Source organism: Metabacillus lacus, from assembly GCF_009674805.1.
GTDB lineage: Bacteria > Bacillota > Bacilli > Bacillales > Bacillaceae > Metabacillus_C > Metabacillus_C lacus.
Genome location: NZ_WKKI01000020.1, coordinates 1 through 57,671 on the forward strand (window position 1 = coordinate 1; position 57,671 = coordinate 57,671).

At 42.1% G+C, this 57,671-nt stretch carries 56 protein-coding genes, 1 pseudogene and 1 other annotated feature (1 of these 58 running past the window's edge); of the genes and pseudogenes, 39 read left to right on the plus strand and 18 right to left on the minus strand.

The features are described from left to right. Positions 1–304 precede the first annotated feature (304 nt). Positions 305–1,231, minus strand: coding sequence for a cysteine synthase A (gene cysK, locus GJU40_RS11245; RefSeq protein WP_154307858.1), 927 nt, complete (start codon positions 1,229–1,231; stop codon positions 305–307). A gap of 160 nt (positions 1,232–1,391) precedes the next feature. Here cysK and thpR point away from each other — a divergent pair, with 160 nt between their 5' ends. From thpR to GJU40_RS11280, 7 genes are all read left to right on the plus strand, one after another. Beyond that, complete coding sequence (gene thpR / locus GJU40_RS11250; protein WP_154307859.1) at positions 1,392–1,958, plus strand: RNA 2',3'-cyclic phosphodiesterase; 567 nt, start codon at positions 1,392–1,394, stop codon at positions 1,956–1,958. Positions 1,959–1,962: 4 nt separating this feature from the next. Then, positions 1,963–2,346 carry a CidA/LrgA family protein gene (locus GJU40_RS11255; protein ID WP_170289386.1) on the plus strand — a complete coding sequence of 128 codons (384 nt, stop codon included), beginning with the start codon at positions 1,963–1,965 and terminating at the stop codon, positions 2,344–2,346. Beyond that, positions 2,343–3,026 carry an LrgB family protein gene (locus GJU40_RS11260; RefSeq protein ID WP_154307861.1) on the plus strand — a complete coding sequence of 228 codons (684 nt, stop codon included), beginning with the start codon at positions 2,343–2,345 and terminating at the stop codon, positions 3,024–3,026. Before GJU40_RS11255 ends, GJU40_RS11260 begins: the two co-directional genes overlap by 4 nt. 23 nt (positions 3,027–3,049) lie before the next feature. Next, positions 3,050–4,048 carry an NERD domain-containing protein gene (locus tag GJU40_RS11265; RefSeq protein WP_154307862.1) on the plus strand — a complete coding sequence of 333 codons (999 nt, stop codon included), beginning with the start codon at positions 3,050–3,052 and terminating at the stop codon, positions 4,046–4,048. A gap of 380 nt (positions 4,049–4,428) precedes the next feature. After that, positions 4,429–5,364, plus strand: a complete 936-nt coding sequence (locus GJU40_RS11270; RefSeq protein ID WP_154307863.1) for a diacylglycerol/lipid kinase family protein — start codon at positions 4,429–4,431, stop codon at positions 5,362–5,364. Between the two features lie 68 nt (positions 5,365–5,432). Beyond that, positions 5,433–7,559, plus strand: coding sequence for a type I pullulanase (pulA, locus tag GJU40_RS11275; protein ID WP_154307864.1), 2,127 nt, complete (start codon positions 5,433–5,435; stop codon positions 7,557–7,559). Positions 7,560–7,697: 138 nt separating this feature from the next. Beyond that, positions 7,698–8,504: a phosphotransferase family protein gene (locus GJU40_RS11280; protein ID WP_425481219.1), complete on the plus strand. Its 807-nt coding sequence runs from the start codon at positions 7,698–7,700 to the stop codon at positions 8,502–8,504. On the opposite strand, the gene GJU40_RS11285 is transcribed toward GJU40_RS11280, so the two are convergent. Both GJU40_RS11285 and GJU40_RS11290 read right to left on the minus strand, forming a co-directional pair. Continuing rightward, a complete protein-coding gene (locus tag GJU40_RS11285; protein ID WP_154307866.1) occupies positions 8,492–8,770 on the minus strand; it encodes a YtzH-like family protein in 279 nt (92 codons plus the stop codon). The genes GJU40_RS11280 and GJU40_RS11285 overlap by 13 nt on opposite strands. A gap of 200 nt (positions 8,771–8,970) precedes the next feature. Continuing rightward, positions 8,971–9,135 carry a hypothetical protein gene (locus GJU40_RS11290; protein ID WP_154307867.1) on the minus strand — a complete coding sequence of 55 codons (165 nt, stop codon included), beginning with the start codon at positions 9,133–9,135 and terminating at the stop codon, positions 8,971–8,973. 252 nt (positions 9,136–9,387) lie between these two features. On the opposite strand from GJU40_RS11290, the gene trmB reads away from it, so the two are divergent. Next, positions 9,388–10,029, plus strand: coding sequence for a tRNA (guanosine(46)-N7)-methyltransferase TrmB (trmB, locus tag GJU40_RS11295; protein WP_154307868.1), 642 nt, complete (start codon positions 9,388–9,390; stop codon positions 10,027–10,029). Between the two features lie 135 nt (positions 10,030–10,164). After that, entirely contained in the window at positions 10,165–11,007 is an 843-nt protein-coding gene (locus GJU40_RS11300) for a YtnP family quorum-quenching lactonase (RefSeq protein ID WP_154307914.1), read from the plus strand. A gap of 87 nt (positions 11,008–11,094) precedes the next feature. On the opposite strand, the gene GJU40_RS11305 is transcribed toward GJU40_RS11300, so the two are convergent. Then, positions 11,095–11,409, minus strand: coding sequence for a PepSY domain-containing protein (locus GJU40_RS11305; RefSeq protein ID WP_154307869.1), 315 nt, complete (start codon positions 11,407–11,409; stop codon positions 11,095–11,097). A 158-nt stretch (positions 11,410–11,567) separates the two neighbouring features. Between GJU40_RS11305 and GJU40_RS11310 the strand changes: the two genes are divergently transcribed. Together GJU40_RS11310 and GJU40_RS11315 are read left to right on the plus strand one after the other, a co-directional pair. After that, positions 11,568–12,644 carry a M42 family metallopeptidase gene (locus GJU40_RS11310; protein ID WP_154307870.1) on the plus strand — a complete coding sequence of 359 codons (1,077 nt, stop codon included), beginning with the start codon at positions 11,568–11,570 and terminating at the stop codon, positions 12,642–12,644. A 2-nt stretch (positions 12,645–12,646) separates the two neighbouring features. Continuing rightward, positions 12,647–13,162: a DUF84 family protein gene (locus GJU40_RS11315; RefSeq protein ID WP_154307871.1), complete on the plus strand. Its 516-nt coding sequence runs from the start codon at positions 12,647–12,649 to the stop codon at positions 13,160–13,162. Between the two features lie 722 nt (positions 13,163–13,884). Here GJU40_RS11315 and GJU40_RS11320 read toward each other — a convergent pair. Next, positions 13,885–14,325: a YtoQ family protein gene (locus tag GJU40_RS11320; protein WP_154307872.1), complete on the minus strand. Its 441-nt coding sequence runs from the start codon at positions 14,323–14,325 to the stop codon at positions 13,885–13,887. Positions 14,326–14,454: 129 nt separating this feature from the next. On the opposite strand from GJU40_RS11320, the gene GJU40_RS11325 reads away from it, so the two are divergent. The 8 genes from GJU40_RS11325 (at position 14,455) to murC (ending at position 23,541) form a co-directional block, all read left to right on the plus strand. Then, a complete protein-coding gene (locus GJU40_RS11325; protein ID WP_154307873.1) occupies positions 14,455–15,468 on the plus strand; it encodes a PTS sugar transporter subunit IIC in 1,014 nt (337 codons plus the stop codon). Between the two features lie 4 nt (positions 15,469–15,472). After that, positions 15,473–15,793, plus strand: coding sequence for a thioredoxin family protein (locus tag GJU40_RS11330; RefSeq protein WP_154307874.1), 321 nt, complete (start codon positions 15,473–15,475; stop codon positions 15,791–15,793). 11 nt (positions 15,794–15,804) lie between these two features. Continuing rightward, complete coding sequence (locus tag GJU40_RS11335) at positions 15,805–16,626, plus strand: DUF1444 domain-containing protein (RefSeq protein ID WP_212029827.1); 822 nt, start codon at positions 15,805–15,807, stop codon at positions 16,624–16,626. 6 nt (positions 16,627–16,632) lie between these two features. Further along, positions 16,633–17,238 carry a YtpR family tRNA-binding protein gene (gene ytpR / locus GJU40_RS11340; RefSeq protein WP_154307876.1) on the plus strand — a complete coding sequence of 202 codons (606 nt, stop codon included), beginning with the start codon at positions 16,633–16,635 and terminating at the stop codon, positions 17,236–17,238. Between the two features lie 363 nt (positions 17,239–17,601). Then, positions 17,602–20,199, plus strand: a complete 2,598-nt coding sequence (locus GJU40_RS11345; protein WP_154307877.1) for a DNA translocase FtsK — start codon at positions 17,602–17,604, stop codon at positions 20,197–20,199. A 70-nt stretch (positions 20,200–20,269) separates the two neighbouring features. Continuing rightward, positions 20,270–21,376, plus strand: coding sequence for a nicotinate phosphoribosyltransferase (locus GJU40_RS11350; RefSeq protein WP_154307878.1), 1,107 nt, complete (start codon positions 20,270–20,272; stop codon positions 21,374–21,376). Continuing rightward, the gene (locus GJU40_RS11355) at positions 21,369–22,010 is read left to right on the plus strand and encodes a hypothetical protein (protein ID WP_154307879.1); all 642 of its coding nucleotides are present in this window, start codon (positions 21,369–21,371) and stop codon (positions 22,008–22,010) included. Before GJU40_RS11350 ends, GJU40_RS11355 begins: the two co-directional genes overlap by 8 nt. A 232-nt stretch (positions 22,011–22,242) precedes the next feature. Then, a complete protein-coding gene (gene murC / locus GJU40_RS11360; RefSeq protein WP_154307880.1) occupies positions 22,243–23,541 on the plus strand; it encodes a UDP-N-acetylmuramate--L-alanine ligase in 1,299 nt (432 codons plus the stop codon). A gap of 105 nt (positions 23,542–23,646) precedes the next feature. Here the strand turns inward: murC and GJU40_RS11365 are convergent, their stop codons facing one another. Beyond that, the gene (locus tag GJU40_RS11365; RefSeq protein ID WP_343031528.1) at positions 23,647–24,762 is read right to left on the minus strand and encodes an aminopeptidase; all 1,116 of its coding nucleotides are present in this window, start codon (positions 24,760–24,762) and stop codon (positions 23,647–23,649) included. A gap of 201 nt (positions 24,763–24,963) precedes the next feature. Between GJU40_RS11365 and GJU40_RS11370 the strand changes: the two genes are divergently transcribed. The 3 genes from GJU40_RS11370 to ytxJ are packed head-to-tail and all read left to right on the plus strand — an operon-like array spanning position 24,964 to position 26,288. Further along, on the plus strand, positions 24,964–25,416 hold the full coding sequence (locus tag GJU40_RS11370) for a DUF948 domain-containing protein (protein ID WP_154307882.1): 453 nt from the start codon (positions 24,964–24,966) through the stop codon (positions 25,414–25,416). Between the two features lie 27 nt (positions 25,417–25,443). Beyond that, positions 25,444–25,905, plus strand: coding sequence for a YtxH domain-containing protein (locus GJU40_RS11375; protein WP_154307883.1), 462 nt, complete (start codon positions 25,444–25,446; stop codon positions 25,903–25,905). A 50-nt stretch (positions 25,906–25,955) separates the two neighbouring features. Further along, positions 25,956–26,288, plus strand: coding sequence for a bacillithiol system redox-active protein YtxJ (ytxJ, locus tag GJU40_RS11380; protein ID WP_154307884.1), 333 nt, complete (start codon positions 25,956–25,958; stop codon positions 26,286–26,288). 91 nt (positions 26,289–26,379) lie between these two features. Here the strand turns inward: ytxJ and GJU40_RS11385 are convergent, their stop codons facing one another. After that, a complete protein-coding gene (locus GJU40_RS11385) occupies positions 26,380–28,524 on the minus strand; it encodes a cell division FtsA domain-containing protein (RefSeq protein ID WP_154307885.1) in 2,145 nt (714 codons plus the stop codon). A 205-nt stretch (positions 28,525–28,729) separates the two neighbouring features. Here GJU40_RS11385 and GJU40_RS11390 point away from each other — a divergent pair, with 205 nt between their 5' ends. Next, a complete protein-coding gene (locus GJU40_RS11390) occupies positions 28,730–29,809 on the plus strand; it encodes a bifunctional 3-deoxy-7-phosphoheptulonate synthase/chorismate mutase (RefSeq protein WP_343031529.1) in 1,080 nt (359 codons plus the stop codon). Between the two features lie 293 nt (positions 29,810–30,102). Next, on the plus strand, positions 30,103–31,098 hold the full coding sequence (ccpA, locus tag GJU40_RS11395) for a catabolite control protein A (RefSeq protein WP_154307886.1): 996 nt from the start codon (positions 30,103–30,105) through the stop codon (positions 31,096–31,098). A 59-nt stretch (positions 31,099–31,157) separates the two neighbouring features. On the opposite strand, the gene GJU40_RS11400 is transcribed toward ccpA, so the two are convergent. The 3 genes from GJU40_RS11400 to GJU40_RS11410 form a co-directional block, all read right to left on the minus strand. After that, on the minus strand, positions 31,158–32,336 hold the full coding sequence (locus GJU40_RS11400) for an acetoin utilization protein AcuC (protein ID WP_154307887.1): 1,179 nt from the start codon (positions 32,334–32,336) through the stop codon (positions 31,158–31,160). Further along, the gene (locus GJU40_RS11405; protein ID WP_154307888.1) at positions 32,333–32,977 is read right to left on the minus strand and encodes an acetoin utilization AcuB family protein; all 645 of its coding nucleotides are present in this window, start codon (positions 32,975–32,977) and stop codon (positions 32,333–32,335) included. Before GJU40_RS11405 ends, GJU40_RS11400 begins: the two co-directional genes overlap by 4 nt. 71 nt (positions 32,978–33,048) lie before the next feature. Further along, complete coding sequence (locus tag GJU40_RS11410) at positions 33,049–33,681, minus strand: N-acetyltransferase (protein ID WP_154307889.1); 633 nt, start codon at positions 33,679–33,681, stop codon at positions 33,049–33,051. 163 nt (positions 33,682–33,844) lie between these two features. On the opposite strand from GJU40_RS11410, the gene acsA reads away from it, so the two are divergent. After that, positions 33,845–35,563 carry an acetate--CoA ligase gene (gene acsA, locus GJU40_RS11415; RefSeq protein WP_154307890.1) on the plus strand — a complete coding sequence of 573 codons (1,719 nt, stop codon included), beginning with the start codon at positions 33,845–33,847 and terminating at the stop codon, positions 35,561–35,563. A gap of 255 nt (positions 35,564–35,818) precedes the next feature. Here acsA and GJU40_RS11420 read toward each other — a convergent pair whose 3' ends face one another. Next, on the minus strand, positions 35,819–36,331 hold the full coding sequence (locus GJU40_RS11420) for a hypothetical protein (RefSeq protein ID WP_170289387.1): 513 nt from the start codon (positions 36,329–36,331) through the stop codon (positions 35,819–35,821). Positions 36,332–36,491: 160 nt separating this feature from the next. Then, positions 36,492–38,765 (minus strand): transglycosylase domain-containing protein, encoded by a 2,274-nt coding sequence (locus GJU40_RS11425; RefSeq protein WP_154307892.1) that lies wholly within the window; start codon positions 38,763–38,765, stop codon positions 36,492–36,494. A gap of 126 nt (positions 38,766–38,891) precedes the next feature. After that, positions 38,892–39,117 (plus strand) — a binding site (T-box leader). 47 nt (positions 39,118–39,164) lie between these two features. Between GJU40_RS11425 and tyrS the strand changes: the two genes are divergently transcribed. Both tyrS and GJU40_RS11435 read left to right on the plus strand, forming a co-directional pair. Further along, on the plus strand, positions 39,165–40,421 hold the full coding sequence (tyrS, locus tag GJU40_RS11430) for a tyrosine--tRNA ligase (RefSeq protein ID WP_343031530.1): 1,257 nt from the start codon (positions 39,165–39,167) through the stop codon (positions 40,419–40,421). A 141-nt stretch (positions 40,422–40,562) separates the two neighbouring features. After that, on the plus strand, positions 40,563–40,880 hold the full coding sequence (locus GJU40_RS11435; RefSeq protein ID WP_154307894.1) for a hypothetical protein: 318 nt from the start codon (positions 40,563–40,565) through the stop codon (positions 40,878–40,880). Between the two features lie 103 nt (positions 40,881–40,983). Here GJU40_RS11435 and GJU40_RS11440 read toward each other — a convergent pair whose 3' ends face one another. Together GJU40_RS11440 and GJU40_RS11445 are read right to left on the minus strand one after the other, a co-directional pair. After that, on the minus strand, positions 40,984–41,460 hold the full coding sequence (locus tag GJU40_RS11440; protein ID WP_154307895.1) for an STAS domain-containing protein: 477 nt from the start codon (positions 41,458–41,460) through the stop codon (positions 40,984–40,986). A gap of 305 nt (positions 41,461–41,765) precedes the next feature. Continuing rightward, positions 41,766–42,219: pseudogene (locus GJU40_RS11445) on the minus strand (DinB family protein). Between the two features lie 218 nt (positions 42,220–42,437). Between GJU40_RS11445 and GJU40_RS11450 the strand changes: the two are divergent. From GJU40_RS11450 to GJU40_RS11485, 8 genes are all read left to right on the plus strand, one after another. Next, on the plus strand, positions 42,438–42,782 hold the full coding sequence (locus tag GJU40_RS11450) for an ArsR/SmtB family transcription factor (RefSeq protein WP_343031531.1): 345 nt from the start codon (positions 42,438–42,440) through the stop codon (positions 42,780–42,782). Between the two features lie 14 nt (positions 42,783–42,796). Continuing rightward, on the plus strand, positions 42,797–44,095 hold the full coding sequence (locus GJU40_RS11455) for an arsenic transporter (RefSeq protein WP_154307896.1): 1,299 nt from the start codon (positions 42,797–42,799) through the stop codon (positions 44,093–44,095). 24 nt (positions 44,096–44,119) lie between these two features. Continuing rightward, positions 44,120–44,539 carry an arsenate reductase (thioredoxin) gene (gene arsC / locus GJU40_RS11460; protein ID WP_154307897.1) on the plus strand — a complete coding sequence of 140 codons (420 nt, stop codon included), beginning with the start codon at positions 44,120–44,122 and terminating at the stop codon, positions 44,537–44,539. A 98-nt stretch (positions 44,540–44,637) separates the two neighbouring features. After that, positions 44,638–45,000, plus strand: coding sequence for an arsenite efflux transporter metallochaperone ArsD (arsD, locus tag GJU40_RS11465; protein WP_154307898.1), 363 nt, complete (start codon positions 44,638–44,640; stop codon positions 44,998–45,000). A 19-nt stretch (positions 45,001–45,019) separates the two neighbouring features. Beyond that, entirely contained in the window at positions 45,020–46,789 is a 1,770-nt protein-coding gene (gene arsA / locus GJU40_RS11470; protein ID WP_154307899.1) for an arsenical pump-driving ATPase, read from the plus strand. Positions 46,790–46,804: 15 nt separating this feature from the next. Further along, the gene (gene trxB / locus GJU40_RS11475) at positions 46,805–47,752 is read left to right on the plus strand and encodes a thioredoxin-disulfide reductase (protein WP_154307900.1); all 948 of its coding nucleotides are present in this window, start codon (positions 46,805–46,807) and stop codon (positions 47,750–47,752) included. A gap of 16 nt (positions 47,753–47,768) precedes the next feature. Further along, complete coding sequence (locus GJU40_RS11480) at positions 47,769–48,197, plus strand: protein-tyrosine phosphatase family protein (RefSeq protein WP_154307901.1); 429 nt, start codon at positions 47,769–47,771, stop codon at positions 48,195–48,197. A gap of 19 nt (positions 48,198–48,216) precedes the next feature. Then, positions 48,217–48,492: an iron-sulfur cluster assembly accessory protein gene (locus tag GJU40_RS11485; RefSeq protein ID WP_154307902.1), complete on the plus strand. Its 276-nt coding sequence runs from the start codon at positions 48,217–48,219 to the stop codon at positions 48,490–48,492. A gap of 97 nt (positions 48,493–48,589) precedes the next feature. Here the strand turns inward: GJU40_RS11485 and rpsD are convergent, their stop codons facing one another. Beyond that, positions 48,590–49,192 (minus strand): 30S ribosomal protein S4, encoded by a 603-nt coding sequence (gene rpsD, locus GJU40_RS11490; protein ID WP_154307903.1) that lies wholly within the window; start codon positions 49,190–49,192, stop codon positions 48,590–48,592. A 343-nt stretch (positions 49,193–49,535) separates the two neighbouring features. Here rpsD and GJU40_RS11495 point away from each other — a divergent pair, with 343 nt between their 5' ends. Both GJU40_RS11495 and megL read left to right on the plus strand, forming a co-directional pair. Next, entirely contained in the window at positions 49,536–51,380 is a 1,845-nt protein-coding gene (locus GJU40_RS11495; protein ID WP_246188348.1) for a sensor domain-containing diguanylate cyclase, read from the plus strand. A 150-nt stretch (positions 51,381–51,530) separates the two neighbouring features. After that, positions 51,531–52,712 carry a methionine gamma-lyase gene (gene megL / locus GJU40_RS11500; RefSeq protein WP_154307904.1) on the plus strand — a complete coding sequence of 394 codons (1,182 nt, stop codon included), beginning with the start codon at positions 51,531–51,533 and terminating at the stop codon, positions 52,710–52,712. A gap of 290 nt (positions 52,713–53,002) precedes the next feature. On the opposite strand, the gene GJU40_RS11505 is transcribed toward megL, so the two are convergent. After that, complete coding sequence (locus tag GJU40_RS11505) at positions 53,003–53,482, minus strand: GAF domain-containing protein (RefSeq protein ID WP_154307905.1); 480 nt, start codon at positions 53,480–53,482, stop codon at positions 53,003–53,005. 132 nt (positions 53,483–53,614) lie between these two features. On the opposite strand from GJU40_RS11505, the gene refZ reads away from it, so the two are divergent. Next, positions 53,615–54,265 carry a forespore capture DNA-binding protein RefZ gene (gene refZ, locus GJU40_RS11510; protein ID WP_154307906.1) on the plus strand — a complete coding sequence of 217 codons (651 nt, stop codon included), beginning with the start codon at positions 53,615–53,617 and terminating at the stop codon, positions 54,263–54,265. Here the strand turns inward: refZ and hisJ are convergent. Next, complete coding sequence (hisJ, locus tag GJU40_RS11515; protein ID WP_154307907.1) at positions 54,253–55,056, minus strand: histidinol-phosphatase HisJ; 804 nt, start codon at positions 55,054–55,056, stop codon at positions 54,253–54,255. The genes refZ and hisJ overlap by 13 nt on opposite strands. 203 nt (positions 55,057–55,259) lie before the next feature. On the opposite strand from hisJ, the gene ezrA reads away from it, so the two are divergent. Next, complete coding sequence (gene ezrA, locus GJU40_RS11520; RefSeq protein ID WP_170289388.1) at positions 55,260–56,966, plus strand: septation ring formation regulator EzrA; 1,707 nt, start codon at positions 55,260–55,262, stop codon at positions 56,964–56,966. Between the two features lie 283 nt (positions 56,967–57,249). Here the strand turns inward: ezrA and brnQ are convergent, their stop codons facing one another. Then, on the minus strand, positions 57,250–57,671 hold the 3' portion of the coding sequence (gene brnQ, locus GJU40_RS11525; RefSeq protein WP_154307909.1) for a branched-chain amino acid transport system II carrier protein. Its footprint extends 907 nt past the window's final position; 422 of the gene's 1,329 nt are visible here — the last part of the coding sequence; its start codon lies beyond the right edge, outside the window; it ends in the stop codon at positions 57,250–57,252.

Sequence of the window (57,671 nt, forward strand, 5' to 3'; positions counted from 1 at the left end):
TCCGTCCAAGCCATCTTATGCTTGTCAGGGCTGAGCGGGCGCCTTCCGCTTTTCGGTTTGTCCAGCTCCAGGCGCCAACGGCTCGAGGTCATAAGCCATCTTGATCAAGAGGTCAAAGAGCGACCTCATGCCCAAGCTGTCTTATGCTTGTCGCCGTTGAGCGGGCGCCTTCCGCTTTTCGGTTTGTCCAGCTCCGGCAGCTAGGCCCTCGAGGTCATAAGCCAATCATCTCAAAAAGGCAAAGAGCGCCTTTTAGAGATGCTCGTCTTATGCTTGTCGGGCCTGGCAAGCTGCCTGCGCTTTTCTAGTTAAAAAGATCACTAGACAGATACCTTTCACCTGTGTCACAGGCAATACATACGACGATTTCTCCTGGTTGGAGCCGTTTGGCTACTTCAATGGCTGCAAAGCAGGCTGCACCTGAGGAGGGACCTACTAGAATGCCTTCTTCTCTTGCAAGTCTTCTCGTAATGTCATAGGCCTCTTCATCTTTGATTTGGAGAATTTCATTGTATACGTCCTGGTTCAGTATGGCAGGAATGAAGCCGGGACTTGTGCCGACCAGCTTGTGCTTGCCCGGTTTTCCTCCTGATAGAACAGGGGAGCCTGCCGGTTCTACTACGTGAACGGAAAGTTCAGGATATGTTTTTTTAAGTTCTTCGCCGGTACCCGTAATTGTTCCGCCGGTTCCGGATGTTGCAACAAATGCTGATAAAGGTTTGCCGATTTTCTCCATTGCTGTGACAATTTCTTTTGCCGTAGTGCGACGGTGGGCATCTGGATTAGCAGTATTATCAAACTGCATCGGCAAATAGCTGTTTTCTATGCTCTCTGCCAGTTCCTTTGCTTTAGCAATGGCACCAGGCATTTTTTCGTCACCCGGCGTAAGAACAACCTCTGCACCATATGCTTTTAGTAGATTGATTCGTTCTGCTGTCATCGTATCCGGCATGACAAGAATGGCTTTATACCCTCTTGCAGCAGCATTCATTGCCAGTCCAATCCCGGTATTTCCGCTGGTAGGTTCTATAATCACAGAACCATCCTTAAGAAGGCCTTGTTTTTCAGCTTCAACAATCATATTAAAAGCAGCTCTGTCTTTTACACTTCTGCTTGGATTGTAAAACTCCAGCTTCAGATAAATATCTGCTCCCTGATCTGGACATACCCTGTTCAGCTTCACGAGAGGGGTATCACCTATCAGTTCAGCTATATTGTTTGCGGTTTTCATAAAGCACCTCTCTTATCATGAATAGTTAAGGTGAATTTTATCATAATATCCAGTAATGCATGCAAGAGATGCCTGCCTACAAGAAGAGTATGCCTCTTCCTTTATGAAGGCATCCTTTTTTGTTAAAATTAGTTAACCATGAACTGAAAGGAATAAGATTATGAACAATCACTTTTTTATAGCAGCTGCCCTGCCGGAAAATCTCTCACTTGCCATACAGAATTGGCATCAGCAATTTTTTAATAAGAGTGATTTTCATAAATGGGTTCATCCGCTGGACTATCACATCACCCTTGCTTTTCTGGGAAGCCCTTCTTCTTCTGAACAGCTGAAGAAAACAGCAGAAAGTGTTATGAGAGAAGCAGCCCTCCTGCAGCCCTTCTCACTGGAAATCCATGGTGCAGGGACGTTTGGACAAAATAAGGCTCCAAGGATTCTATGGACTGGTGTCAAAGCTTCCCAACAGCTGAATGAGCTGAGGCAAAGCGTTTACTCAATCTGTGAGGAGCATGGCTTTCAGCTTGATAAAAGATCATTCAACCCTCATATCACTCTTGCAAGAAAGTGGAAGGGTGCCGGAGAATTCAAGCTTCCGGAATCCGCAGTAACAGAGCTGAACAGCAGCCGATTTTCTTTTCAAGTGAAAGAAGCTGTATTGCTTCAAACCTTTATGGATGAAACACCAAAATATAAAGCGGCCGCAGAGTTTCCTCTTGAAGGAGGCTGAAAACATGGCTAAATATCTAAAAATTTTCCTGCAGATTATGCTTTTGGCTGTCATTTATGCTCTTGGCAGCCTTTTGCAAGCTGGTTTGGGCTTACCTGTGCCGGGAAGCATCATTGGAATGGTTCTTCTGTTTGCAGCGCTCGTATTCAACGTGATTCCTCAAAACTGGATAGAAGAAGGAAGCACATTTTTGCTAAAGCACCTTACTTTGCTCTTTATTCCTGCAACAGTAGGTTTAATAGATTACTTGGATCTTTTCAGCGGGATTAACAGCATCACCTTAATCATCGTGATCTTCAGTACTGCACTTGTTATGACATGCTCTGCTTTCCTCTGTCAGATGCTGGCAGGTTTCGGAAAAGAAAAAAGCGAGAAGGTGAATATATGATTTTGTTTTCACTTTCTATGGTCATGCTGACAGCATCAGCTTATTTTCTATCCAGAAAATTATATAGCCGCCTCCCGCATCCTTTGCTTGTGCCAATTGTCACTAGTACAGCTGCTATTATTCTGGTTCTCCTGCTGTTGAACATTCCCTACAGCAGCTATATGGCGGGCGGAAAGCTGATAGATATTTGGCTGGGACCAGCTGTTGTTGCCCTGGCTTTTCCGCTTTATCGTTATCGCAGCACCCTGTTTGCTTATTTCGCACCAGTCATTGCCGGAATTTTAATAGGTACCGTTGTTGGAATTGTCAGCGGAGTCTATTTGTCTCTTCTTTTCAGGGTGGATCTGGAACTAATTCTCTCATTGGCACCTAAATCGGTGACAACTCCTGTGGCAATGAGCATTTCAGAAGGAATTGGAGGTATTCCTCCTTTAGCAGCCGTGTATGTGATGTGTGCAGGTATTTCAGGAGCGATGTTTGGTCCCCCTCTTTTGAAAGTGCTGCGCATCAGGGACAGTGTTGCAGCAGGAATCGGACTCGGGGCCGCTTCTCACGGGATTGGAACTGCGAAGGCCCTGGAACTTGGCGAGCTGGAGGGGGCAGCAAGTTCCATATCAATGTCACTTAGCGCTTTGTTTGCAGCTTTGCTCTGTCCGATCATTATTTCTATTATTCTTTAGCGGTAAAGGGGTTGTATCTTCCATTGGCTCAACTTATTAAACTAGCAGACTATATAACAAGATATGAAACTGACATATACAGATATCCCGGACAGTTTATCCGACTGAAAAAACAGCAGTGGAAAAAAACATTTTCAGCATGGGAAGAGGGCAGTACAGAGAATCTGCTGAAGCAAAAGAAGCTGCAGCTGGAGAAAATGCCGCCCATAGAGAAGGAACATGCACTCAGGAAATTCAGAAAGCTGTTTAAAAAGAAATATGAAGAAACGAAGGCTCTCGAAGCACCCCAGATCCTTGAAGATTCAGCTGAAGATAGTATGGAGTTTGCTTTTGCCTCTCTTCCCAATAACGAAAAGGAGCTAAAACAGCTTTTTCTGGATCATATTTTTGATTTTCAGTTAAAATGGGCCAGTTCAACAATTTTCGAAACATCTTCCGTTGATTCAGTCTTTAAACGCGACAGCACATTAAAATATTTTCTTCAAACCCTGCCTGATCAGTATCTTCTGCTCTACCGCCCGGTTTTTCAAATGAAAAAGGCATCAGTGGAACTTGAGATCATTTTAATCAGTCCCCGAGAAATTCTTTGCATCACCATGCTGGAGGGGCAGGATAATGCTTTGTTTGTTGAGTCCAAAGATCACTTTTGGCTGAAAAAAGCAGGCGGAGGAGAAAAAAAAGTACTGAATCCGTATTTGTCGCTCAATAGAATGGGAAATATCGTCTCTTCTGTTTTACATGATGTTCACGACAGATTGCCCGTTAAAAAAATGCTTTTGTCAAGAAATGGCTACATTGAAGCAAATCAGAAACCATTTGATGTGGATATTATTGATAAGAGAAATTTTCAAAGCTGGTACAACAGTAAAAAATCATATGCCTCCCCAATCAAACATAATCAGCTGAAGTGTGCAAAAAGCCTTTTGATTCATTGCAGGAGCAATGGATGGAAAAGAACAGAATGGAATCGTACACCCCCTGTTGTACTTTCAAAAAGCAGCAGCGAGACTGATGGAAACTAAAGTGCTGAAAAGCACTCAGACCGCAGGCGAACTCGAGGATTTCGAGATTGCCTGCGGTCTATTTTATTTTTAAGATATAGAACGAATACCAATGTGGTTAGTTTTCTACGGGGGGGACAAGTGAGACCCTACAGGAGCGTCAGCAATGAGAAGGGTTACCGCCCGCCCCCCGGAAAGCAAGCACCCGGAGCGAAAGCCTTTTCCACCATACAGAATCTCGCTACCTTTTGTCGACAATCTAAGCGCCGCTTTTTTTGTGGATATCTGGGCTGATTCCTAACCTGCTGAGGGTGGAGAAGGCCGGATGGGAAAGGATTCCATAAGGTGCAACTTAAAGGTATAATAATTGGAACTATATCTAAGGCAAAGCGGTGTAAAGAATGAAGGATTTGGTATTTATTATTAATCCTGCTGCGGGAAACGGCAGGGGGGCTGGAACATGGAGAAAGGTTAAAAAAATTCTGGATCGGGATGGAGTTCAGTACCGGTCTTTTCAGACTGAATATCAGGGGCATGCAGAAATACTTGCCAGGCAGATTGCCTCACTCGGAAACCACAGACTTCAATCGATAACGGGAATCGGCGGAGACGGTACCATACATGAAATAATTAACGGCCTTTCGGAATACGAGCATATCCATGTAGGTTATATTCCTGCAGGTTCGGGGAATGACATAGCAAGAGGTTTTAAGACCTCAAAAAAACCAGCAAAAGCTCTAAAAAATATCTTAAAACAGCACAATAAAGGAAAATGCAGGGTTTTTGACGGGGGCAGATTGTCCCTCGATCACTTTGGCAATCACAGGCTGTTTCTTAATAGTGCAGGCATTGGGCTTGATGCTGCTGTAACGGCTGCAGCCTCTCAGCTTCCTTTTAAAAATATGTTAAATAAAGCTAACTTGGGCTATCTTAGCTATGCAGCTGCTCTGCTGCATACGCTGCAAAGCTTCCAGCCCTGCAATATGGAAGCAGTCATTGACGGTAACAGTTTTCAATTTGAAAAGGTATGGCTGATTGCAGTGGCAAACCAGCCATATTACGGAGGCGGAATGAAGATCGCTCCCCAAGCGGTTCCTACAGATGGACTTTTACATATCACAGTCGTAAAGGAGATTCCGAAATGGAAGCTTCTGCTCCTGTTTGTAACCGTTTTTACTGGTAAACATACATTATTAAAAGAGGTAGAAATCCTCACATGCAAAGAGATTTTTTTAAGAAGCGAAGTGCCTTTGCCCGTTCAAGCAGATGGTGAAATAGCCGGTGAAACCCCGGTGATTGTATCAGTTCTTGCTTCCAGAATGAATCTCCTTACATAAAGCACATAATCCTGCCTATTTTTGGTAATAATGGTAGTTATCTCAGCTGAAAAGGGAGAGAAATCGCGATGTTGTTTATTGACCGCAAGTATAAAGCATATTTGGATGGCTGGAATTGCATAACGGTACTAATCCCCTTGGATGACTTTGAAGATGAACAAAAAGTCTTTTATTTGCATCTGCAAGAAAAGAAAATTCAACTTAAGATCGATCACTCTTTTAAAGTGGAGAAATATATGAAGTATAGCTGCAGCTTTCAAGAAGCTTTCCCTTTTGGAGAAGTTTGCTATATGGAAGACGAGGCTGGAGTCAAGACGGATGTCCAAATTGGAGCGGTCATTCGTACAAAAGAGTTTGATGAAGCCTTTTATTATGAGGGCAGACTTGGACCTCAGTATGATAATGGCGAAATTGTGTGCAAGCTGTGGGCACCCGCTGCAACTTCTGTCAAACTTAAACTGATTCATCCTGTGACAAACGAAGAAAAGCTCTTTACTTTAACAAGGGGAGATAAGGGCGTATGGAGAAGCAGTATCAGCAGCAAATACCTCCAATGGACTTACACTTTTCTTGTTTGCAACAATTTGATCTGGAAAGAGGCTGAAGATCCATATGGAGCTGCTGTGACCGTTAATGGTACAAAGAGTGTTCTGCTGGATCCCCGCAGTATAATCGTGGAAAAATATGAAGTGCCTGCGCTTCAAAAGCCTACTGACGCCGTTATCTACGAGCTTCATATCAGGGATTTTTCCATTCATCCAGACAGCGGAATCCAAAATAAAGGAAAGTATGCTGCGTTTTCTGAGGTAATGACCGCAACACATTCAGGATTTTCCACAGGTATAGCTTATTTAAAGGAAATGGGAGTCACACACATTGAGCTTCTTCCTTTTAATGACTTTGGGGGAGTCGATGAAGAGCATCCGGAAAAAAGTTATAATTGGGGATACAATCCGCTGCATTTTAATGCTGTAGAGGGAAGCTACTCAACAGATCCCCATAACCCCGGCACTAGAATTCAGGAAGCAAAAGAAATGGTTCAGCAGCTTCATCAGCACGGTTTTAAAGTAATCGCTGATGTCGTGTATAATCATGTGTTTCTTCGTGAAACCTGCCCTTTTGAAAAAACAGTTCCAGGTTATTTCTTTCGCCATGATGAAAATGGATTTCCTTCAAACGGAACAGGAGTAGGAAATGATATAGCGTCTGAAAGAAAAATGGTTCAAAAATATATTTGCGATTCTATCGCCTATTGGATTGAGCAATATGATGTAGATGGGTTTCGCTTTGACCTGATGGGAATTTTAGATACAGAAACAATGAACAAAATACAGAGTATTGCCCGGACGTTCAAAAGCGATATACTGATTCTCGGAGAAGGCTGGGACCTGCCTACACCTTTGGCGCATGATCGTAAAGCCACAATGGCTAATTCGGGAGCAATCAAAGACATCGCCTTTTTTAATGACCGCTTTCGGGATGTGATTAAAGGAAGCACTTTTCAAGCGGAAGATTGCGGATTTGCCTTGGGAAATGAGCATACAGATGATGAAGTAAAACAGCTTGTGGCCGGTTCAAAGCATTATTTCTCGTTAACCCCTTCAACAGCCGTTAATTATGTGGAATCTCATGACAACCATACTTTCTGGGATAAAGCACTGCTGTGCAGAGGCGATATGGAAGAACAGGAGTTGAGGGAGAGGCAGAAGCTTGCGACTTCCATGGTTCTTCTTTCGCAGGGCATTCCTTTTTTGCATGCGGGACAAGAGTTTTATCGAACAAAAAAAGGTGAAGAAAACAGCTATCAGTCCCCTGACGACATTAACCGGCTGGACTGGGAGAGAAGAGAGGCATATGCTGAGGATATCAAATACATTCAAAAGCTCATTGCCCTCAGGAAAGAGAATGGAGCTTTCCGGTTTGCCGATCAACAGCAAATTGACCAGCATATAGATATTGGGAGCTGCGGCAGAGGCAAGATTGTCATCCACTATCATCATATTCAGGATTACTGCCCTTGGAACTGCATGATTGTTGTTTTTAGCAGTACAAGGAATAGGGAAGTGCTCCCTCTCCCATCATCCGGCTGGAAGATCTTCTGCACGCCTGACAGGGTGCATGAGGGAGGAACAATGGTGGAAAGCAGCGATCTATCTCTTGAGCAAATAGGAACTTATATTCTCTATAAAGAGTAGTTTTTCAGTTTTTCTTGACGAAATTTGTATGATAACGATAAAATTTAGTAGGATGGCTATTGTATGAACAGAGTTGATTTCCAATAGCCATCCTATTTATTTTTAAAATATTCTACAAGAAATGATGGGTTGAAATTGATGGAGAACTGGTTGGAACATCTATTAGGTAAAGAATGGGAGGTTTTCCCTGCTGGAGGCGCAACGGGAGAAGCATACTTCGCGCAGAAGGAAGGGCAAAAACTCTTTTTAAAACGAAATAGTTCTCCCTTTTTGGCTGTGCTCTCAGCGGAAGGCATCGTTCCAAAACTGGTTTGGACAAAAAGAATGGAGAACGGTGATGTGATCACCGCCCAGCATTGGCTGAGCGGCCGCGAGCTGAAGGCTAAAGATATGGATGGGGAAAATGTGGCCCGGCTTCTTCATAAAATTCACAGTTCTAAGGAACTGCTTGAAATGCTGAAACGCATGGGCAAGCAGCCGCTTACTCCACATTCAGTACTAGATGATCTTAACCAGGCTTTGAAGTACGAACCGTACATATTCCCGGAGATTTCTCAGGCTGTCCAATACCTTGAGAAAAATGTCCAGGAAGTGGATTTTGAGGACAAAGTTGTCTGCCATTGCGATATTAACCATAATAATTGGATGCTGTCTGATCATCAGCAGCTTTACCTAATTGACTGGGATGGAGCAATGATTGCCGATCCTGCCATTGACCTTGGCCCCCTTCTGTATTCCTATATTAAGGAAGAGGACTGGGGAAGCTGGCTGTCTGCATACGGACTTGAGCTGACTGAGAACATGCTGAAAAGAATGTATTGGTATGTACTTGCCCAGGCCATTACCTCCATACTTTGGAATAAAGCAAAAGACAATGTGAAGGAATTAGGCACAGGGCTTACTTCGCTGCAGGTGCTGCTATCAAAAATTCATCAGGAAAACTGATCAATATCAGAGACCCATTGTGTGAGCTCATTTTTGTGCTGAAGTATGTGGTTGTCAAGTTCTGATGAATTTCTGCCTGACTGGCTGTAATCATAAATATCCTGAAGAATCGGTTTAAGGTTGCTGTCCAGATTTGTGTGAACCATCAGTGACTTAATAAGCCTTTCAACCTGCTCGCATTCTGCTACAGTTCCGCAGCAGTCCTGTTCGTGTTCTGATAAAATGTCACGCAAAAGGCCTACCTGGTGCTTATATTCCAATGGCATACGTCCACACCCTTTCTTCATTAGCATACATCATTAACTTGTTCATAAATCCGGATTTTTATTCCGGCACCAAAAGAGCTGCCCCTTAAAGGGACAGCTCTTTTTCAATTGAAGCGTTCTGTTGATCTTTTGTGCTGCATTGATGTGGGATGGCTGGGCACGATACGGTTCCCTCATTGAAAGAAAAAAAGAAAAACAGCTCACTTGCTGGCTGAAAGTTTCAGCTGTTCTCTTCTGATTTTTGTCTTATATTTCCTGCGGCTCTCTAACTCAAAAGGATAGATAAGCAGGGCATAGAAGAAAAATATGACTGCAGCCGCGATAAGGACAAGCACTTCTGCGATTTTTTCAGTAAGCTTCAACATATATCAACTCCGTTTTCATTAGTCCTGTAACATATTATCCAAAAACCAAACTGGGGTACAACGGACTGGAAGGGTGTGAGAGAGTAAATGGCGTGCCTGGGCATGATAAGCTTCGTACACATCTTTTATATGCAGAATACCTTGCACATACTTTATGATGCTCAGCTTCCTGAGGGAATTTGTGCTTGCGCAGCGATTTTTTTCGTGATATGTTAAGCAACATCATAGACAATATTAACAGAGGTGTAATTCATGCGTTTACGAAATAAACCTTGGGCAAAAGATTTTATCGCCCAGCATCCCCACCTGCTTATTCCCCAACCAAAAGAAGTAATGGGCAGCTGGAATTCTATTTTTAAAAATGACAATCCTATTCATATAGAGGTCGGAACCGGAAAAGGGCAGTTCATTCTGGGTATGGCTGAACAAAACCCTGACATTAATTATATCGGGGTAGAACTGGCAGAGAGTGTTGTAGTTGCGGCCCTGCAAAAAACAATTGAAAGCGCCTTGCCCAATGTGAGACTTCTCAATGTGAATGCCGAGGAGCTTCCGGACATTTTTAAGAGCGGCGAGGTAGATAGAGTATATTTGAATTTTTCTGATCCCTGGCCTAAAAAGAGGCATGAAAAAAGGCGCCTTACTTACCGGACATTTCTTGAAACGTACGAACGCATTCTGCCAAAAAACGGAGAAATCCACTTCAAAACTGACAATCAGGGGTTATTCGAATATTCCCTAACAAGCTTATCGGCATATGGTATGCTGCTCGCCTATATCAGCCTTGATTTGCACAAAAGTGATTTTGAAGGAAATGTTATGACAGAATATGAAGAAAAATTCTCCGCAAAAGGCCAAAGAATTTATCGTGTAGAAGCAAAATATCAAAATTAGTACTGTTATGCTTGTGCGCTGCACAAGCTTTTTTATTTGGGCTGGAGATTGAATGGTTCATGAAGCACCTCATAATGTGAAAGGCGATATTAATGACAGAAAATTTGTTACAATAACAGAAGGGAGGGATGTATGATGGAGAAGCTTCAAATTGGAAACATAAGTGTTTCATGGTTGGACGGGGGTGTAACGCATCTTGATGGCGGAGCAATGTTTGGTGTAGTTCCAAAAGCATTGTGGACAAAAAAATATCATGCAAATGAAAATAATTTGATTGAATTGCGCACAGATCCGCTATTGGTGCAAAAAGGGAACCTGAATATCCTGATCGAAACTGGGATTGGGAAAGGAAAATTAACAGAAAAGCAAAGAAGAAATTATGGGGTTAGCCAGGAATCAAGATTAAGGGAGTCACTGCAAGAAAAGGGCCTGGTGTATGAAGATATACATTTCATTATTATGACTCATCTGCATTTTGACCATGCAAGCGGCTTGACTGCTGAGGAAAACGGAATGATAAACTCTGTCTTTCCAAATGCAAAAATAGTCGCAAGTGACATTGAGTGGAATGAGATGAAAAATCCGAATATTCGTTCAAGGAACACCTATTGGGAAAATAACTGGTCCGGCATTGAGAATCAAATGGTAACCTTTCAAGAAAGCTTTGAAGTAACAGAAGGAATCACTGTTCATCATACAGGCGGCCACAGCGACGGCCACTGTGTAGTGGTTCTGGAGGACAGCGGTGAAAGTGCCTTACATATGGCAGATCTAATGCCCACACATGCCCACTGGAATCCTCTCTGGGTTCTTGCGTTTGATGATTATCCGATGACATCTATAGAACAAAAGCAAAAATGGCTTTCCTTTGCTGCTGAACGAAATTCATGGTTCACCTTTTATCACGATGCATATTACCGCGCTGTAAAATTCGGCGAAAAAGGGCATGTAGCTGAATACGTAGAAAGAATTAGATAACGCAAAAAAAGACAGCATTCAGCTTAAGAAATGAAAAGCTGGTGCTGTCTGAAAAGCGCCGAATGGCGCTTTTTCTATGAGTAAAATTTATTTTTCCAGTACTGTAACATCAAGGATATTACCTGTTTCTGTATCCACGACTGCCTCGTATTGTTCAAGTTTTCCCTGAATTGTACGGGTAATGCCCGCTCTGTATACCTTGTGTGGCTGATCGTCCGTGGTATAGTCTTCAGGGATGGTATAAATCCAAGAGCCATCCACCGGCCCTTTTTGCTTAAAAGCACTTTTTACAATGCTAAGTGCTTTATCAGAGGAAACTGCAGGTGTGTTCAATTGTTTTTTAACAAGGTAAGCTGCTGCAATTCCTGCGCCTAAACTTATAGCAACGTTTTTAAATTTCATTTTTTCAGCCTCCAATTGTATCTTCCTCTACACTATGTACAGTATACAACAGCGCCGCAGGGATGTTAAGTAAACTGGAAACATAGTCAATGTTTAGGTAGAATAGGGTGTACATACATAATATCTTTTATCAAAATAAAGAATTGGAGGATTTCCTTATGAATCATGAAACGTTAGAAATGTTCAGGACGCTAACCGAGCTGCCGGGCGCACCGGGCAATGAGCATGAAGTCCGTCAATATATGCGCAGTGAGCTTGCCAAAGTTTCTGATGAAATAATTCAGGATAGACTTGGAAGCATTTTCGGAGTTCGAAAATCATCTGATAGTGATGCACCGGTTGTTATGGCAGCAGGGCATATGGATGAAGTCGGGTTTATGGTTACCTCCATTACCGAGAATGGAATGCTCAGGTTTCAGCCCCTGGGCGGATGGTGGAGTCAGGTTCTCTTAGCCCAAAGAGTCAATGTGTATACCGAAAATGGACCTCTAGTGGGTGTTGTAGGATCTATTCCTCCTCACCTATTAAGCGAGGATCAGCGGAAAAAGCCGATGGATATAAAAAATATGCTGATTGATATAGGTGCCGATAATCGAGAGGATGCGAAAGCTGCCGGGATTAAGCCGGGCCAGCAGATTGTTCCCGCAAGCGAATTTACACCCCTGAGCAATTCGAAAAAAATACTCGCAAAAGCATGGGACAACAGGTATGGATGCGGTTTGTCCATTGATCTCCTGAAGGAGCTTAAAAATGAGAAGCTTCCAAACACACTGTATTCGGGAGCAACAGTTCAGGAAGAAGTAGGCCTCCGCGGCGCGCAAACAGCTGCACATATTGTTCAGCCGGATATCTTCTTTGCAATGGATGCCAGCCCTGCAAATGATATGGGCGGAGATAAAAATGAATTTGGCCAGCTCGGCAAGGGAGCTCTATTAAGAATTCTTGACAGAACAATGGTCACGCACAGGGGAATGAGAGAGTTTGTGCTGGATATGGCAGAAACACATAACATTCCTTATCAATACTTTGTATCTCAGGGAGGCACTGATGCCGGCAGAGTGCATACAGCAAATGGAGGAATACCATCAGCAGTCATTGGGGTTTGCTCAAGGTACATTCATACTTCCGGATCCATTCTCCATGTAGATGATTATGCGGCAGCGAAAGAACTGCTGGTAAGGCTTGTAAAAGCAGCAGATCGTTCAACAGTTGATGAAATTAAAAAAGGAAGCTGAAGATGCAAATAGCAGTTGGCACCTTGAATAAAGCGAAGCTGGAAGCAGTTCGCAAAGCGATGTTAGTTGAACAAAGTGCAGTCATATTCCCGGTTGACGTTCCATCCGGCGTCTCCTCACAGCCTTTTTCTGATGAAGAAACAATGCTGGGAGCTGTAAACAGATCCAAAAAGGCAGCTGAATTTGGTGAAGCAGATGCAGGTATTGGTCTTGAAGGCGGAATATATGAAGATTCCTCAGGATTTTACCTAACGAACTGGGGAGCACTAACGGATAAGACAGGGAAGGTGTTTACTGCCGGAGGTGCCAGAATTCTGCTGCCTTATGAAATCGGGCTGCATGTGAAAAAGGGTGTAGAGCTGGGCATCGTTATGGACTCTCTTTTCTCTGCAGAAAATATCCGGGAAAAAGAAGGCGCGGTAGGCATCTTTACAAACGGAATGGTGAGCAGATCTGAGATGTTTGTTCACATTGTAAAGCTCCTGATGGGACAGTATTACTTTCATTATAACAGGTGAAATGCAGCGGCTCATTGCCGCTGCTTTTTTTAATTGCTGCAGGCTGGCGGGATGCCCGACAGTCATGTGCTGCTATGGGAAGGTCCGTTGCAGCGTGACTTTCTTTTTATTTCGGCTGTGGTTTATTTTCCAGCCTGGGTTCTGTAAGGAAAATGGCTTAAATGCGAAATACTAAAACCAAAGGTCGGGCTTTGTTCTACTATCTTTGTTCTACTATCTTGGCTAAAACGCGAAATACTATAACAAAGAGAGCGTCTTTGTTCTACTATCTCCTGGATGCTATAACAAAGAGGGGGTTTTTGTTCTACTATCTCCTGGATGCTATAACAAAGAAGGGGTTTTTGTTCTACTATCTTGGCTAAAACGCGAAATACTATAACAAAGAGAGCGTCTTTGTTCTACTATCTCCTGAATGCTATAACAAAGAAGGCGCCAGCCCTTCGAGGTCATAAGTCAATCCAGCCTAAAGGTTAAAGAACAACCTTCATTCTGGCTTGCCTTATGCTTGTCAGGGCTGACCGGCGCCTTCCGCTTTTCTTTTTTGTCTAGCTCCGCCGGCTAGGCCTTCGAGGTCATAAGCTGTCTTGGCCAAAAGGTCAAAGAGCGACCTTCCGTCCAAGCCATCTTATGCTTGTCAGAGCCCGACACGACGTCGGACAGTCATGCGTTGCCACAGGACGTGGCGCTCTTAGCATGACTTCCTTTTCGCCGGCTCCGCTTTTCTATTCAAATATATATCCCAAAGCCCTTACCGCCTGGCCCACTGTTTCTACGGTTACGTTTGCCTTGTTAGATAGTTCTTTCAGCGGGTGATGGAGTGCTTCCGGACGGATAAGGATCAGGGGTTTGCCGAGTGATACTGCACTTGCTGCATCCATTGCTGTGTTCCATTGTTTGTACTTTTCTCCGAACAGCGCAATCACAATGTCTGATTTTTGCATCATGACTGCAGTTCTCAGGTTATTTAAGTCGGAAGCTGCATCGTCTTTATAAATGCTGCCGGGCTGGGTACCGTAAATTTCTTCCCCAATATTGTCAGATACTTCATGGTTTTCCTGGGGGCCGACAAACATAATCGGCAAGTTGAGAGACTCTGCCTCTTTTTTGATGTCTTCTCTCCAAGATGTATGTATTTCTCCTGCAAGATAAACCGTTAATTTCATATTGAATTCCTCCTTCTATCTATTTTTTACCCTTTTTAGGATAAAATGAAAAGATAAAAGCTTGATAACTGAAAAATAGCAGATATGATAGATATTGTCATGATATTAATTATGAGGAGAGGCGTACATATGAAAGAGTTTTTAAAGAGAAAAGGTGTTACCCTTTCACCAAGAGTTTACTTTGTAGATGCCCTTAGCTTTATGGCCCTGGGCTTATTCTCTTCCTTGATTATCGGGCTGATTGTGAAAACAATTGGAGAGCAGCTCTCGTTTACTCCGTTTGTGGATCTGGGGACGCTGGCCATGGGACTGATGGGTCCGGCTATAGGCGGAGCGATTGCGTACGGGCTGAAAGCTCCTCCGCTTGTGATTTTCTCGTCTATCATCAGCGGTGCGGCGGGTGCAGCCCTGGGAGGGCCGGCCGGGGCGTATACAGCCAGCCTGCTTTCAACAGAAATTGGGAAGATGGTCAGTAAAGAAACAAAGGTGGATATCATTGTTACGCCGCTTGCTGTGATTTGTTCAGGCTATTTCATTGCCAGTGTGATTGGTCCTTCCATTGCTTCTTTTATGCAGGGTTTTGGAAGCCTTGTCATGTGGTCTACTGAACAGCAGCCGATTGTCATGGGCATTCTTGTGGCAGTTTTAATGGGGCTGGCGCTAACAGCTCCTATATCAAGTGCAGCAATTGCGCTGATGCTTGATTTGCACGGCCTCGCAGCAGGAGCGGCTACCATCGGGTGCTGCGCGCAGATGGTGGGTTTTGCAACAAGCAGCTACAGGGAAAATAAATTTGGAGGCTGGGTTGCCCAGGGAATCGGGACTTCCATGCTTCAGGTGCCGAATATTGTCAGAAACCCGCTGATCCTGATTCCGCCAACAGTTGCCGGGGCAATGCTCGCTCCTTTTGGATCTGCACTATTTCAGATGACGAACAATGCTGCAGGGGCAGGAATGGGGACAAGCGGCCTGGTCGGCCAGATTATGACTTTTACCTCAATGGGCTTTACCGCAGATATATTGGTAAAAGTTCTGCTGCTGCATTTTGTTGGCCCCGCAGCCATTAGTCTGGTATTATCCGAATGGATGAGAAAAAAAGGCTGGATAAAGCCTGGAGATATGAAAATCAATACTGGAGGCTGAAATAATGGAAAAACTTCAAAGCATGGAACAATATGAACAAGTAATCAAAGAAGATCGGACAATCCTGATGTTTTCTGCAGGATGGTGCCCGGATTGTGTTGTAATAGAACCCGTGCTTCCAGAATTGGAGCAGGAAAACAGCGAGTATACTTTTTATTATGTAGACCGCGATCAATTCATTGACCTATGTGCAGATTTAAATGTATTCGGCATTCCCAGCTTTGTCGCTTTTCACAAGGGCGGAGAAATAGGCAGATACGTTAATAAAGAGAGAAAAACAAAAGAGCAAATACAGGAATTCATTCATTCATTACCATCATCATGAAGTAAGGGAGGATGCTGATCACCTTGAAATCAAAAGAAATGGCAGATACTATTATTAAAAAATTAAAAGAGCATCCATGGCTTACGAATTTTGATAAGGAAAAAGATACGCTCAGAATTGAAGAAAGCAGCACCGGAAAGGGTATGACCATTTCCCTGCCTGGCATCATTGCCAGATGGGAAAATGAAGGTGATAAAGCTGTAGAAGAGGTTGTGTATTATATTCAGGAAACCTTTGCAGCAATGGGAAGGGAAGCTGTCTTTTCAGGAAGCGAAAAGGGAATCTTCCCGGTAATCAGATCCACGTCATTTCCTTCAGAATCCAGCGATGGTGTTCCTTTAGTTACAAGCAGCCATACTGCCGAAACACGGATATATTACGCTTTGGATCTGGGTAAAACTTATCAGCTGATAGATGAAAATATGCTGAATGCTGAGGGATGGAATAAGGAACAGGTAAGAGAAGCCGCGCTTTTCAATCTTCGTTCTTTAAAACATAGTGCCAAGGCTGATAGCGTGGCCGGCAATGTATTTTATTTTTTTAATTCCAATGATGGATACGATGCGAGCAGAATTTTGGATGAACGAATTCTAAAAAGCTATCAGGAAAAAGCGGAAGGAACATTGGCAGTGGCCGTTCCGCATCAAGATGTGCTGATACTGGCGGATATTAGGAATGAAACGGGATATGACGTTCTTGCACAGATGGCCATGAGCTTCTTTGCGGGCGGCAGAGTACCGATTACCGCTTTGTCATTTCTATACGAAGATGAAGAGCTGGAACCGGTCTTTATCCTTGGGAAAAACAGACCGCTGCCGGATAAGAAAGGATGATTGAAAATGAACGTTTTTTATAATGCAGAAGGTATTGGAGATACTCTGCTAGTATATATAGCAGACATAGACAAGGAAAAAAGAAGTTTTGAAAAAAAAGGCAATGTAGTACGCATTTTTGAAGAGGGTACGAATAAAACAGCAGGGTACAATATTTCTCAGTTCAGCGAATATGAAAGCCTGCAGAAACAAGGGCAGGTAACTCTTACGGAAGAATTTGTGGATAAATTGAATCAAATCCTTGAAGGAGAAGGCTACAGCGAAAAACTGGAAGTGGATTTATCGCCTAAATTTGTTGTAGGACATGTTGTTTCTAAAGAAAAGCACCCCGATGCAGATAAGCTGAGTGTGTGTCAGGTAGATGTAAAAACAGAAACACTTCAAATCGTTTGCGGAGCGCCAAATGTGGAAGAGGGACAGAAAGTAGTAGTCGCAAAAGCAGGGGCTGTTATGCCAAGCGGGCTTGTGATCAAAGATGCTGAACTTAGAGGTGTGGCATCAAGCGGCATGATTTGCTCTGCAAAGGAGCTTAACCTTCCGGATGCTCCGCAGGAAAAGGGCATTCTTGTTCTTGAAGCATCAAGAGAAGTCGGAGAAGCCTTTCAATCCTAAAAGAGACTCCCACAAATAAACACTGTATTTCGAAAGGTATAACAAAAGAAAAAGAGTCACTAGAATATGAGCTAGTGGCTCTTTTTCTTTTAGGGTGGAGTTAGGAGGGCTTTTGTTTGGCTACTGGCTCTATTTGAAAAGGACTTTTCAGCCTAAATAGGAAACCTTTTAACAAATGAAGACAATTTTTGCAAAGACTGTTGCGTTTAAAGATGATTTTTATGACAATAGAGAATGGCAGGTAAAACAATGCAGCCATGAAAACAAAACCCGGCCGAAATCAAAATAGGTAGTTTCACAAAGAAAAACGGATCATTGCAAAATAATAGATAATGAAACAAAGAGTTGAGAGAGTGATAAAAGATGAATTGGTTTTCTAAAATTACAAAATTTTTCATTACTGAAGAAGAAGAAGAATTAGAGACAAAAACAAACAGCACGGTTCATAAAAAGGCTCAAATACCTGAGGTAAGTCAAAACCGCAAATCGGGTGATATAGAAGCAAAAATTACCTATCAGTATCCACAGGGAAACTTCCGTTTTCCGATTATGCCTGATAGAGATACAGCTAAAAAGCCCAGACGAAAAAACAGAAGCCCGCAAGAAAGGCCTATACAGCAGCAAAAACGAAAAAACGTACCTTCTCAAAAGCCGGCTGTTGAGATACCTGCGTCAAAGCGGCCTTTTCATGTAACAGAGATTCCCTCGCCCATCCATGGTTTTCGTTCGCGTTCAGGAGCTGAAAGCGGAGGATATACATACGGAGAGAGCAGCCCTGAGCTTGCAAAGAGTCTTACTTACAAGGGATATCAGATGTCGAGTGATTCTGATATGTTAAATGCCGTGTTGTCTGAGAACAGAAAGTACCGGGAAGCAACACAGAGGAGGTCTCAGGAAGCAAGGCAGGAGAAGCATGCCGAAGAACAGCCTCTCTTTGAAGAAGTTGTAGAGCCCCTTGCACCGGAAGAGGAGCTGGTTACTTTACCGGATGCTGAACAGAGTCAGAATTTTGGAAGAGAGAATGGTAAAGAGATATATGCTGCAGGAGAAATGAGAATTGAAAGCTGCAGTCTGCCGGAAAACTCTTTGCTATTATTTGAGGGGCAGGATCTAAACAGTGAAAGAGAATTCTCCGATGAAGGTAATGAGGAGATTATGACAGCTCAGGAACAATCTCTGCCTGCTGAAGAGTTGGCTGGGGAAGAGGTCATCTTGGATAACATTGAAGATGATACAGACATTTCAGCTTCACAGCAGCAAATTGAAAAGGAACAGAGCTGGAACAGCAGAGAAGAAAAGATTGTTGTTGTTCCTGAAGAAAAAGCTGTAAGTATAAAGGAAAATCAAACGGAAAATAGTGAAGTTGCTTCAACATCTGTGCAGGCAGGAGAGGAAATCATTGTTTCTCCCGCAGCTGAGCAGGAAAATGGAGAAACATATGATTCCCAAAGAAAAGAAAACAAGGACAATTTTGGCAGCCCAGTTGTGCCATATAACGTTCTGATGTTTCAGCGCGACCGACAAAAAAGGGAGCCGGAAGGAAAGAGAGCAGCTTATGCCTATCCTTCACTAGCTCTTTTAAACGTTCCTGAGAGAGAATTGCATGATGATCAGCAATGGCTTGAAGAACAGCGGAACCTGCTGAATATGACCTTTGAGAATTTCAATGTAAGAGCAAAAGTTGTGAACGTAACGAAAGGACCGGCTGTAACGAGGCTGGAAGTACAGCCGGAACCTGGAGTGAAGGTTAATAAAATTACCAATTTAGCAGATGATATTAAACTCAGTTTGTCCGCAAAGGATATTCGGATGGAAGCGCCCATACCCGGAAAAAATACAATTGGAATAGAAGTTCCTAACAAATCCAGCAAAATTGTTACATTGCGTGAAATCATTAGAAGCGAGGCTTTCAGAAGCAGCGAATCTCCCTTGACAGCGGCCATGGGACTTGATATTTCAGGCCAGCCTTCGGTAACAGATTTGAAGAAAATGCCGCATGGGCTGATTGCCGGTGCGACAGGTTCAGGTAAAAGTGTATGCATCAATACCATTCTCGTTTCACTTCTGTACAAAGCTTCTCCTGATATGGTAAAACTTTTGCTGATCGATCCAAAAATGGTGGAGCTTGCTCCATATCAGTCCATTCCCCACCTGGTCAGCCCTGTTATTACTGATGTGAAGGCTGCTACAGCAGCTCTGAAATGGGCTGTGGAGGAAATGGAGCGGAGGTATGAACTGTTCGTCCACACAGGTGTGCGGGATATCTCACGCTACAATCAAAAAGCGAAAGAGCATGGAAAAGGAGAGCATCTGCCGTATATCGTGGTTATCATCGATGAGCTTGCAGATTTAATGATGGTGTCACCAGCTGATGTAGAGGATGCCATCTGCCGTTTAGCACAAAAAGCAAGAGCCTGCGGAATTCATCTGATTGTAGCTACACAGCGTCCTTCTGTAGATGTTATTACAGGCTTGATTAAAGCAAATATACCAACCCGTACAGCTTTCTCTGTTTCTTCACAAATTGACTCCAGAACAATTTTGGATAAAAGCGGTGCAGAAAAGCTGCTCGGCAGGGGTGACATGCTCTTTTTGGAGAATGGTTCTTCAAAAGCAGTCAGGCTGCAGGGTTGCTTTGTATCCGATGATGAGATTGAAAGAGTTGTAGCACATGTCAAACAGCAGGCAAAACCCGCCTATTTGTTTGAACATGATGAGCTGGTTAGAAGATCTGCCGTGCAGACAGAAGAGGATGAACTGTTTTTTGAAGCCTGTGAATTTGTCATTCATCAGGGAGGAGCATCAGCTTCCGGGCTTCAACGTAGATTCCGCCTGGGCTATAATCGTGCTGCAAGATTGATTGATATGATGGAGGCACAGGGGATCATATCGGAAAATAGAGGCTCAAGGCCAAGGGATGTACTCATTACAGAAGACGAATTGGAAGCAATGCAGGGGTAGTGCATTTTACGAAAAAAGTGATACAATGTAGTGTGGAAAATTGATGTAAAAGAAGAAGGGTGCTTTCTGGATGAAAGAAATTGAATTAAAGCTGCAGGGAGAAATAAAGCGTCTGACCAATAAAACGTTTAAATTTGATGAACGTGTTGGAGATGGCTGGTTCTCTGCTGTGTATTTTCTTAAAACAAAGGATATTGTAACAGACTACTTCCCTGAAAATATCGTCACGATGCAGTTTTTTCAAAAGGAGCATGCAGTTCTGTGCGGAACGGACGAAGTGATTGCCCTGATCCACACATTTGCAGATAAACCTGAGGAGCTTGAAATATATTCACTAAAAGACGGGGATGAAATTAGTCCCTTTGAAACCGTATTAACTGTGAAAGGCCCCTACCAGAGCTTCGGATATCTGGAAGGAATGATAGACGGTATCCTGGGACGCAGGACCTCTGTAGCAACCAATGTCTTCAATGTTGTGAAAGCTGCAGGGCTGTCGGGCAGGCAAAAGCCTGTCATTTTCATGGGTGACCGTGATGATCATTTCACACAGCAGGCAGGTGACGGCTACGCTGCACATATCGGCGGTTCAACAGCACAAGCCACTCATGCTATGAATGAATGGTGGGGAAAAAAAGGCATGGGAACGATGCCTCATGCCCTGATCCAAATGTTTAACGGAGACGTAGTGGAAGCTGCAAAGGCTTATTCAAAAAGATTTCCTGAAGATGACTTGATTGTTCTGGTTGATTACAATAATGACTGCATCACTGATGCGTTGCGGGCAGCAAGAGAATTTGGATCACAGCTGAAAGGTGTCAGGGTTGATACATCGAGAACAATGATAGATCAGCATTTTATCCGCCATCCTGAAGTGCTTGGAACGTTTGATCCCAGAGGCGTGAACGCACAGCTGATTTTTGCGCTCCGCAGCGCGCTTGATGCAGAAGGCTATCATCATGTAAAAATTGTTGTCAGCGGAGGATTTAACGAAAAGAGAATTCTGGAGTTTGAAGAACAGAATGTGCCTGTCGATATATATGGAGTAGGCAGCAGCCTTCTGAAAATTCATATCGGATTCACAGGAGACAACGTGATGCTGAATGGCGAGCACCAGGCGAAAGCGGGGAGAAAATACAGGCCGAATCAAAGACTTGAGAAAGTTGATTTTCTTGAGTGAATTAATTCACCTTGACGCTCTTCGAAAAGCAAAAGATGCTGAACTTGCTCTGGAATTGAAAATGGCTCTGGAAACCTTCTCACACTGGCAGGAGCGCCATGCAAACATCAGGGAAAAGGTAAAGGCTAAAACACTTTTTCGTTCTTTGATTGCCAAATCAGACCAATCCTCCCTTACAGAAAGGGAATCAGCCATTTTCAACGATTGGTTTTCGTTCGATTATCAAACTGCGGCAGGAAAGACCATGTATCAGCTCTATTTAACAGGTAAGAACTCTGCTTCACCAGCTGATGCTCTGCTGCTGGCAAATCTGCTGAAGCCGTATTTGGTTACTGAAAAGCATTTCCCGGAAACAAAGCTTCAGCCGCTGTTGATAGAGCAAGATAAGAAATCCGATTATCTATCTCTGCGTCTGAAAGAGGAGCATCATATGGTTCCTGGTTCTTTTCTTTTTCTGAGGTGTGTACCTCTGTTAGGAAGCTGGATGCAAATCGGGACTGCAGCTTACGCAAGCAGTGAATCTGTGAGCAGGCTTACACGTGATTTTTACAACTGCGAAGAACTTGGAGAGACAACATTTTTAAAGCGTTATGCATTACAATATGTAGAAATTGGGAAAGCTGTTGAGGAATAAACAATTTTTCAATAAATATTTGTTGAAACAGCCCACAAATTGGGAGAAACGGCGAATGATATATTGTCTTTCAGTTTCCATGGTCACGTTCCGTATTTAGTGATATAATTTTTATCCGTAAGTGTACATAAGCTGCTGTTCATGTACTGTATTAAGATTAGACCATTAGGTTGCAATTCTGAATGAGCGTCATATACTGTCAATCAGATAGACGTTTGTTGGAGGTTCTATTATGACTGTTTATCATTTTGTAGGAATTAAAGGGACAGGTATGAGCGCCCTTGCACAAATTTTGCATGATATGGGTTATTCCGTCCAGGGATCGGATATTGATGATACGATCTTTACCCAGCTGGCCCTGGAACAAAGAAATATACCCGTTTTTTCTTTTTCTGAAAATAATATTACACCAGGTTTAACGATTATTGCCGGCAATGCATACTCTGACTCGCATATTGAAATTGAGAGTGCTTTAAATCAGGGACTGCCGGTTATAAGATATCACCGCTTTTTAGGTGATTTTATGGAAAAGTTCACTAGTATAGCTGTCACAGGCGCACATGGAAAAACCTCAACAACCGGTTTGCTCTCCCATGTTATGCAGGGAGCAAAACCAACCTCCTTTCTCATAGGAGATGGGACCGGAAAAGGAATTGAGAACAGCACATACTTTACTTTTGAAGCTTGTGAGTACCGCAGGCATTTTCTTTCATACTTTCCTGATTACGCAATCATGTTAAATGTTGATTTTGATCATCCGGATTATTTCAATAGCATTGAAGATGTATTTGGTGCTTTTCAAAATATGGCGCTTCAGGTTAAAAAGGGGATTATTGCGTGCGGAGATGATGAATATCTTCAGCAGATACAGGCGAAGGTTCCAGTTGTATATTATGGCTTTGCCGAACATAATGACTTTCAGGCAAGAAACCTGATTAAAGCGACTGACGGCACAACTTTTGACGTTTTTGTCAGAAATACATTTTATGCGTCTTTCCATATTCCGACTTATGGAGACCACAGCGTTCTTAATGCATTAGCTGTTATTGCCCTGTGCCATTATGAGGGAATAGATTCGGAAGTGATTGCTGCTCAGCTTTTGACTTTTAAAGGCGTTAAAAGGCGCTTTAATGAAAAAGTAATCGGTGATCAGGTTTTGATTGATGACTATGCGCATCATCCTACAGAAATTAACGCGACAATCGATGCTGCAAGACAAAAATATCCTGACCGTGACATTATTGCTGTGTTTCAGCCGCACACTTTCACACGGACGCAGTCATTTCTAAAAGAATTTGCTGACAGCCTTCAAAAAGCTGATTTTGTATACTTATGTGACATATTTGGCTCGGCCCGTGAGAAAATAGGCAAGCTGTCTATTAAAGATTTACAGGATAAAATAGAGAATGCTGTGTTTATTGAAGAATCGGAAACATCCATGCTGAAAAAACATGAAAACAGTGTTCTTGTTTTTATGGGAGCTGGAGATATACAAAAGTATCAGCATGCCTACGAGAGCGTGCTGGCCTAAATGCCGGACGGTGAGCCTGCATAAAAAAAGATGATCCTAAAAGTCCCCTTGAGGTGCAGTACACTTCATTGACTTCACTGGATCATCTTTTTTTAGTTTATCATGTTACTTCAGGTTTTCTGGATTAAGAGGCTGAAGTTCATCAAGAACGAAACGGCCGTCTTTGCGAATGAGCACCCCGTCAAAGTAAATTTCTCCCCCGCCGTATTCCGGGCGCTGTATGTTTACCATATCCCAGTGTATATTAGAAGAATTGCCGTTGTACGCTTCATCATAGCACTGCCCTGGAGTGAAATGGAAACTGCCGTCAATTTTCTCGTCAAAAAGGATATCCTGCATCGGGTGAAGAATATAAGGATTCACTCCAATGGCGAATTCACCGATATATCTTGCACCTTCATCTGTATCGAAAATGTTATTGATTCTATCAGTGTCATTTGCGGAAGCATCAATAATTTTTCCATTTTCAAAAGTCAATTTTACATTTTCAAAAGTAAAGCCCTGATATGGTGAAGGTGTATTGTAGGTAATGGTCCCGTTCACCGAATCTTTGACAGGTGCCGTGTAAACTTCACCATCAGGAATATTCATCTGCCCGGAGCATTTTACTGCAGGTATATCTTTAATGGAGAATGAAAGCTCTGTTCCGTCCCCTTTAATCAGAACTTGATCTGTAGCATCCATAAGCGTTACAAGGGCATCCATCGCTGAATCCATTTTTCTGTAGTCCAGATTGCAGACATCAAAGTAAAAGTCCTCAAAAGCTTCTGTGCTCATTTTGGCAAGCTGCGCCATAGAAGCATTTGGATAGCGCAGAACCACCCAGCGGGTATGAGGAACGCGGATCTCTCTGTGCACCTTCTGGCTTACAGTTTTGCCGGAGATGCGCATCTTATCATCTGGAATATCTGCATGCTCATTTATATTGTCGCCTGAACGCAGCCCGATGTAGGCATCCATCTCCTTCATCACATTGGCCTCAAAATCGGCCATAAGGGAAAACTGCTCTTCCTGGGCACCCATCAGAAGCGCACGGTCCACCTGCTGGTCTTTCAACAGCACAAAAGGATAACCTCCTGCTTGATATGCCTCATTTACAAGTGCTGTAACAAGCTCACGCTGCAGCCCGAAATTTTCAATCAGAACCTTTTCTCCCTTTTGCAGCTTGATGGAGTAATGTATTAAATTTTTTGCGAGTGTTGCTATTCGAGGATCTTTCACCAATATACCTCCCATTCATCAAATATGTACAAGTGTTATTGTAACCGATTCACAAGAATTAGGTGAATAGAAAACAAAATTAATCTTCAATAAAGGAGAAAAGCACTTTTTGAAGAAAAAGCTATATATCCTGGCCCTTTTATGTTTATCATATATAGGGTCGGGTATTTATTCAGTAAACATTACGAGGAGGATTATGATATGGAATGGATTATGTATGTAAGTGTAGCTGTCATTGCAATCGGATTTACAGTGCTGGTTGCATTTTTATCAAAAACACTCAGTTCTCTGCAGGTAACGCTTGATAATGTGGCGAATACTTTAGATGGACTGGAAGGACAGATGAGAGGCATTACAACTGAAACAACGGAGCTGCTACATAAAACAAACTTGCTGGCTGATGATATTCAGCAGAAGTCTGATAAACTGAACATTGTTGTAACTGCTGTTCAGGATGTTGGATCTTCTCTAAAGCATTTTAACCAGTCTGTACAGCGTGTTTCCAGCTCAGTTACAACCAATGTGGAGAAAAATGAGGACAAGATTTCACAGGTAGTCCAGTGGAGCAATGCTGCAATGGAAATCTGGGATAAGTGGAAAACAAAGAAAAATACAGGATCTAGAACAACTGCTGTCAATACAACAGTGAAATAATAAGCTTTTGGACTAGGAGGAAAAGAGATGGCTAATAACGCAGGCAATAAGAGCAGCAACAAAGATTTTGTTGTAGGTACGATTGTTGGTGGACTGCTAGGTGCAGCGGCAGCTTTGTTTCTGGCACCAAAGTCTGGCAGGGAGATGCGAATCGATCTAACTGAACAGGCAAACAAGCTTTCTTCCAATGCTACTGAAAAAGGAAATCAAATTGCAGCAATGGCAAAAGAAAAGACGGCTGCATTCACACAAGGTGTGAACAGCCAGTCTTCACAGGTAATGGATAAAGTACGTGACCTGACATCTTCCTCGGAGAACCAGGGGGACAGCCAGGATCAGGTTGAATCCGCGATTGATGAGCTTGCAAAAGAAGCTTCAGAGTCAATGAACAATCCTTCAGAAGATCAAGCTTCTGTGATCAGGGATGAAATTGACAAAGAGCATTCCGAAGCAAAAAAGACAGTAACTGAAGCCAATACATTATCATAATTCTGGCAGAGAGCGGGCTCTCTGCCTGCTTTTTTAAGGAGGATATCAGCATGGCATTAGGCAAGATACAAGACTCCAATGAATTTAATGAGCTTTTTTCAAAACATGATATGTTTTTGTTTTTGAAAAACAGTACCACCTGCCCAATTTCTCATGGTGCATTTACAGAGTACAAAAGGTTTGCTGATGAACATGATGAGGTGCCGACTTACTACCTCAATGTGCAGGACTCAAGAGAACTTTCCAATAAAATCAGTGAAGAATTTGGCATTAAACATGAATCACCGCAGGCGCTGCTTTTTAAAAGCAAGGAAGTTCTGTGGCATGATTCCCATCACAGCATTACCTATAACACATTAACAGAACAGCTTCGGACAAAATAGCGCAATTATGCGCTATTTTTTTTTTGTGCAGCAGGGCAGCTAAGAGAAATGGTGGCTGGAAAAATGACCAATTTTACCTGAACAACCCTGCTCACTTTCGCTCCCATTTTATTTCTAATCGGTCCCCCGGCTGCAGCTGTTGGTGAAAGGCAGCTTCTCTGCCATTTTGCAGCAGTGTAAAATGTTTGCCGGAATCAGGAACGGCTACTTCAACTGCTGCAAAAATATCCTGAAAAATAAATTCGTCCGGCTGAGATGTTTTCAGCTCAATATGATCACCATTGTTCAAGTAATCTCCCGCTTTTAACCTTTTTCCATCTTTCACGATACAATGCCATTCTTTTTGAAGAGAAATGGGTTGATCATCAAAGAAAATATCCATTCTTTTATACAGGGGGCTGCCAAGCAGCTCAGCGATTTCCTGTGTATTCGGCTGTGTGTGCTTTTGATACTCAATTACACTGTTATGTTCAGCCTTGGAAGCAGGGGATGCAGGAAGTCCGTTTTTCAAGAGCCTTCGTGAAAACTGTTCAAACTCTGCAGCCTTGCCGTTGATATATAGTCGGAAGACTTTATCTGCTTCCAGGCTGCTCATTCCTGCCTCTTTCAAGACGTCTCCAACAGTTTCAGGGTATTTACAGATAATCTGATCTCTATCTTTCACAATTTCATCCAGCGAGCTTTTGTTTCCGTTAATGATAACCTCGGGAAAAATCTGGATCCTCTGTTCATTTATAGTGTAGAACCGGTGGGGATCCAGGTCAGCTGCCTCACGGACTGTAACGGCAGGAGCTTCTCCGTTATCGCCGCTTTTTAACTTAATGACATCTCCGTGTTTAACGAGTTCATCCAGTGAGCTTGCTTTTCCATTTTTAATAATTTCAGGAGGCTTGCCATGTGATCCGGGAAGCGCAATCCTCTGGTTATTCAATTCAGCAAACAGCGCGGGGCCAGGTTTGCCGTACAGCTTTTTAACAGAGTGGCCGGAAGAGATAATGCAGTCCCCAACAGTGAGTTCCTTCAGTTGAAACATCCTGATTTTTACAGAATTTACTTCTGCCTGAATGTACTGCAGGGGATTCTGCTTGCTTGCAATGGCAATGCCAATTGGTGTGACCAGCTCAGGTCCTTTGAGCATTTGCTCATTTAACTCAACATTTTGAATGGCATCAATTCCCCTCACTGCGACTCTGTTCTCAGGAAGGCCCAGCAGTTCTGCAAGCACTTTAGGCAATTCCGGAGTCAGGCTTCCTCCACCGACAAGCATGACCGCTTTTGGAGAAACCTGGTTATTGAGAAGCAATATCTCTTTTTGAATATGTTCAGCAAGCTTAAGGACAGCGGGCCGGATTTTCTCAATAAAATCTTCCCGTGACACGCTTTCTTCAAATCCGAGAATATCCTGAATGGTAATTGAATCAGCACCTTGTATGTCTCTCTTTGCTTTTTCCGCAAGCGGGAAATCAAGGAGAAAAGCATCAGAAACAGCTTCTGTAATTTCATCACCTGCAGCGGGCACCATTCCATAGGCTGTGATTGTTCCTTCATTCGTTATGGCAATATCGGATGTACCTGCGCCAATATCAATAAGTGCAACATTAAGCCTTCTCATGGAAGGAGGAATGAGAACATTGATCGCTGCGATCGGCTCAAGTGTAAGACCCTCCATTTCCAAACCTGCTCTCGCCAGGGCGGCAAGAAGGGATTCCACTACAACCTTTGGAAGGAAGGTGGCTATAATTTCAACAGAGGCAGTTTCCCCCTGCTGATCTATCAGACTTCCAATCTCCTGGTCATCCAATTTGTAGCGCAATACAGAATAGCCGACACAGTCATCATTTCCTGATCCACCGGTTGTCTTTTTTTCTGCCAGCTGAATTTGTGCCTGCTGTACAGCAGCCAAATCAAGATGAAGGATGTCCTCTTTTTGAATCATGGGCTTCCCGCCGATTTCCACGTCAACCCTGGCCCTTTCGGTTTTTAACGCTCTTCCTGCAGCTGCAACGCATGCTTTTTTCAGCGGGCCGTATGTTTTTTCAAGTTGTTCTTTAACTGATAAAATGACTTTAGATACTGCAAGAACATCATGAATTTGTCCATCGAGCATAGACCTTTCTTCATGTTCTTTTATTACAGTCTCCAATACACGGTAATTGCCGCTGTTTTCTTCCAGAATCAAGCCGACAACGGATCTCGTGCCAATATCCAGCGCAAATGTTAAGGGATGATGTTCCAAAGCTATACACCTTCTTTTATTAGTAAGCTTATATTCGCTTTATCACTTAAAAGCGTTTAAATATTAAAGTTTTTTAGTGACATCTTGTAATTCATCCTATATAATAATCACTAATTACTTAAAGAAAATGTAACATATTTCTTTTTATTAATAAACGAAATCTAGAGTGTGCGTATCTTTAGATGAATTGAAAGGAAGATGAAACGTGAGTTCAGCAGAATTAGAAGCACTGAGACAAAGAGTCGATGAAATCAATCTTCAAATCCTGAAGCTGGTGAATGAACGCGGCAGACTTGTGAGCGACATCGGAAAAGCAAAGGAAAAAAATCAGGGCGTCGACCGGTATGATCCTGTCCGTGAAAGAAAGATGCTCGATTTGATTAAAGAATATAATGACGGTCCCTTTGAAAATGCCACGCTGCAGCATATATTTAAAGAAATCTTTAAAGCAGGGCTGGAGCTTCAGGAAGAAGATCATAAAAAAGAGCTTTTGGTATCGAGAAAGAACAAGCCTGAAAATACAGTTGTCACAATCAAAGGAGAAAAAGTGGGGGACGGAGGTCAATCCTTTATCGTTGGCCCATGTGCAGTTGAAAGCTATGAACAAGTAGCTGAAGTTGCAAAGGCAGCAAAAGCGCAGGGAATCAGATTGCTCCGCGGAGGCGCATTTAAGCCCCGCACAAGCCCGTATGACTTCCAGGGACTAGGTATGGAAGGCTTGAAAATTCTAAAGAAGGTGGCAGATGAATATGATATGGCAGTAATCAGCGAAATTGTCAGCCCTGCCGATATCGAAACTGCCGTAGAATATATAGATGTCATCCAGATCGGCGCACGTAACATGCAGAATTTCGAGCTGTTGAAAGCTGCCGGCTCTGTGAAAAAACCTGTCCTTCTTAAGAGAGGGCTTGCAGCAACAATTGAAGAATTCATAAATGCTGCTGAATACATCATCTCGCAGGGCAACGATCAAATTATTCTTTGTGAACGCGGCATCAGAACGTATGAAAGAGCGACAAGGAATACGCTGGATATCTCTGCTGTTCCTATTCTTAAGCAGGAAACCCATTTGCCTGTATTTGTAGACGTAACCCACTCAACAGGCCGGAAAGACCTGCTGCTGCCGACAGCGAAAGCAGCACTGGCGATTGGTGCGGACGGAGTCATGGCTGAAGTTCATCCTGACCCGGCTGTCGCATTGTCAGATTCTGCCCAGCAGATGGACATTGATCAATTTAACGACTGGATTCAGGAACTTAGACCGCTTGCAAAAGCAGTAAAGTAAATGAATAATTGGTAATGAAGCTGCGAATACTAACCTCGCAGCTTCATTTTTTATGAATAATTACTTTTGTTTATCATGACAAAATCCCCCTCAATTCTCCATATTTTTATAAAAGTTCACAAAGTGATGATTTAAAGGGTTAAAACCATGTAAATTCATTGCTTACGTTTTCATAGTATCGTATGATAAATTACATATAGCCTGAATTTATGACAATTTACGGCTTTGCCGCTGTAAATGTTCATCATACATAAAAGTGATAAGAAGGTTAGTAAGAAAAGGAGTGTGCAAAAATGAGCAATGTAACAATATATGATGTAGCACGTGAAGCAAATGTTTCAATGGCTACTGTTTCCCGGGTAGTGAACGGTAACCCGAATGTAAAGCCGACTACGAGGAAGAAGGTTTCTGAGGCAATTGATCGGCTTGGCTACAGGCCTAATGCTGTTGCAAGAGGACTTGCAAGCAAAAAAACGACAACTGTCGGAGTCGTAATACCTGACGTATCCAGCACGTTTTATTCTGAGCTGGCAAGAGGGATTGAAGACATCGCAACCATGTATAAGTACAATATTATTCTGAGTAATTCTGATCAGAATAAAGATAAAGAGCTTCATCTTCTGAATACGATGCTTGGCAAGCAGGTAGACGGAATCGTTTTCATGAGCGGACATATTAGAAACGAACATGTTGAAGAATTTAAACGTTCCCCTGTCCCAATTGTACTGGCAGCTTCGGTTGACTTGGAGGGAGAAACTCCTTCGGTTAACATTAATTATGAGCAGGGTGCATATGATGCCGTTTCCATGCTGATTCAAAAGGGCCATAAAAAAGTTGCTTATGTGACTGGACCTATGGAAGAGCCTGTTAATAAGCTGATGAAGATGGACGGCTATACAAAAGCCTTGAAAGATGCTGGGCTGGAAGTAGATGAAGAATACATCTTTGAAGGCGACTACACATATGATTCTGGAATAGAGGCATTCGAAAAGCTTGAAGAGCTGAAGCCGGCAGCAATCTTTGCAGGTACTGATGAAATGGCTCTTGGAGTGATACATGCAGCTCAAGACAGGGGCTACAGTATTCCGGAGGATATAGAAATTATCGGATTTGATAATACTCGCCTGGCTGTCATGGTTCGCCCGCAGCTGACAACAGTTGTACAGCCAACATATGATATTGGGGCTGTTGCAATGAGGCTGCTGACCAAATTAATGAACAAAGAAGAGGTTGAAGAGCATAAAGTGGAGCTGCCGCACCGCATTGAAATCAGGCAGTCAACTAAGTAAAAAAAGGCGCAGCATATTGCGCCTTTTTTAGTGCAGTTACCAATCTAAAACAGAATGTCTTAGCAGTTGAATTCTGTTTTTTCCGTTTGTCGGCCGGATCTGATTGTGTACAGTGCTTTGTCAACGGTTTGTGCGTTCTTTTCCTCTATTTCCAGCTTTCTTGGGATAGGCTGATAAATACACTTATCATCTTCCCAAAGGAGAGGAAGTTCAAGAGGAGCGGCATCCCGCCACTTTTCTACCCAGGCAGCAGGCAGTTGCCCTGATACTTCTTTATTTTTCATTTCCAGCCAGATGAGCGACCATGCTCTTGGGACAACTCTCCATATATCATAGCCTCCTCCTCCAACTGCAATCCAGCGGCCGTCACAATACTGATGGGCAATGGAATGGGCAAGCTTTGGAATTTCCTTATATATTTTCATTGTTGAGGATAGGTGAGTAAGAGGATCATAGCAGTGTGCGTCAGCTCCATTTTGAGTAATAATGACATCAGGCTTAAAAAAAGCTGCAACTTCTGTTAAAGAAGTTTTGTAAGCATGAAGCCAGGACTCATCTTCTGTGAAAGCATCAAGCGGTATATTAAATGAGTAACCGTACCCTTGGCCGGCGCCGCGCTCAGTAATGTTGCCCGTCCCAGGGAAAAGGTATCTGCCCGTTTCGTGAATGGACAGGGTGCATACTTTAGGATCATCATAAAAAGCCCATTGAACACCATCCCCATGATGTGCATCAGTATCCACATAAAGAACTTTTGCCCCGTATTTTTCCTGAATATATTTAATGGCGACCGCACTGTCATTATAAATACAAAATCCTGAGGCTCTTCCCCTGAAACCGTGATGCAGGCCGCCTCCCAGATTTACTGCGTGTTTTGCTTTTCCAGACATCACTTGATCCGCTGCTGTGAGGGTGCCGCCCACAAGAAGAGCACTGGCTTCGTGCATGCCCTTAAACACAGGTGTATCCTCAGTCCCTATTCCATAATTAAGTCCTTCCTGAGCTTGAAGTGTCCCATTTCCTGCTGCCATCACTGCACGGATAAAACCGCGGTCATGAATCAGTGCGAGCTCATCCTCGGCAGCAAGCCGTGGGGGGACAATTTCCTCATCAGCCAGTTCCCCCATCTGCTTCAGCAGATCCACCGTCAGTTCAACTCTCAGCTGATTGAAAGGGTGGGTATTGTGAAACTTATATTGCTGAAACTGGGGAGAATAGATAAAAACGCTATCCTTCATGTCAGCTTCCCCTGCATATTAGGCCAAAGAACATCATATCCTGCTGATTCAAGGTCAGAAATGAGCGGAGAAGTGTTCATGGTCTGCACCCGAAACACAAGTACTTTGTCATTTTCGTCCACTGCAGGATACAGCAGGACACTGGATATATTTACTCTTCTTTTTTGAAAAATTCCTGCAACCTCCGCCAGCACACCGGACACATTGGATACTTTTACTTCAATATGGGAACCTGGCTGATTGGCGCCTGTAAGCTGGACAAACGTATGCAGCAAGTCGCTCTCTGTTACAATGCCGACAATCTTCCCCTGTTTAAGGATAGGCAGGCAGCCTATTTTATGCTCAAAGAATATTGCTGAAACTTCTTCCACAAAATCTAAAGGATGCCCTGTAATTACATTTGTTTTCATTATTTTCTTCAAAGGCTTTTTCAAGTCGTCCAGCGAGTTGTGCAGCTGAAATATAGATGGACTGGCTTCTTTCACATCTCTGTCACTGATAATTCCAACGAGAACATCATCATCTGACACGATTGGAATATGTCTGATGCGTTTCTCGCTCATCATGGCAATCGCCTGTTCCAGTGTATGATCAGGCTTCAGCGTCTTTACTTCTTTATTCATGATTTGTTCCACAATCATGAGATCACCCCTTTGTTTAAGCCTTGATAGTCTCCTTAAGCAGTTTCTAAAAAAGCCTCCAGTATTGTAAATTAGTACATAAATCTATTCATAAACCTCAGTTTATCGAACTCCTGCACCGACTCTGGAGGAATTCTGCTGCCGATTCTGGCCATTAAACAATTGGCAGGATGCGAACTGATTTCGGGTTCGTCGGTTGCATACCATTCAAGGCCTCCTGCATTCATCATCTTCTCCATGATCTTCCTGTATTCCCACACATTCAATCCCGTTCCCTTTAAGTCCCAGTGCCAATAATATTCTGTGGTAATTATAATGTAATCTTCCATCGCGTCATCCTGCATGCTTACTTTCAAAAGCGTTTTTCCAACAGAATAGGACCGAAATTCCTTGGCAACTTCAATCGCACCCAATTCGATTAAATCCTGCATATTTCCCTCTGACCATCTTTCCAGCGGATCAGGGTATAAATATGTAACGTAGCCGATAATGGTATGGCGGTTGCGGGCGATAAGAATTCTTCCTTCCGGCAGGCCGGCAATTTCCACCAGAGCCTTGTGCTGCTGCTCAGGAGGGCGGAAAGCAGTCAAACCGGGATGAAACTCGTACGAAGAAAGGGCTTCCTGTGAAACAGGACCTTCCACAATCAAGGTACCGTGAGGTGTTTTAATTTCTTTGGCATGATATGTTTTTGGATGTTCCATGTGTTCACCACCTATAATTCTGTTACTCTATCTCTATTATACTGTAAAAATAAAAAAGTAAAGCGTTTACAATATTTTTGGGGCTATTTTTTTAAAAATTGAGAAAAATAGACAGCTGTACTATAATAAAAGGGATCATACTTACATAAGGGGGATGTCAGAAATGAAGTTGGAAGCGCTGCCAGTAGCAAAGGGTAACCATCAATTAGCTGATTATGACAATGTGTATAACAGCTTTGACTGGAAAGAAGCAGAAAAAAATTTTTCATGGTCAGAAACTGGTAGAATCAATGCTGCTTATGAAGCCGTTGACAAGCATGCAGCAACATTTCGGAAAAACAAGGTGGCTCTTTACTACCGTGATCAGGAAAGAAACGAGAAATACACTTTCAAAGAATTGAAGTACCTTTCCAATCAAGCCGGAAATGTACTCAGACAGCATGCCGGCATCGAAAAGGGAGACAGAGTGTTTGTGTTCATGCCAAGAACGCCAGAACTTTACTTTTCTATACTGGGTGCCATTAAAATTGGGGCAATCGTCGGACCTCTTTTTGAAGCTTTTATGGAGGGAGCCGTCAAAGACCGCCTGGAGGACAGTGAAGCCAAGGCAATTATCACAACTCCTGAGCTTCTGGAAAGAATACCAGTGAATCAGCTTCCTTCTTTAAAACATGTACTACTGGTTGGAGACGGAGTGAAAGAAGAAGGGCCCTGCATTAATCTTCTCGAAAAAATGAAGAATGCTGATCGTGAGCTGGACATCGAATGGGTAGATAAGAAAGACGGACTGCTGCTTCATTACACGTCAGGTTCAACAGGGAAGCCAAAGGGTGTGCTCCATGTTCACGAGGCAATGGTGCAGCATTATATGACAGGCAAATGGGTCCTGGATTTAAACGAAGATGATGTATACTGGTGCACAGCGGATCCTGGCTGGGTAACGGGAACGGTATACGGAATTTTCGGGCCATGGCTTCACGGTGCATCCAACGTCATCCTAGGAGGCAGATTCAAACCGGAAACGTGGTATCAGACGATTGAAGAATACGGAGTAACAGTCTGGTACAGTGCCCCTACCGCATTCAGAATGCTGATGGGAGCAGGAGATGAGCTAGTCAAAAAATACCGCATGAATTCATTGAGGCATGTGCTGAGTGTGGGAGAGCCGCTCAATCCAGAGGTAATCAAATGGGGTATGAAGGTATTTCAGCAGCGTATCCACGATACGTGGTGGATGACAGAGACGGGCGCACAGCTGATCTGCAACTATCCTTGCATGGAAATCAAGCCAGGTTCAATGGGCAAGCCGATTCCTGGTGTGAAGGCCGCCATTGTGGATGATCAGGGACAGGAACTGCCTCCATACAGAATGGGGAACCTCGCGATTAAAAAAGGCTGGCCGTCCATGATGCACACCATCTGGAACAATCAAGAAAAATATGAATCTTACTTTATGCCTTCAGGCTGGTATGTATCCGGAGATTCAGCCTATATGGATGAAGATGGCTACTTCTGGTTTCAGGGAAGAATCGATGATGTCATCATGACATCAGGAGAAAGAGTCGGGCCATTTGAGGTGGAAAGCAAGCTGGTTGAACACCCTGCAATAGCTGAAGCAGGAGTCATTGGCAAGCCGGACCCTGTCAGAGGAGAAATCATTAAAGCGTTCGTTGCGCTGCGTGACGGATATGAAGCCACTGACGATCTGAAGGACGAAATCAGGCAGTTTGTTAAAGTAGGCCTGGCTGCCCATGCGGCACCAAGAGAAATAGAATTCAAAGACAAACTGCCAAAAACAAGAAGCGGGAAAATTATGAGAAGGGTCCTGAAAGCGTGGGAATTGGATCTCCCGGCCGGTGACCTTAGCACAATGGAAGATTAAGAGAAGAAGAAGGGTGTCCCAGAGATATTGGGGTGCCTTTTTTTAAGGAGAGCAGCTTGGGGAATTTGCTGTGAGATGGCAGCTGGTGCTGTGGTTTGTTCTACTATTTTTCGCAAACTTTTAAGATGGTTTAATCAACGGGCGGGGGTTTGTTCTACTATCTTCAAGATACTATAACAAAGAGTGCCGCTTTGTTCTACTAACTTCAGGATACTATAACAAACAGTGCCGCTTTGTTCTACTATCTTCAGGATACTATAACAAACAGTGCAGTTTTGTTCTACTATCTTTGAAAATCTTCAGAATACTATAACAAACAGTGCCGCTTTGTTCTACTATCTTCAGGATACTATAACAAACAGTGCCGCTTTGTTCTACTAACTTCAGGATACTATAACAAAGAGTGCCGTTTTGTTCTACTAACTTCAGGATACTATAACAAACGGTGCAGTTTTGTTCTACTAACTTCAGGATACTATAACAAACGGTGCCGTTTTGTTCTACTATCTTCAGGATACTATAACAAACAGTGCCGTTTTGTTCTACTATCTTCAGGATACTAGAGCAAAGAGTGCCGCTTTGTTCTACTATCTTCAAGATACTATAACAAACAGTGCCGCTTTGTTCTACTATCTTCAGGATACTATAACAAAGAGTACCGCTTTGTTCTACTATCTTCAGGATACTATAACAAAGAGTGCCGTTTTGTTCTACTATCTTCAGGATACTATAACAAAGAGTGCCGCTTTGTTCTACTATCCCCAACATCGTATAACAAACGGACCCGCTTAATTGAAGATTTCATCACCATCTTCCCTGAAACAAAAAGAAAGAGCACTACCCTCAAATAAGAATAGTGCTCTTTCTGTGTGTGTATTAAAATAAGAGTTCGATATATGAATACACCCTTACCCCTCTGCCTAAAACCCTAGTCATGATCACCGGACCTTATCGGATGCCTAATGTTAAACAGGTCGGAGGAGGTTAATTCCGTTTCCTCACAGGCCGAGGCTGGCACATCACTGGCAAGGGAGCAGTAGTTTCGCTCCGCAATTCCTTCAGGCCTCTGAAAACGTTCCCTAGGTGCAATCAGTTCTGGTTTTTCTTCATATGCTGCAGTAATCAAGTTGCCCCACAGGCGAATATTTCTCTGGCTGTATGTGAGCCCGCTGTACACCTGCTCAAGAGGCTTAGGTGTGTCGTAGCCTATCCAGGTGCCAAAGGTTACGTTGGGATTAGAGGCAACAAACCAGGCATCCCTAAGGTCCTGGCCGGTTCCTGTCTTTCCTGCCCAGTCTGACCGAAATGGCAGTCTTAGAGAGGCCGCAGTGCCTGAGGAAATAACATCCCTCATCATATCTATTGTCAGATAAGCGGTTTGAGGGGAAAAGACGTCCGTTTCTGTTCCCTGATGCTCAAAAATAATGTCTCCATTTTGTGCCTCAATTTTTTCAATCATGTAAGCATCTATGAATTTTCCTGCGTTCGCGAATGTGGTGTAGGCATTCACATTCTCTTCGACCGTTACCCCTCTGGTCATTGCCCCCAATGCAAGGGAAGGTCCGCCGACGTCATTCTTATCTAATGATGAAAAGCCCATTTTTCTTAGATAGCTTAATACATCAGGGTCACGATCCATCACATCAATATAGGTTTTTATTGCCGGTATATTGTAAGAGCGCTTCATTGACTCACGAATACTGACAAGACCATGGAAATTTCCGGTTGAGTTTTTCGGGCGCCATTCATCTTTGGTCCCTTCTTTGTAAATAAATTCTTCATCTTCAATAATTGTTCCAGGCTGAATAAGACCCATTTCCAGGGCTGGAGCATAAACAAGGAGCGGCTTCATGGTTGATCCGTTCTGCCTTAATGCTAATGTGGCATGATTTGTTTCTGAACGGTTAAAGTCGCGTCCCCCCACAAAGCTGAGGATTTTTCCGGTTCTGTTTTCAATCAGGACTGCGCCTGTCTCCACCTGCTCCTTAACGAAAAAGATCTCACCCGTTTCACTATCTATTTTCTCTTGATCTTTGTCCGACCCATAAAACTGATAGGAGCTTGCAGCCTCCTGCATTTTTTCAAACATGCCTTTATTAATGGTAGTATAAATTTTGTAGCCATTCAGGCGCAGCTCTGAATCTGCCCTTGAAGAATATTGCGACTGCAGCTCTTCATTGCTTCTTGCTTCTTCCAGTGTATATCCGTCATCCTGTAGGAGCTTTTGGTACAGTATTTCCTTTGCCTGCTTCTCCACTTCTACAGTCAGCCATGGATATTTTTCGCGGACTGAGGGTTTTTTGTCTGTCAGTTCCTCAGCCAGCTGAAAGGTAAGAGCTTCCTCATGCTGCTCTTGTGTGATGTAGCCCTGATTTCTCATCCTGTTCAGTACCGTCTTCATCCTGTTCAGTCCAGGTTCAAGGTTTTCCTTCACAGCTCCCGTGCTTGTAAAAGGGGTATAGCCAAACGGGCTTTGTGGAAGCCCTGCTATATAGGCAGCTTGAGGCAGGGTCAAATCTTTCGCACTGACTCCAAAAAGCCCTTGTGCTGCGGTTTCAACTCCGGCAATATTGCGTCCTGAGCTATTTCTGCCAAAAGTGGATATATTTAAGTAAGATTCGAGAATTTCTTCTTTTTCAAAGAATCGCTCCAGCCTGAGTGCAAGGAGAATCTCTTTAGCTTTTCGGTCAAAAGAAACTTCGTCTGTAAGAATTTGGTTTTTGATTAACTGCTGTGTCAGGGTGCTGCCGCCGCTCCGTGAGGAAGAGTTTGAAAATTCTTGAAATAGAGCGCGGAGTACAGCCTTTGGGACAACTCCTTCATGTTCATAAAAGAGTTCATCTTCTGTAGCAATAATGGCCTGAGTAAGAAATGGGGATACGTCTTTAAGCGGAACAAACTGTCTGTCCAAGTCTGTGCGGAGTTTGCCGAGATAAACGTTATCAGCAAAGTACATTTCCGACGTCTGCTCAAAATTTTGTATCTCCTGCATCATTTGCTGCTCGCTTCGGATCGGTTCGTCTTTCACGAGAGAGGCAAAGTATCCGGCTCCAATGCCTGCTGCGAAGCTGGCTCCAATTAAGCCGAAAATAAAGAATAAAAGAAATAAGTTCCATGCTACATCAAAGGTAAGATTTAGCCTTCGCCACCACTTTTGTCTGTTATATGTCAAATTCCTTGGTTTTTCCTGCTTTTTCTTCATGCACATCCCCCCAAAATCCTGTTTATTATATCATAAATGATTTTTAAGTAAGAAGTATCAGCCATAAATTTTGTTGAATTTGACAAGAGAGCAAAAAGTATGATAAAAATTCATTATCAATATAATAAATCGGCTATGATTGGAGCCCGATGAGCATCTCCCTGTCCCAGAGAACTGATGGCTGCTGTGAATCAGTACACAGATGACTCAGAATTACGTCCATGAGCTTCTTTTGCGAAAGGCTTTCTGCCCAGTAGTGAAAGACGGTGTGAACCGTTATTTTTTAGAGGTGGAAAGAAACTGCACATGGTTTCTTTCAAGTAGGGTGGTACCGCGACAATTCGTCCCTTCATGTATTGAAGGGGCGTTTTTATTTTGTGTAAAAAAGGAGAGAAAAAAGTGGAATTGTTAAAGGATTTAGAGTTTCGAGGGCTGATTAGCCAAGTGACGGATGAAGAGGGTTTAAAAAAGGTGCTTGAGGATGAGCAGATCCGGCTGTACTCAGGCTTTGATCCTACTGCTGACAGTCTGCATATTGGACATTTGCTTCCGATTTTAACGCTGCGCCGCTTTCAAATCGCCGGCCACCATCCCATTGCGCTTGTCGGCGGAGCAACAGGCCTGATTGGCGATCCAAGCGGGAAGAAGGCAGAACGCACCTTAAACACAGGAGACATTGTTGAAGAGTGGTCTAATAGAATTAAAGGGCAGCTGTCCCGCTTTCTTGACTTTGAAGTTCAGAAAAACCCGGCTGTGATTGCCAATAACTTTGATTGGATCGGCTCGCTGGATGTTATTTCATTTCTTCGTGATGTTGGAAAAAACTTTGGGGTTAATTACATGCTCGCAAAGGATTCTGTACAATCCAGAATAGAAACAGGAATTTCATTTACAGAATTCAGCTATATGATTCTTCAGTCATATGACTTTCTCAAGCTTTATCAGGAAGAGAGCTGCAGGCTGCAAATTGGCGGGAGCGATCAATGGGGAAATATTACAGCGGGCCTTGAGCTGATTAGAAAGTCAGAAGAAGATGCGAAAGCTTTTGGATTAACAATTCCTCTTGTGACAAAGGCAGATGGAACAAAATTCGGAAAAACTGAAGGAGGGGCCATCTGGCTCGACAGGGAAAAAACTTCTCCTTATGAATTTTATCAGTTCTGGATTAACACAGATGACAGGGATGTGATAAAATACCTGAAATTCTTCACTTTCCTCTCCCGTGATGAAATAGATGCCCTACAAAAAGAAGTGGTGGATGCTCCTGAGAAAAGAAGTGCTCAAAAAGCACTTGCACAGGAAATGACAGCTATGGTTCATGGAGAAGAATCCCTTCAGCAGGCAGTAAATATTTCACGGGCCTTGTTCAGCGGTGATATTGCTGCACTTACAGCAGATGAAATAGAGCAGGGCTTTAAAGATGTTCCCTCTTTTGATGCCGCTGAAGAAGAAGTTAGTTTGATTGATCTTTTGGTGGCTGCAAAGATCTCTCCATCAAAAAGACAGGCGAGAGAAGATATTTCCAATGGTGCAGTGTATGTAAACGGAGAGCGTCAACAGGAGCTTGACTATACTGTTGCAAAGGAAGATGCAATTGCACAAAAGTACATCGTGATTCGCCGCGGAAAGAAAAAATATTATCTGATTAATTTTTAATAAGGCAGAAATGTATAAATAGCTGCAGCTGTGTTCCTTGAAACGCGGCTGCAGCTTTTTTGTGGTCTGTTCAGCAGGGAAAAAATGTTACACTAAAGAAAGGGGTACGCACCAAATATTTTTTGGGGGGATTTTTCAATCATGAATATTGCTGGGAAGAAAAAAATCATCATTCTTTTGACATTGGGCATCATTCTTTTTGTATTGCACTCAACCCCGCATATGGCATTAAGAACACATGTATTCATAATGGGCTATCCCAAAGCAGCTTTAACATCTGAAATAGTTGATGATGTTTACCACAATAAAGCAGATGAGCAAAAGTTTGCAGAGATGAATGCGAAAGCGTATACCCTGACAAAGCCTCCTGTAGAAAAAGCGACGCAGGGCATACTCAGTAATTTTCTTGTAAAAAGAATATGGTTTTTTTTTACAGCTGAATATTACGGGGACGCCTAACAGTCCTTATGGGGAACATCGTACTTGGAGAAAAAACAAACATAACAGCACAGAAACTTCGATGTTATGTTTGTTAGTTACGGGGCTAGCATTTTTATCACATTTATATAGTAGAGAATGCCAGCCCTTTCTTCTTCATTAAGAATGTCAAGGCAGCCTTAAAGGATGAAAAGGCAGTTAATTCATTTGCGAGAGGGAGGCCTGTTTGGACAAGCTCTTTAGCAAGCGCTGGCGTAAAACCAACAAAAAACACCTGAATGCCAAGCAGGTTCAGTGAGACAATTAAATTCCTGAAATAATGCCCGGCTATATTAAGATTTTCGATTTCCTTAGTGGTAATAGCAGAAAGATCAATGACCGCAGAGTCGACATCTTTTATTTTTCCGCCTTCGAGAATTCTGGGAATGATCTGTTCAAATCTTGAAGGGGACAGTTCTCCAGTGAGCGGAATCAGGACAGTATTGGGAATAATGGAAGGAATAATCGGAACAGAAGAATGTTCAATAATTGTTTCCAGCTCTCGTATTCTTTCTTCAAGTTCAGTTATTCTTTGAGACAGTTGTTCATTAGTCTGGTTCATATCTATCGTAACCTCACCCATCACACAGTATGTTCACAGTATACACATATAAATAGCATTTGAAAATCAATAACCCGCCAACCTCCATTCATCTCCCCCTTATCGCTGAGCTTAAGCTCATCACGCACTTGAAGAGGGAGTCTTCTGTCGGATAAAGATAAAAAAATGAAACACCATGAACTCTCCTTATTAGGCTTAAAAACTTCAATCTATCTCTGCTATACATTGACTACACCCCATAAGATAACAAAATATTCCTGAAATCTGGGTTGTTGGAGCAAATTGTAGTGTTCTTTTCCCAACAATTAACGATGCGACGGCCACGAACCCTGCATTTTTCTCAATTGGACAATTTGTCCAGTATGATAAGCATCATGAAGCATTATGTCTAATAATTTCTTTTCAAGTGAATTTTGATCCAGCTCCTTATCGGAAATTGTAGTTAAGACCTGTCTTAAATTCCTGTGAGCATTTTCTGCTCGTTCAATGATTTTTTTCCATTTTCTATCATCGTTGTCTTGGTTTGTAAGAGTAAAGGTTTGATCACAATTCACGGCCCTCTAAATTCACAGTAAGTCGCTCTTTATAATAAGTAAGATGATTAACGTTCTCCCAGATGGTTTTAGTTGCCTCTCCTGATGGTTTCCATGCAGCTTGTTCAGCAGTAAGTCCTGCTATGGCATCTCTAAATGGAGCGTACCAACTTTCTTTATCGAAAGTTGAATCCAGCAGGTTCAAAATCAACTCAATTCGTTTCAAATATATCTCCTCCATAAAAATTCTTGATAAACGCCTTACAAGCTTATTTTAGTATTTCTGCCTCTAGATTGGTTAAACTAATCCATAAAGTTTGAACGGTTTTTCTTTACAAAACATTTACAAAAACATACTTGAAATCAGTATATAAGTAAATTATTATATAAATGAAGCTTTATATAAGCGAATTATTATTTATCGGTGTATGAGGAGGTGTTTACGTGCAAAAATTAACCCCTGAAATAGAGAAGGCTTCATCACTTCTAAAATTATTTGGAGATAAAACACGATTAACAATGGTGAAAATTTTAGATTCACATGATTGTTGCGTTTGTGAATTTGTTGAAATCTTTAAAACCAGTCAACCTGCAATTAGTCAACATGTACGAAAATTGAAAGATGCTGGGATCGTCCGGGAAACACGCAGAGGACAATGGATAATATATTCACTTAATAAAGAAAGTGACTTTTATCCTTTAGTTCAGGATCTACTGGAGCATCTCCCTAGCCAAGATTTTAAACTAAAAGAACTGGAAGAGCAGGGATTGCGTATTTCGTGTGATTAACAGGAGGAATCTGCATGACACAAGTCATATTAGCTTCGGCGATTTTTTTTCTAACCCTAGTATTGGTTATCTGGCAACCTAAAGGCTTATCGATTGGATGGTCTGCTTGCGGAGGTGCCATTCTTGCTTTACTGGTTGGAGTGGTAGATTTTAATGACGTAGTAGATGTAACATCCATAGTTTGGAATGCTACTTTAACATTCATTGCTATCATTATTATCTCTTTAATACTAGATGAAGTAGGTTTTTTTGAGTGGTCAGCTCTGCATATGGCAAGAGCAGCTAAAGGAAATGGAATTCGAATGTTTGTATACGTATCAATACTTGGTGCTTTAGTTGCTGCATTTTTTGCAAACGATGGTGCTGCTCTAATTTTGACACCAATTGTGCTTGCGATGGTGCGTAATTTAAAATTCGATGAAAAAATGGTATTTCCATTCATTATCGCGAGCGGCTTTATTGCAGATACCACTTCTTTACCATTGGTGGTTAGTAATTTGGTGAATATTGTATCTGCTGACTTCTTCGGAATAGGATTTGTTGAATTTGCTTCGAGAATGATTATTCCAAATTTCTTTTCTTTAGGAGCTAGTATTTTGGTTTTGTACTTGTATTTTCGGAAAGATATCCCTAGAAATTATAATCTAGCACATTTAAAACAGCCTGTTGAAGCGATTCGTGATGAAAAGATGTTTCGTTTGTCATGGTATGTGTTAGGTGTCCTCCTTGTTGGATATTTTGCAAGTGAATTTATTGGACTCCCCGTTTCCATCATTGCAGGAGTCATTGCAATATTCTTTTTAATTATGGCGAGAAGAAGTTCAGCTGTAAATACTAGAACTGTTTTAAAAGGTGCACCGTGGGCAATCGTATTTTTCTCAATAGGAATGTACGTTGTAGTATATGGACTAAGAAATGTCGGACTTACTAATGTTTTGACCGACGTTATACAATTAACGGCAGATCAAGGGTTATTTGCCGCAACTATAGGCATGGGTTTCATTGCGGCAATTTTATCATCTGTGATGAATAATATGCCAACGGTCATGATTGATGCACTGGCTATTGCAGATACTAACACAAGCGGTGTTACCCGTGAAGCATTAATTTATGCAAATGTGATAGGTTCAGATTTAGGTCCAAAAATAACACCCATTGGCTCACTTGCAACTTTACTGTGGTTACATGTTTTGTCACTAAAAGGTGTGAGAATTTCATGGGGCACTTATTTTAAAGTAGGAATTGTTTTAACCATCCCAACATTGTTTATTACACTAGTTGGTTTATATATTTGGTTACTCATCATTCATTAATTAAACAATAAAGGAGATATCATCATGTCTAAAAAAACAATCTATTTCTTATGTACAGGAAACTCCTGCAGAAGCCAGATGGCAGAAGGATGGGCAAAAAAACATTTAGGGGAAGAGTGGGAAGTAAAGAGTGCAGGACTTGAAGCGCACGGTTTAAATCCCAATGCAGTCAAAGCGATGCAAGGAGCCGGAGTTGATATATCTAATCAAACTTCTGATACAATTGATCCTGAAATCTTAAACAAAGCAGATTTAGTTGTGACGCTTTGCGGGCATGCGGCTGATCATTGTCCAGTCACCCCATCACATGTTAAACGAGTTCATTGGGGATTTGACGACCCGGCGAAAGCAGAAGGAACAGAAGAAGAGAAGTGGGCATTTTTCCAACGTGTGCGTGATGAAATTGGCGAAAGAATTCATCGTTTCAAAGAAACTGGGGAATAATCCAAATATAAGTATAGCCAAGAGAAGTAAATCTCTTGGCTGCCTTTAGAATAACTTATAAGTATATGCTTATACACTATTATTAAGGGGGATTTATTTTGAGTAGAGTAGAAATTTTTGACCCAGCCATGTGTTGTTCTACTGGTGTATGTGGACCAAGCACTGATCCTGAATTAACACGATTTGCTTCTGCTGTTTTTTCTCTAGAGAAGAAAGGATTAGATATAAAAAGATATCAATTAACAATAGAGCCTGACAAATTTGCTGAGAACAGCCATGTGAGTAAAGTTCTACATGAAAAAGGTCCTGATTCATTACCTATAATATTAGTGAATGATCAAATAGCTAAAATAGGAGAGTATCCATCCAATAAAGAACTGGCATCATGGTTTGATGTAAAAGCTGAAGAGTTAAATGAAAAACCAAGAGTAAGGCTTTCTCTAAACATTAAGAAGCAGTAATTAGAAAGAAGTGATAAATATGTTTCAATCTTTCCATCCAAAAAATGTTGTTCATACACCATTTCTTTTTTTAACGGGAAAAGGAGGGGTTGGAAAAACTTCCACAGCCTGTGCAACAGCGGTCGCCTTAGCGGATAGCGGGAGAAAAGTATTGTTAATTAGCACCGACCCAGCATCCAATTTGCAAGACGTGTTTGCCATTGAATTATCCAATGCACCTAGATCAGTTCCAAATGTGGAAAATTTATTTATAAGTAACTTAGACCCACATACATCAGCTGAAACATATCGTGAAAAAGTAGTTGGTCCATATCGAGGGGTTCTGCCCGATTCAGTTGTGGCTACGATGGAAGAACAATTATCAGGGGCATGTACAGTTGAAATAGCAGCATTTGATGAATTTTCAACCTTATTGACTAACGAAGAGCTTATTCATCAATATGACCATATTATTTTTGATACTGCACCAACAGGACATACTTTACGTCTTTTACAACTACCAACAGCCTGGAGTGGATTTTTGGATGTAAGTACCCATGGAGCATCTTGTTTAGGTCCGTTATCAGGCCTGGCTGACAAAAAAAATCTTTATGCAGAGACTGTTGAAGTTCTATCAGATAATAGTAAAACAACACTACTATTAGTAACAAGACCTGATGCCTCTTCCCTGTTAGAAGCAAGTCATGCTTCGATGGAGTTAAAAGAGATTGGAGTTAGTAATCAATTGCTTATCGTAAATGGACTTCTACAAAATTATATAAAAGAAGATGAAGTATCCACAGCATTTTATAATAGGCAGCGTGATGCGTTAACCCAAATTCCAGCTACTCTAAAACAACTTGCAATCTATTCGTTACCTTTTGTTTCTTATTCACTAACTGGTGTTACTAATTTACGGTATTTATTTACAGAAGGCTTGGTGCCAACACAGGAAAATAAAAACGAAAACTATACTAGTAACATCTCAGAGCTTAAAGATGTTATTGATGAATTTTCGGAAAGCAAAACAAAGCTTATTTTTACAATGGGGAAAGGTGGAGTAGGTAAGACTACTGTCGCTTCTGTCATAGCGGTCGGTTTGGCCGAAAAGGGGCATCGTGTTCATCTTACAACTACTGACCCTGCCTCACATATAGCCTATCATTTTCAAAACAGTGAATTAGATAACAATCTGACTATAAGCAGTATAAATCCGAAAGAGGAAGTGCAGAAATATAAAGCAGAAGTGCTAGCAAGTGCGGGGAAGAATTTGAATCATGAAGGACTTGCATATCTCGAGGAGGATTTAAATTCACCATGTACAGAAGAGATTGCCGTCTTCCGAGCGTTTGCTGAAGTAGTCGCCAAGTCCGAAAATGAAATTGTCGTGATTGACACAGCCCCGACGGGACATACGTTATTGTTGTTAGATGCAGCACAGTCATATAGTAAGGAAATTGCTAAGTCCACAGGGGAGGTTCCAGTAAGTGTAACAGAGCTGCTGCCAAAGATACGAGATCCTAAAGAAACTTCTGTTGTCATTGTTACATTAGCTGAAACTACACCAGTGCTAGAAGCTTCTAGATTACAAGACGATTTAAGGAGAGCAGATATTTATCCAAAATGGTGGGTGATTAATCAAAGTTTATTTGCTGCTGATACATCTGATCCTATATTAAAGGGCAAAGCAATGTCAGAAAAGGAATGGATACATGAAGTCACTACAAATTTAGCTGAAAGATGTGCGATTGTTCAATGGATCAGCGAAGAAAAAGTAGGTTATGAGAAACTTAAAGATTTTATATTGTAACATTGGGGGAAGAAAATGGAGAAAGTAGTTATTTTAGGTACAGGCCCAGCTGGACTAACGGCAGCAATTTATCTGGCACGAGCAAATATGAAGCCAGTTATCATCGAAGGCAGTCAGCCTGGAGGGCAATTGACACTAACAACAGAGGTTGAAAACTTCCCTGGATTTGTTAGTGGAATTATGGGACCTGAGCTGATGGACAACATGAGAAAACAAGCCGAGAGATTTGGTGCTGTCTTTAAAAGAGGGTGGGTTACGAATGTTGATTTTTCCAAAAGACCTTACAAACTACAAGTCGAGGGTTTAGGGGAATTGGAAACAGAGGCTCTCATTTTATCCACAGGGGCATCTGCAAAACTGTTAAACATTCCTGGAGAAAGAGTAAATATTGGACGTGGAGTTAGTACCTGTGCCACATGTGATGGATTCTTTTTTAGAGGAAAAAAGGTCATTATTATTGGCGGCGGAGATTCTGCGATGGAGGAAGCTAATTTCTTAACTAAGTTTGCCAGTGAAGTCATTGTTGTTCATAGAAGAAGTGAACTTAGAGCTTCAAAAATTATGCAGGAACGTGCCAAGGATAATCCAAAGATTTCATGGCAACTAAACAAAACGCCAATCGAGGTTTTAGCAGAAGAAAAGGGAGTTACAGCTTTAAAAGTAGTAAACAATGAGACAAATAAAGAAGAAGTAATTCCGACTGATGGAATATTCGTAGCAATTGGACATACACCAAATACAGCCTTTTTAAATGGAAAAATTGATACAGATGAGACAGGTTATATAAAAGTAATCCCTGGCACAACCGAAACGAATATTCCTGGTGTTTTTGCATGTGGAGATGTTGGAGATAAGAAGTATCGACAAGCAATTACCGCAGCAGGTACAGGTTGTATGGCAGCTCTAGATGCGGAAAGGTATTTAGAAGGATCCAGTGTACATGACTGGAGTGTATCTTTATAACTAGGAGGATTTTAAAATGACAACGAAAAATTATCACGAATTAATTGAAGATAGAATTTTCATTGGTGGAGCTGATGATGTTAAAGATGTCCTTAAGGATGAAAAAGTTGACGTGGTGTATGATTTAAGAGCAGAATCACCCAATGCTGATTCAGAATATAATCGTATTCATAGTCCGATTGTGGATGATGAGGCAAATCAAGAAGAATCGATAAAAAAATCCATTGATCAAGTGGTGAAAGACTATAATGAAGGTAAGAATATTTATTTCCACTGCCAAGGAGGAAGTAATAGAACTGGTACTGTTGCAATAGGAACCCTGCTTTCTTTAGGAAAGGCCAGCACTATTGAAGAGGCAGAAGGTATAGCGAAAAATGCTCGACCGAAAATTAATGTGAAGACTGAAATGAAAGAGGCATTAAAAAAAATTTATCACAATGGATAAATATATTGGAGAGATTTAGATGAAAATAACAGATACTGCTAAAGAAATATTAGAATGTTTCTTAACGCAAAATGGGGCAGAAGGAATACGACTTTATTCAGTTGCTGGATGCTGCGGACCACAATTTGCATTATCATTAGATACACCAGAGCCAACTGATAAGATTGAAACAATCAATGGGATAAGAGTAGCATTCGATGCTCAAATTACCTCAACAGGTGAAATAACCCTAGATAAAGAAGAAAGTGAAAATGGAGCAGGATTAGTATTATTAGGAGCTAGTAGTTATTGTTGAGGAAAAGGATAAATGCTAAAAACAAAAAATCCCCTGAAAGTTGATAAACAACATTTTAGGGGATTTTTTGTTTTCATTACTCTGCAATCTAAAAAGATTAACGAGAGTAGAACTCAACGATTAGAGCTTCGTTAATTTCAGCCGGCAATTCAGAACGCTCAGGAGAACGAGTGAAAGTTCCTTCAAGTTTGTCAGCATCGAAAGTTATATAGTCTGGAATGAAGCTGTTTACTTCAACTGCTTCTTTCACGATGTCAAGGTTGCGGGACTTTTCGCGAAGAGAAAGAGTTTGACCAGTTTTAACTTGGAAAGATGGAATATCAACGCGGCTTCCGTCAACTAGAATATGGCCGTGGTTTACTAATTGGCGTGCCTGGCGGCGCGTACGAGCCAATCCTAAGCGATAAACAAGGTTGTCTAAACGAGATTCTAAAAGAATCATGAAGTTTTCACCGTGCTTACCAGCTTGTTTGCCAGCTCTGTCAAAAAGATTGCGGAATTGGCGTTCGTTTACACCATACATGTGGCGCAGCTTTTGCTTTTCCTGCAATTGCAAACCATACTCAGAGATTTTTTTACGTTGAGTTGGACCATGTTGTCCAGGAGCGAAAGGACGTTTTTCCAATTCTTTTCCTGTACCACTTAAAGATATGCCTAATCGGCGAGATAATTTCCAGCTTGGACCTGTATAACGAGCCATTATATGACTCCTCCTTCATGTTTTTATTCGCATAAAATAAAAACAGTATGACTCTTCCAACCATGCACATTTTGTTTTCATATATCCTCGCTCCGGCAGCAGGGAGTTACTCGATACACCTCTAGGCAGAGGAACAAAATGAAATCATGTTTGCTGAACCACTAGGCTGCGATATTTTACACAAAGAATATTATATGATGTTAAAAAGGTAAAGTCAAGGCTGTTTCTAAATCTTCGGGAGTTCAACCTTTAGGATTTCAGTCGATAATATAAATAGAATAAATATTATGGTATAATGGATAAGATTGTCAAAAGCGAGTATCTTATAAATTCGGGTGATTGTATGCTGGGTACACATTTAGCAAGCAGAAAACTGGAACAATCTCTTCTTACATATATCCTTGAGGGGAAACAAGAAACAGTCGGATTCTCTGCAGGTGCAGCCCTGCTGGAAGATGAGCTGAAGCATTTGTTTGATTCTCCGGCAGCTGCTGTCTCCATTTATGACAGCCGGCTGGAAGCGTTTGTCCGTATTTCAGGTTTAAAAGAAAAATTGAAGCCTGACTGGATCAGCAAAAGAATTCTTCCTGCTGAACTTTTCTCTGCAGGCTGGGCAGAGTCAGAAGGAAAGATAATGTTAACTTGCAAACTGAATGCAAGGACAGAAGCTCTTGTATCTGTTGCTTATCCAAAAAAGAGTGTTTCTTCTATAGAAATGGAGGAGATTTTGCGTCTGTGCTCAGGCTTTCTTTCCCATTGCTATCAGAGTGAAAAGCTTAGCGGCAATGAAAACAAATATCAAAAGTTATACTGGCTGACAGAAAGAATGCATGCCAGCATGGACAAAGACGGCGTATTGCTTGAACTGGTCTCTACACTGCAGAACATGTATCCTCAATATCTGTTTTATTTGTTTTTGTCCCACGATAATGATAATGACAGGCTTCTTGACTTGCCCGTAAAGAATCTGCTTCCCGAAAGCGATCCTGCCAATGAAAAAGCAATGCAAGCTTTTTTGTCAGGAGAGACCGTTGAAGAATTTGATCAAAGAGTTCTTCAGACCGCCGCCTATATTCCTTTAAAAGGTAAGCAGGGTATTTATGGCGTACTGGAAGTTCTGATTAACCATTTTAAAGCCTCAGGAGAGACAGCTGAGGAAATCAGTTTTATATCACTGCTGGCAAACACGGCAGGAAACGCGCTTGAAAATGCCCAGTTATACGAGCAATCCAAAAGACTGATAGCGGATCTTCAGCTGATAAATGAAACCTCCCACCAGCTTAATAAAAATCTGCGGCTGCATGAAACGATGACATATATGGCAGAACAAATCAGCGAATCTTTTGGGGGAGAAGAAATGTGCTTCGTTTATACGGAAGAGGGAGGAACAGCAAGAATGCTTCCGGGCAGCACCGAATTCTTCTCTTCAGGAGAAGGGGCGAAATATTTATCCTTTGCCTGGGATAAAACCAAAGATGATCCTGAAGGTCTGTTTATTGGAAATATCTCTCTTCAGATACATGACGGCCGGTACTTATCTATGATGGCAGTCCCAATGATTGTTAGTGAAAAAGTCCGCGGGCTTGCCATCGTTCTTCATCATGAACCTTATTTCTTTCCCTTTGAAACTTTTAAGCTTCTTCAGTCGCTCATACACCACTCAACGCTGGCGCTGACAAATTCTATGCTGAGGGAAGAGCTTGAAATGCTGGTGAGAACGGACACGTTAACAAGGCTTTATTCAAGAAGACATATGGATGAAAAAATTAATATGTCAATGAAAGCCGACAGGCAAGGGACATTTATTCTCCTTGATATTGATAATTTTAAAGCAGTAAATGATATGTACGGACATCAGGTTGGTGATGAAGTGCTGCAGCAGGTGGCATTGATCATAAAAGAAAATATCCGCGAAAACGATATAGGTGCCCGCTGGGGCGGAGAAGAGCTGGCCATTTATCTTCCGCATGCAGACCTGGAAGCGGGAGCTGCCGTGGCAAAACGGATTGTAGAGAAAGTGGAAGTAACAACTTCTCCAGCAGTAACTGTCTCCTGCGGTGTCTCCTGGTGGAGCTGCGGAGAGGAAGATTCCCTGCAAAAGGTGTTTAAAAGAGCTGATCAGGCTTTGTATCTTGCTAAAGGAAGCGGTAAAAACAAAGTTCTTCTTCAGCAGGGGAGCAAGGAATGATCATCCAATAAAATGAGCAGCAGCCTTTTATGCCAGCCTTTTACTCGCCCCTGGGCGGGTTTTCTTTCATTTTAAAAGGAAAACGCTTACAAAAGGAAGAATATTTCATAAGATATAAAAAATCGTTTAAAGGAAGGAAGCAAAAAAGACATGGAAAAAGATCTGCATTTTGAGACCAAACTCATTCATTCTTCTGAAAAGCATGAAGATCCTTATCGCAGCCTTGTTCCTCCTTTGTATCAAACTTCAACATTTGCTTTTGAAAATGCCGCACAAGGGGAAGCGAGATTTTCAGGGGCAGATGAGGGTCCAGTGTACACCAGGCTTTCTAATCCGACAGTAGAGATGCTGGAGAAAAAATTAGCGAATTTGGAAGGCGGAGAAGCAGCTCTTGCTTTCAGCTCCGGAATGGGAGCAGTTTCATCAGTGTTATTGTCCCTTGTTAATCAAAATCAGCATATTCTCTGTTCTAAAGGTGTATATGGCTGTACGTATGGTCTGCTTCAAATGCTGAAAGAAAAGTTTGCTATCTCCCATACTTTTTCCGGCATGAACAGCAGCATGGAAATTGAGAGTGCAATCCTTCCTGAAACAGCCTGCATTTATATAGAAACACCAATCAATCCTACAATGGAACTTATTGACTTAGAGCTTGCTGCAAAAATAGGAAAAAAACATGGTATTCCGGTCATAGTAGATAATACGTTCTGTTCTCCATATCTTCAGCAGCCGCTTTTGCTGAACTGTGATATTGTCATTCACAGTGCTACAAAATATATTTCAGGGCACGGAGATGTGATTGCGGGTATAGCGGTCGGAAAAATAGATTACTTGAATGAAGTGGCAATGACAGTCAGAAAAGATATAGGTTCTGTGCTTTCACCTTTTGATGCATGGCTGCTATTAAGAGGCTTAAAAACATTGGCTGTCAGAATGGACCGCCACTGTGAAACTGCTGAAAAGCTTGCTGTAAAATTAGAAAATCACCCTGTCATCAGCAGCGTATCCTATCCATTTCTGCGTTCCTTTCCGCAATATGACCTCGCCGTAAAGCAGATGAAAAAGGGCGGAGGCTTGATTACCATTACTGTTAAAGGAGGAAAAGAGGAAGCGCAGAAAGTAATGGATGCTTTGAAGCTGGTGAAGATTGCGGTCAGCCTGGGAGATGCGGAAACACTCATTCAGCATCCTGCCACAATGACTCATTCTGTAATAGACGAAAAAGAAAGGATAAAAATGGGGATAACAGATAATATGCTCAGACTTTCAGTTGGACTTGAGGCAGAGGAAGATATATGGGAGGACTTGAGCCGGGCGCTTCGGTCCATATAAAAACAGCCTTCCTTCTCGCTGCCTTTTGTTATTTTTTTGTTTAGGAATGGTGGGGGAAAAGTTGATTTCAGCTCCGGGTGCTTGCTTTCCGGGGGGCGGGCGGCGAGCCTCCTGAAGCGAGGGAAGCGGCTCGGCCCCGCCCGCGGAAAGCGTCCGCCCGGAGTGGAAATCTCACCACCTTGGTATTCTATCTATATTTTTAAAATAAAATAGACCGCAGGAAAACTCGGAATCCTTGAGTTTGTCTACGGTCTGAAACAGCCTTTCTCTCGGGAGGCTGTTTTATTTTTTTATAAATGAAGAATAAGTTCTTCGACAAATAATTCGAGATAATGCTGATCAATTTCATCAAATCGGTTCTTAACAGGACTGTCAATATCAAGAACCCCGAACAACTCTCCATCTTTCATTATCGGTACAACAATTTCTGATTGCGATGCAGCGTCACAAGCAATATGTCCCGGGAAAAGGTGCACGTCTTCCACTCTCTCCGTTTTTTGATTGCTCGCAGCTGTGCCGCAAACACCTTTGCCGAGCGGTATTCTCACGCATGCAGGAAGTCCCTGAAAAGGTCCAAGAATCAGCTGATCTTCCTTATAAAGGTAATAGCCGACCCAGTTTACTTCAGTGAGAAACTGGTTGAGCAAGGCAGAAGAATTAGCCAGATTTGCTAACTGATCATTTTCTCCCTCCAAAAGGGCTTTCAGTTGTTTAATAAGCAGGCTGTATTGATCTTTTTTGCTGCCGTTATAATTTTCGACATGGAACATGTTCTTTCCCCACCTTTAGTTTTATTTTTTCAAAATGACTGTTTTCCTAAAAGAATTGTCGAGAAGTCATAAAAGGAAATAGACATTTTCGCATGGAATACAGTAAATAACCAATTTGAAGGGGTGAAGCCATTGAACTCAACAGCAGCTTCTGCAAATACGAAGCAGAAAATTATTGATGCCGCCGTCTTCTTATTTCACACAAAAGGATTTACCGGGACCTCGGTAAGAGAGATTGCCAATAAAGCCAATGCAAATGTTGCTCATATTTCTTATTATTTCAAAAGTAAAAATGGATTGCTGGAATTCCTGGTTCAGGAATTTTTTGAAGGCTACCTTGCCGTAATTGAAAAAGGCTATGCCCGCCTTCCTTCTTCTAATCCTAAGGACTGCCTTCAGCAGCTGGTTTTAGATATTTTAATCTATCAGCATGAGCACCGTCAACTTGCGAGAATTGTGCATCGTGAAGTAACCCTGGATTCTATTTTAATAAGAGAAGTAATGGTTACCTACCTTACAAAGGAAAAGTATTACTTAAAATTCATTATTGAGCAGGGAAAAAAACTGGGCATGTTCCGAAATGTGTCTTCTGCGCATATGATCCTGCAGTTAAAAAGCCTGCTTCATATGCCTTATCTTCAGCCGCAGTATATGGCTGAGGTCCTTCATATACAGTCCCACGAGGTTTACTTTGTCACTCAATATTATAAAGATATTGAAATTTGGCTGGATAGCTTTTGTTTTACAGCGGGAAAAGAAGATCTTATTTCTCAGGCTAGATAGCGTAAAAAGAGGTCGTAGTCTTTTCCAACGTCCTCTGCTGCATGTGCGTCAGAGCCAAAAGTGAATGGAATGTCCAGAAGCTGTGCTTTCTTGACAATGTCTTCGGGCGGGTATGTTTCACCACAGTCCTTTTTTCGAAGTCCTGCACTATTGAAATCCAGAACCATGCTGTGTTTCTTTACTTCTATTAGAATAGAATCCAGTAAACTGCCTGCCTGCTGCTCAAGCGGGTATTTTTTTTGAAATTTCCTTGGAAGAGTGACATGCCCGAGCCGTTTGGGCTTATAATTCCCTAGGTTGGATTTTATCGCTGCTTTCACTGTCTCGTAATACATTTCATGCACTTTAAGAACAGAGCCCATTTGTTCGACGAGCTCGCCAAATACATCTGCGCTGTAGTCCACGCATGTATAGCCGCGAGAAGTTCTAAGAAAATGAACTGAGAGGATAGAGTCATCTAGCAAATGTCCCCACATATTTAAAAAACGCTCTGTTTCTTTTTCATACCCTTCTATATAGTCAATCTCCAATCCTGTTAAGATGGAAATTTCCCCGGCGAACTTCTCTTTGATTTTATCTATGCTTGAAAAGTATGAATGAAGGCGGCTGAGTTTCATACCGCTGTCTCCGTCTGGAGTTGGATCAGTAAAACCCTCAGGTAATGGAGCATGTTCAGTAAACGAAATCTCATCAAACCCCAAATCTATGGCTCTTAAGACATACTCTTCCATCAGGTCCTCAGTCCCATGAGGGCAAAAAGGAGTGTGAATATGCCCGTCTTTTTTAATCATCTTGTAAACACCTCTGTCTTTCCTTAGTAATCACAGGCTTAAATTATGAAAAAAATAAAAAAACTTGGTCAAAAAATGTCGTTTACATGGTATCATAAATACATTGAAATAACATCTATCTGGAAATTAATATACATATATAAATGGATTTGTACCCAATTATCCCTATAACTGTGGATGTTGCTACAATGAGGGGGCCCACTATGGAAATTGTTATTGGTATTTTAATTGTAATCCTCATCCTGTTCGGGATTGGATACTTTATGAGGAAGAGGGTTTATAAGGAAGTAGACAGGCTTGAAGCCCGGAAAATTGCCATCATGAATCGTTCGCTTGCAGATGAAATGATAAAGGTAAAAGATTTGAAGATGACCGGGCAGGCAGAGGAAATGTTCGAACGATGGCGAGAAGAGTGGGATGAGATTATTACCACCCAGCTTCCCGAAGTGGAGGAGCTCCTGTTTGATGCAGAGGATTATGCGGATAAATACCGCTTTAAAAAATCCAAGCAGGTTTTGCAGCATATTGAAAAGGTGCTTCAAAATACAGATCAGAACATCGACAGAATCATCTCTGAAATACACGAGCTTGTTTCCAGCGAAGAAAAAAACAGTGTGGAGATCGGGGACTTAAGGGAATCTTTCAAAAAAGCAAAGAAAACCCTTTTAGCGCACGCCCATACATTTGGCAAAGCCCAGCAGAAACTTGAAGAAAAACTGCATGAAATTTATGAGGCGCTGAAACAGTTTGATGTAGAAACCGAAGCCGGCAACTACATAGCTGCACGTGAAATACTCATTCTTCAAAAGGAACAATTAGACATAGTCTGCTATAAAATTGAGCATATTCCAAAACTGCTTTCCGAGTGCCAGCATGCTATACCTGCCCAGATTCATGAGCTCCTTGAAGGCTACAGGGAAATGGAGGAGCAGGGCTATCTGCTGAGCCACATTCAGATTGAAACAGAGCTTAACAGAATTTCTGAAAATGTGAAAATCTATTTAAAACAAATAGAACAGACCGAAATTGAACAAATTTCTGAAGAGATTCAGGAAATCAATGAATCTATTGATACCTTCTATGACCTTCTTGAAAAGGAAGTAGGCGCAAATCAATTTGTCAGAACAGCACTAGGTTCTATGGAAAAGTCACTTGAAAAGCTGGAGACAGACCGAAAGCTTACAGACGCTGAAACAGACATAGTCAGACAGAGCTATCAGCTGACAGAACAGGACATTGAAAAGCAAAAACAGATTGGCAAGCAGATTTCACAGCTTCAAAAGCAATACGATGCCGTTTTTCAGCACATGAATCAGGATCAGGTTGCTTACTCCTTGATTAAGGAAGATTTGCAGGAGCTTGACGATAAGATTAAAAATGTCGAGAAGGAACATGATGCTTACCGCCAAAAGCTTCAGGCATTGAGGAAGGATGAACTTCAGGCCCGTCAAAAGCTCACTGAGATGAAGAGAATGATAACGGAATCCAACAGGCTGATACAAAAAAGCAACATTCCGGGCCTTCCGGAATCCTATCGTGAATCAGTGGTTCAATCAAGCAAGGCAATTTCCATGGTTGTTCAGAAACTCGATGAAATACCGCTGGATATGGTCGCGGTGAATTACCTTCTTGAGGATGCAGTCGAAGCTGTGGAAGCTCTTAATAATAAAACAAACGATATGGTGGAACAGGTTTATTTGATTGAAAAGGTCATTCAGTACGGCAATCGTTTTAGAAGCAGAAACAGCGGTCTTGCTTCGTCATTAACTGAAGCAGAAAATCTCTTTAGGGCTTATAAATATGAAGAGTCCCTGGAGACAGCTGCAGCGGCACTTGAACAAGTAGATCCCGGTTCGCTTCAGCGGATACAGAACATCATTGACGATGAACTAAAAGCAATCAATCCATGATCCTGCAGTTAGCTGCAGGATTCTTTTTGTTTTAGTGGGACATGTTAGGTGGCTTTCCAGAAGCTGTCGTTTGGTCTGCAGCTTCTGCTCATTGGAGTAAAGCACGGGGATAAGTGACACAAACACAGCCCCTTCAGAAGAGAAGAGGAATAGATAGGTAAACACTGTTTTTTGTTTAAACAGCCATTTCTAATAAGAATAAAACTAAAATAAAAAAATCGCACTCGCTGCTATGAGCAAGTGCGATTTTTAAAACAGATGCTAGCTTTTATGTTCATTATAGTTAGGCATGATGATTAGGCCGTAGAAAAGACAGGATAAAGCCTAAAATCCCTCCTATAAGTGCCGGAATCACCCAGCCAATCCCTATTTCAAAAAATGGGAGATACTTCTCTAGCAGGGTTTCTATTGCTCCTAAATTTATGTTAGCAGTTGTGAGTCCGTCAAACATGCTGAAGATGCCGGTCAGCAAAATACTAAAACCATAAACAAGCGATGAGCCTTTGAATAATGGGTCAAGAAAGCTTAACAAAATCAATACGATTGCCAGAGGGTAGATTGCCACCAGAATCGGTAAGGAAAATGCGATCAGCTGAGTAAGGCCTATGTTTGCAATCACAGCGCCAAATATAGTAACAATTAGGATGACGGTCCGATACGAGATACTTGGTAGAATTTTCGAAAAATAATTTCCGCAGGCTGATA

Excerpts from the sequence above, each read along its gene's own strand:
- cysK (WP_154307858.1), bottom strand. The coding sequence starts at position 1,231 with ATGAAAACCGCAAACAATATAGCTGAACTGATAGGTGATACCCCTCTC.
- thpR (WP_154307859.1), top strand. The coding sequence starts at position 1,392 with ATGAACAATCACTTTTTTATAGCAGCTGCCCTGCCGGAAAATCTCTCA.
- GJU40_RS11255 (WP_170289386.1), top strand. The coding sequence starts at position 1,963 with ATGGCTAAATATCTAAAAATTTTCCTGCAGATTATGCTTTTGGCTGTC.
- GJU40_RS11260 (WP_154307861.1), top strand. The coding sequence starts at position 2,343 with ATGATTTTGTTTTCACTTTCTATGGTCATGCTGACAGCATCAGCTTAT.
- GJU40_RS11270 (WP_154307863.1), top strand. The coding sequence starts at position 4,429 with ATGAAGGATTTGGTATTTATTATTAATCCTGCTGCGGGAAACGGCAGG.
- pulA (WP_154307864.1), top strand. The coding sequence starts at position 5,433 with ATGTTGTTTATTGACCGCAAGTATAAAGCATATTTGGATGGCTGGAAT.
- GJU40_RS11280 (WP_425481219.1), top strand. The coding sequence starts at position 7,698 with ATGGAGAACTGGTTGGAACATCTATTAGGTAAAGAATGGGAGGTTTTC.
- GJU40_RS11285 (WP_154307866.1), bottom strand. The coding sequence starts at position 8,770 with ATGCCATTGGAATATAAGCACCAGGTAGGCCTTTTGCGTGACATTTTA.
- GJU40_RS11290 (WP_154307867.1), bottom strand. The coding sequence starts at position 9,135 with ATGTTGAAGCTTACTGAAAAAATCGCAGAAGTGCTTGTCCTTATCGCG.
- trmB (WP_154307868.1), top strand. The coding sequence starts at position 9,388 with ATGCGTTTACGAAATAAACCTTGGGCAAAAGATTTTATCGCCCAGCAT.
- GJU40_RS11300 (WP_154307914.1), top strand. The coding sequence starts at position 10,165 with ATGGAGAAGCTTCAAATTGGAAACATAAGTGTTTCATGGTTGGACGGG.
- GJU40_RS11305 (WP_154307869.1), bottom strand. The coding sequence starts at position 11,409 with ATGAAATTTAAAAACGTTGCTATAAGTTTAGGCGCAGGAATTGCAGCA.
- GJU40_RS11310 (WP_154307870.1), top strand. The coding sequence starts at position 11,568 with ATGAATCATGAAACGTTAGAAATGTTCAGGACGCTAACCGAGCTGCCG.
- GJU40_RS11315 (WP_154307871.1), top strand. The coding sequence starts at position 12,647 with ATGCAAATAGCAGTTGGCACCTTGAATAAAGCGAAGCTGGAAGCAGTT.
- GJU40_RS11320 (WP_154307872.1), bottom strand. The coding sequence starts at position 14,325 with ATGAAATTAACGGTTTATCTTGCAGGAGAAATACATACATCTTGGAGA.
- GJU40_RS11325 (WP_154307873.1), top strand. The coding sequence starts at position 14,455 with ATGAAAGAGTTTTTAAAGAGAAAAGGTGTTACCCTTTCACCAAGAGTT.
- GJU40_RS11330 (WP_154307874.1), top strand. The coding sequence starts at position 15,473 with ATGGAAAAACTTCAAAGCATGGAACAATATGAACAAGTAATCAAAGAA.
- GJU40_RS11335 (WP_212029827.1), top strand. The coding sequence starts at position 15,805 with ATGCTGATCACCTTGAAATCAAAAGAAATGGCAGATACTATTATTAAA.
- ytpR (WP_154307876.1), top strand. The coding sequence starts at position 16,633 with ATGAACGTTTTTTATAATGCAGAAGGTATTGGAGATACTCTGCTAGTA.
- GJU40_RS11345 (WP_154307877.1), top strand. The coding sequence starts at position 17,602 with ATGAATTGGTTTTCTAAAATTACAAAATTTTTCATTACTGAAGAAGAA.
- GJU40_RS11350 (WP_154307878.1), top strand. The coding sequence starts at position 20,270 with ATGAAAGAAATTGAATTAAAGCTGCAGGGAGAAATAAAGCGTCTGACC.
- murC (WP_154307880.1), top strand. The coding sequence starts at position 22,243 with ATGACTGTTTATCATTTTGTAGGAATTAAAGGGACAGGTATGAGCGCC.
- GJU40_RS11370 (WP_154307882.1), top strand. The coding sequence starts at position 24,964 with ATGGAATGGATTATGTATGTAAGTGTAGCTGTCATTGCAATCGGATTT.
- GJU40_RS11375 (WP_154307883.1), top strand. The coding sequence starts at position 25,444 with ATGGCTAATAACGCAGGCAATAAGAGCAGCAACAAAGATTTTGTTGTA.
- ytxJ (WP_154307884.1), top strand. The coding sequence starts at position 25,956 with ATGGCATTAGGCAAGATACAAGACTCCAATGAATTTAATGAGCTTTTT.
- ccpA (WP_154307886.1), top strand. The coding sequence starts at position 30,103 with ATGAGCAATGTAACAATATATGATGTAGCACGTGAAGCAAATGTTTCA.
- GJU40_RS11400 (WP_154307887.1), bottom strand. The coding sequence starts at position 32,336 with ATGAAGGATAGCGTTTTTATCTATTCTCCCCAGTTTCAGCAATATAAG.
- GJU40_RS11405 (WP_154307888.1), bottom strand. The coding sequence starts at position 32,977 with ATGATTGTGGAACAAATCATGAATAAAGAAGTAAAGACGCTGAAGCCT.
- GJU40_RS11410 (WP_154307889.1), bottom strand. The coding sequence starts at position 33,681 with ATGGAACATCCAAAAACATATCATGCCAAAGAAATTAAAACACCTCAC.
- acsA (WP_154307890.1), top strand. The coding sequence starts at position 33,845 with ATGAAGTTGGAAGCGCTGCCAGTAGCAAAGGGTAACCATCAATTAGCT.
- GJU40_RS11420 (WP_170289387.1), bottom strand. The coding sequence starts at position 36,331 with ATGTTGGGGATAGTAGAACAAAGCGGCACTCTTTGTTATAGTATCCTG.
- GJU40_RS11425 (WP_154307892.1), bottom strand. The coding sequence starts at position 38,765 with ATGAAGAAAAAGCAGGAAAAACCAAGGAATTTGACATATAACAGACAA.
- GJU40_RS11435 (WP_154307894.1), top strand. The coding sequence starts at position 40,563 with ATGAATATTGCTGGGAAGAAAAAAATCATCATTCTTTTGACATTGGGC.
- GJU40_RS11440 (WP_154307895.1), bottom strand. The coding sequence starts at position 41,460 with ATGAACCAGACTAATGAACAACTGTCTCAAAGAATAACTGAACTTGAA.
- GJU40_RS11455 (WP_154307896.1), top strand. The coding sequence starts at position 42,797 with ATGACACAAGTCATATTAGCTTCGGCGATTTTTTTTCTAACCCTAGTA.
- arsC (WP_154307897.1), top strand. The coding sequence starts at position 44,120 with ATGTCTAAAAAAACAATCTATTTCTTATGTACAGGAAACTCCTGCAGA.
- arsA (WP_154307899.1), top strand. The coding sequence starts at position 45,020 with ATGTTTCAATCTTTCCATCCAAAAAATGTTGTTCATACACCATTTCTT.
- trxB (WP_154307900.1), top strand. The coding sequence starts at position 46,805 with ATGGAGAAAGTAGTTATTTTAGGTACAGGCCCAGCTGGACTAACGGCA.
- GJU40_RS11480 (WP_154307901.1), top strand. The coding sequence starts at position 47,769 with ATGACAACGAAAAATTATCACGAATTAATTGAAGATAGAATTTTCATT.
- GJU40_RS11485 (WP_154307902.1), top strand. The coding sequence starts at position 48,217 with ATGAAAATAACAGATACTGCTAAAGAAATATTAGAATGTTTCTTAACG.
- rpsD (WP_154307903.1), bottom strand. The coding sequence starts at position 49,192 with ATGGCTCGTTATACAGGTCCAAGCTGGAAATTATCTCGCCGATTAGGC.
- GJU40_RS11495 (WP_246188348.1), top strand. The coding sequence starts at position 49,536 with ATGCTGGGTACACATTTAGCAAGCAGAAAACTGGAACAATCTCTTCTT.
- megL (WP_154307904.1), top strand. The coding sequence starts at position 51,531 with ATGGAAAAAGATCTGCATTTTGAGACCAAACTCATTCATTCTTCTGAA.
- GJU40_RS11505 (WP_154307905.1), bottom strand. The coding sequence starts at position 53,482 with ATGTTCCATGTCGAAAATTATAACGGCAGCAAAAAAGATCAATACAGC.
- hisJ (WP_154307907.1), bottom strand. The coding sequence starts at position 55,056 with ATGATTAAAAAAGACGGGCATATTCACACTCCTTTTTGCCCTCATGGG.
- ezrA (WP_170289388.1), top strand. The coding sequence starts at position 55,260 with ATGGAAATTGTTATTGGTATTTTAATTGTAATCCTCATCCTGTTCGGG.